This window comes from Actinomadura decatromicini, from assembly GCF_008121305.1.
GTDB classification, from domain to species: Bacteria; Actinomycetota; Actinomycetes; order Streptosporangiales; family Streptosporangiaceae; genus Spirillospora; species Spirillospora syzygii.
The window spans coordinates 1-56,324 of sequence record NZ_VSRQ01000002.1 but is presented as its reverse complement, the minus strand read 5'-3'; the positions used below and the strand labels follow the sequence as shown (position 1 = coordinate 56,324).

The following is a 56,324-nucleotide window of genomic DNA, read 5'->3' as shown; positions in this document are numbered from 1 at the left end:
CCACACCTCCCAGGTCGTCTGCCGCAGGACGGCCAGGATCGCGACGGTGATCAGCAGGCCGACGACCGGGTCCGCCCAGGGCAGGCCCAGCGCGACGCCGCCCGCCCCGATCAGGACGGCGAGCGAGGCGAACCCGTCCGTGCGGGCGTGCAGGCCGTCCGCGACGAGGGCGGCGGAGCCGATCCTGCGGCCGACGCGGATGCGGTAGCGGGCGACCAGTTCGTTCCCCGCGAACCCGACCAGCGCGGCGCCCGCGACGGCGGCGACATGGTCCACAGGCTGTGGATGGACGAGCCGCTCGACGGCCGCGAACCCGGCCGCGACCGCCGACACCGCGATGGCGAGGAGGATCACGACGCCCGCGAGGTCCTCGGCACGCCCGTACCCGTAGGTGTAGCGGCGGGTCGGCGGACGCCGTCCGAGGACGAACGCGATGCCCAGCGGGACGGCCGTCAGCGCGTCCGCCGCGTTGTGCAGCGTGTCGCCGAGCAGCGCCACCGAGCCGGTGAACGCCACGACCGCCGCCTGGAGGACGGTGGTCGCGCCCAGCCCCGCGAGCGAGATCCATAGGGCGCGCATGCCCTGCGCGCTCGCCTCCATCTCGGAGTCGACCTTGTCCCCCGCCTCATGCGAATGCGGCCGAACGGCATGAACGATCCGCCCCCGCCACGATCCCCGACCCCCATGCTCACGACCGTGCCCGTGCCCATGCCCATGGCCATGACCATGCCCATGACCACGGCCGTCCCCATGGCCACGGCCGGGATCGTGGTCGTGGTCGTGGTCGTGGCCGAGTTCGTGGTCGTGGCCGTGAGCGAGTCCGTGGTCGTGGGCGTGGGCGTCTGTGCTCATAGGTCCACGATGAACCTGAAATCGCGTTGCAGCACCTCGACACCTGCGGCGTTATCGCAGGTACGGGGGCCTTGTCAGTGCGGGTTCGTGGCCAGTAGCTCGGCGAGGACGTCGTCCAGCGTCACGATTCCGGCGAACTCGCCGTCCGCGTCGTTGACGACGGCGAGCTGGGCGCGGGCGCGGCGCATGCGGCTGACCGCGTCCAGGACGGTCGTCTCCGCCGTCAGGACGGGCGCCGGGTGGGCCAGCTCCCCGGCCCGCCGCCGTCCGTCCGGCTCGGTGATCGCGGCTCGGACGTGCACGATCCCCGCCATGGCGCCGTCCCCGTCGCGGACGAGCATGCGGTTGTGGCCGCTCGCGGTGGCGGTCCGCCGGATCTGCGCGGCGGTCGCGTCCGCGCCGATCGTGGTGACGGACGTGGCGGGCACGACGAGCCGTCCGACCGTGGCCTCCCGCGCGGAGATCGCCCGGCGCAGCAGCTCGTGGTCGTGCCGGCCGATCAGCCCGAGACGCCGGGATTCGCCGACGAGGTGGCTGAGCCGGGCAGGGTCGGTGTGGTCGTCCAGCTCGTCCTTCGGCGTGACGCGGATGAGGCGCAGCAGCGCGTTGGTGACCGCGTTCAGCGCCGCCAGGATCGGCCTGGACACCTTCGCGAACGCCCGGAACGGCAGCGCGAGGATCAGTGCCGACCGCTCCGGATGCGCGATCGCCCACGACTTCGGCGCCATCTCCCCGACGACCATGTGCAGGAAGGTGATCACGGCCAGCGCGCAGCCGAGCGCGATGGCCTTCGACCCCGCCTCCGGGACGCCGAGCGCGTGCAGCGGCGGTTCGAGGAGGTGCTCGAACGCGGGCTCGGTGACGATCGCGAGGCCGAGCGAGCACATCGTGATGCCGAACTGCGCGCCCGCGAGCATCAGCGACAGCTCCCGGACCCCGGCGAGCGCGGCGACGGCCGGACGGCTGCCCTTCGCGGCGGCACGTTCGAGTTGCGGACGTCCGGCCGCCACCAGCGCGAACTCGGCCGCGACGAAGAACCCGTTACCGGCCAGCAGAAGCACGGTGACGACGAGCGGTGTCAGGAGGTCCACGACGCCTCCTCAGACTCCCCGGATCCTCCAGGTCTCGCGGATTCTCCAGTCTGCTCGTACACGTCGACCCGCGTGATCTCCCCGGCCTGCTCGGTCGCTCTGGTCTCTTCCGCCGGCTGGGCCTTTCCGGTCTGGTCGGTCTCTTCGGCTTGTTCGGGTGCGTGGGTCTGGGAGGCGGGGACGGTTCGGATTATGCGGATCTTCTCGGCGACCCGGCGGGCCACGCTGACGACCTCCAGTTCGACCGGCGGGCCGCCGTCCGGCTCGACCGTGAGGCGGTCCCCGGCGGACGGCAGGCGGCGCAGCTCGGCCATGACGAGGCCGCCGAGCGTGTCGTAGGGGCCGTCGTCCGGGAGGTCGAGCCCGGTGAGCCGGGCGACCTCGTCGATGCGCATGCCCGCGTCGACGAGCCAGGAGCCGTCCGGGCCGGACGTCGGGGCGTCCTCGCGCTCGTCGGTCTCGTCGGAGATCTCCCCGACCAGCTCCTCGGCGACGTCCTCGAAGGTGAGGATCCCGGCGAGGCCGCCGTACTCGTCCACGACGCAGGCGAACTCCTCGCCGGAGTCGCGCATCCGCTCGATGACCCCGTACAGCGGCTGGCTGCCGGGGACGAACAGCGCGGGCCGCGCGACCGTCCGGATCGGGGTGGCCGGGTCGAGCGCGTCGTCGGCCACCTCCCGGACGCCCGCGACGCCGACGACGTCGTCGACCTCCTGCCCGTACACCGGGTAGGCGCTGTGCCCCGTCTCGCGGATCAGCGCGACGAGGTCGGCGACGGGCGCGGTGCCCGGCAGGGTCCGGACCTGGGGGCGCGGCACCATGACCTCGTCAGCGCGGAGGTCGCCGAACGACACGGCCCGCTCCAGCAGCCCGGACAGGTCGGCGGGCAGGTGCCCGGAGCCGCGCGACTTGCCGATGATGTCGCCCAGTTCCTCAAGCGTCGCGCCGCCGTGCAGCTCCTCGACGGGCTCGACGCCGACCGCGCGCAGCAGCCGCTCGGCGGAGCGGTCGAACAGCCGGATCACCGGCCCGGCGACCGTCAGGTAGAAGAGGGTGGACGCGGCCAGCGCGCGGGCCAGCGCCTCGGCCCGCGCGAGCGCGAGGTTCTTCGGGAACAGCTCGCCCAGCAGCATCTGGATGAGCGTGGCCAGCACGAACCCGGCGGCCAGCGCGATCGCCCCGGTCGCGCCCTCGGGGACGCCGAGGACGTCCAGCAGCGGGCGGATCAGCTCGGCGAGGGCGGGCTTGGCGATGAACCCGACGACCAGCGTCGTCATCGTGATGCCGAGCTGCGCGCCCGACAGCATGAACGACAGGCGTCCGATGACCTTCACGGCCCGCCGGGCGGACGTGTCGCCCCGCGCGGCGGCCTGTTCGAGCGTCGCCCGGTCGGCGGCGACGTACGCGAACTCCTGGGCGACGAAGTATCCGGTGGCGGCGGTGAGGACGATCACCGCGAGCACTCCGAGCGTCGCGCTCAGCATGGGGCACCGGGTCTATCACTGGGGTCCGACACCGCGGACTCACCACTCCTCTCGAAAGACGTGCTCGAATGTCGTAACGTCACCCCGGAAAACGAGGTTCCCGGAGCACAGGGTACGGGTCGGCATCCAGCGCGGCCCCGGGTCGGCCCCGGGCCGCCGGTCGGACGTCCGGACCGGAGCGGAGAGGAGCCGGGCTCGGCCATTCGATCGCGAGGGGATCGAGATCCGCGATCATCGGTACAGAATGGTGCTTGTCTGGTTCGGTGTCACGGATCACACTTGTATGAGAGCGTACGTCCGATAGTGGACCGGTCCGTGCTCCCAGACCGCCGTACCGGGCATGCTCAGGGGGTCCGTAGGAGAGCGAACGCGGGGCTGACGTTGGACCATAGCGGGGCCGGGCCCACCGCGCCCATGAGCCGGGAGGGCGTCGACCATGCCCTGCGGACGCTCCGCGCCGAACGCGACCGGATCTCCGCCTCCCTCCTCGACCTCGACGGCCACGAGGGCAGCCGCCTGCTGGAGGGCGCCCGGCTGACCGGCGAGACGTGGCGCCGCTGGGACGACGCGAAGACGCGGATGACGTCCCTGTGGGCGCTGTTCGACGCCTACCAGCGCGTCCTCGAGGCGGCGCAGGAGCTGCGCGACCGGAACCCGCGGCCGGACGCGGCGACGCTGGTCGAGCTGTCCGGGATGCTGTCCGGGCTGTCGGTGGAGCTGCCCGACGGCGAGATCCCCCTCCAGGACCGCACCCTCCTCGGCCCGCACGAACGCCGGGTCACGCTGGAGGAGGCCGTCGCGCTGATGTCGGAGGCGTACACCTTCGTCGCGGGCGAGATCGCCGCAGCCGACGCCGCGTGGACGGCCCTGCTGCTCCCGCTGGAGGAGGCTGAGGAGAGCTGGCGCCGCACGGCCCGCCTCGCGCACTCCCTGGACGGCACCCGCCACCCCGAGCTGGACCGGGTCGGACGCGAGCTGACCGCGCTCGGCCGCCTCATCCGCACCGACCCGCTGTCGCTCGTCCGGAACGGCGCCCCGGACACGACGCGGCTCGACCGCGTCCGCACCATCCTCACCTCCCTCGGCGACGAGCTGGCCGGGGTCGCCCGCATGCGCGACGACTACGACGAGCTCGTCGCGCGGGTCACCGCGTCCATCGAGGAGATCGAGGCGACGGAGCGGCGCGCGCACGAGGCGCACCGGACCGCGCTCAGCAAGATCGAGTCGCCGAACCTGCCCGCGCCGTCGCACGGGCTCGGCGCCGGGCTCCGCGACCGGCTGGCCGCGCTGGAGCGGCTGCGCGAGGCGGGCCGCTGGGTGGAGATGGCCGGCCGGTTCGCCGAGCTGGAGCGGGCGACCGACGAGGCGCTGGAACGGGCGCGCGGAGACCTGCGTCTCAGTGCCGGCCTGCTGGACCGGCGCGGCGAGCTGCGCGGCCGCCTGGAGGCGTACCGGGCCAAGGCCGCCCGGCTCGGCGTCGTCGAGGACGAGCGCCTCACCGAGCTGTACGGCGAGGCCCGGGACGTGCTGTGGACGGCGCCCTGCGACCTGCGGCGGGCGACGACGGTGCTCGCCGAGTTCCAGCGGGCGCTGCGGGCGTGCGAGAGCGAGACGGGGACCCGGCGATGAACCGATGCGCCCAGCCCGGCTGCACCGGCGAGGTGGAGCCGGACGGCTTCTGCGACACCTGCGGCATGGCCCCACCAGCCCCTTCCGCCTCCTCCGCCTCGTCCTCCCAGGCGGCCTCCTCCGTCCCCTTGGCCGCGTCAGCCCAGCCCGCCGCGTCCGCCGGGCCCGCCGTCCAGTCGCAGCCCTCGCAGCCTTCGCGTCCCGCGCAGGCCGTCCAGCCGGTGACGCCCGCTCCGGTCACGACGCGGACGCCGGTGGCGCCGCCGACGACCAGGCAGCCCACCCCGGACGGCTCCAGCGGCCCGAGCGGACGGAGCGGACCGAGCGCCGCCTCGGCCGCGTCGTCGGGCGGCTCGCGCGGCCTCGGCTCCGGACGGACGGCCTCGCGCGGCGGCAGCCGGAGCTCCAGCGGCTCCAGCGGGTCCGGGCGGCGCGGGATGCTCGGTGCCGGGCTGGTCGACGTCCCGCCGGTCCCGGCGCGCGACCCGGCGTCGGCGGTCATGGAGAAGCCGGAGGTGCCGGAGAACCGGCGCTTCTGCAGCAACTGCGACGAGAAGGTCGGCCGGAGCCGGGACGGGCGGCCGGGCCGCACCGAGGGGTTCTGCGCGAACTGCGGGCACCCGTTCTCCTTCACGCCGAAGCTCCACCACGGCGAGCTGATCGGCGGGCAGTACGAGGTGCTGGGCTGCCTCGCGCACGGCGGGCTCGGCTGGGTGTACCTGGCCCGCGACCACAACGTCAGCGACCGGTGGGTGGTGCTCAAGGGCCTCCTCGACCTCGGGGACGCCGACGCGATGGCTGCGTCCACCGCCGAGCGGGCGTTCCTGGCGGAGGTCGAGCACCCCAACATCGTCAAGATCTACAACTTCGTCCAGCACGGCGGCTCCGGCTACATCGTGATGGAGTACGTCGGCGGACGGTCCCTGAAGGACATCCTGCTGAGCGTCCGGCGCGACCACGGCGACACGGCGTCGCTGCCGCTCGGCCAGGTGATCGCCTACGGCCTCGAAGTGCTGAGCGCGCTCGGCTACCTGCACGGCGTCGGGCTGCTGTACTGCGACTTCAAGCCGGACAACGCGATCCAGTCGGAGGAGCAGCTCAAGCTGATCGACCTCGGCGGGGTGCGCCGCGCGTTCGACGTCGACAGCCCGATCTTCGGCACGCCCGGCTACCAGGCCCCCGAGATCAGCTCGCAGGGCCCGTCGGTCACGTCCGACCTCTACACGGTCGGCCGGACGCTGGCCGTGCTCAGCTTCCCGTTCCGCGGCTACACCGGACGCCACCTGCGCAGCCTGCCGCCCCGCGAGGAGGTGCCGCTGTTCCAGCGGCACGAGTCGTACCACCGGCTCCTGCGCCGCGCCACGCATCCCGACCCGGCCCGCCGCTTCCAGAGCGCGGCGGAGATGGCGGAGCAGCTCACGGGCGTGCTGCGCGAGGTGCTGTCCGCCGAGGACGGGCATCCGCGGCCCGCGCCGTCCCCGCTGTTCGGGCCGGAGCAGCACACGGCGGGCGCGGAGATCGTCGAGGGCCTGGGCCCGGACGGCGCTCGTCCCGGCTCCGCGGCCCCGCCGATCCTCGTGCCGCTCTCCCCGGCCGCGGCGGCGTCGGCGCTGCCCGTCCCGCTCGTCTACGGGTCCGACCCGGCCGCCGCGTTCCTCGCCGGGCTCACCGCCCGCGACCCGGGCGACCTCGCGGCGGCGCTGAGCGCGGCGCCGGTCGCGTCCCGGGAGGTGCGGGTCGCGCTGGTCCGGGTCCGGATCGAGCTGGGCGACCTGGACGGCGCGCACCGGCTGCTCGAAGAGCTCGCCGCCGAGGACCCGGACGACTGGCGCGTCGACTGGTACCGCGGCGTCCGCGCCCTCGCGGGCGGGCGCGGCCGGGAGGCGGCGGCCGTCTTCAACGACCTGTACGACCTCGCGCCCGGCGAGCAGGCCCCCAAGCTGGCGCTCGCGTTCTGCCACGAGACGCTCGGCGACCTGCCCCGCGCGGAACGCTTCTACGAGACGGTCTGGCGCACCGACCCGACCCATGTGAGCGCCGCGTTCGGGCTGGCCAGGGCCCGGCTCGCGGCCCGCGACCGGATCGCCGCCGAGCACGTGCTCGACTCCGTCCCGCGCATTTCGAGCAACTACCTGGCGGCGCAGCTCGCGTCCGTCGCCGCCGCCGTGCGCGGCCGGGGGCCGACGGAGCTGGACGCCGCGTCCCTGGTCGAGGCGGGACGGCGGCTCGCGTCCCTCCGGCTCGGCATCGAGCGGGCGGCGGCGTTCGAGGCGGAGGTTTTGGAGGCCGCGCTCGCCTTCGTCCTGACCGGACGCACCACGCCCGCCGGGTTCCGCGGCCAGATCCTCGGCACCGAGATGCGCGAGGACCCGCTCCGCGTGCGGCTGGAGGCCACCTACCGCACGCTCGCGCGGTTCGCCGACGACGCCGGGCACCGGCACGCGATGGTCAAGCGCGCCAACGCCGTCCGCCCGAGGACGCTGTTCTGACGATGGACGCGGACCAGCACACCCACGCCGGGCCCTGCCATGGCTGCGGCCAGCCCGTCCGCCGCGGAGAGCGCTTCTGCGAACAATGCGGCCGCCCGGCCCCACCGTCCCCGAACGGCCAGGCCCGGCCGGGAGCCCCCCGCACCGCCCGCCCCGCTACGACGCTCACAGACGGACCCACGCGAACCCGCGCCGAGCACCCCGCCCCGACCGCTCCCGCACCACCGTGGTCGAACGCGCCCCACCCCGCCCCGACCGCGCCCGCGACACGGCCGGGGGCGGCGGACACTCGGGCTGATCTGCCTGTCATCGCCGAGTGCGCGGACTGCGGGGGCGGGGTCATCGGGGCGGACGGGTACTGCGAGCAGTGCGGGCTCCGGCGGCCGTCGTCGGCCCGGGAGGGACGCGGGCACTTCGAGATCGACCTCGGGTTCCTCGCCGCCGCCGTCAGCGATCGCGGGTTGAGGCGGCGCCGCAACGAGGACGCGGTCGCGTTGGCGGCGCTGCCCGCCGGGGCGTGCGGCGTGGTGTGCGACGGGGTCGCGACGGCGCCCGGCTCGGACGAGGCGTCCAGGCGCGCGGCGGACGCGGCGGCGGCCGTCCTGTCGGGGCGCGTCGCGGTCGGCGTGGACGCGCGGGACGCCACCCGCGCCGCCGCCGAGCGGGCCGCCGAGGTCGTCACGGGCCTCGCCCCGTCCCAGAACCCGGACGAGGCGCCCGCCTGCACGTTCGTCTCCGCCGTCGTCGACCGGGCGGGCGTCACGGTCGGCTGGGTCGGCGACAGCCGCGCCTACTGGCTGGCCCCCGGCGGCTCGTCCCTGCTGACGCGGGACGACTCCTGGGCCGCGCGGATGGTCGACAGCGGCGAGCTCAGCGAGGCGGCGGCGTGGGCGGACCGGCGCGCGCACGTCCTGACGGCGTGGCTCGGCGCCGACGCGGGCGCGGTCGAGGCGCGGGTGGCGGCGTTCCGCCCGGCCGTCCCGGGCCTGGTCATGCTGTGCAGCGACGGCCTGTGGAACCACCTGCCGGAGCCCTCAGCCCTCGCGGCCGTCGCCTTCGCGGGGGGCGCGGACGGCCCGGCGGGAGCGGCGCGGCGGCTGCTGCGGGCGGCGCTCGACGCGGGCGGGCACGACAACGTCACGGTTGCGGTGATCCCCTATCCGACGAGCAGGGAGCCGGGCAGATGAGCGAAGTCCCCCAGTTCACGGTCCGCGTGGACCAGAACCCCTTCCTCCCGGCGGGCGGGCGGGAGATGCACGCCATCGTGACCGTGGAGGCCCGCTCGTCCGGCGGCGGCTCAGGCGGCTCCGGTGCGCGAGGACGGGGCCGCGCCCCGGCCGCGGAGATCATCATCATCGACACGTCGGGCTCGATGTCGTACCGGGGCAAGATGGCGGCGGCGAAGCGGGCGGCCCGCGCGGCCGTGAACGTGCTGCGCGACGGCGTGCGGTTCGCCGTGGTCGCGGGCGCGAACCAGCCGCGCATGGTCTACCCGCAGGCGGAGCGGCTCGTCGAGGCGAGCGAGACGTCCCGGCGCGGGGCGGTGAACGCGGTCGGACGCCTGGAGGCCGCGGGCGGCACGGCGATCGGCTCCTGGCTGCGGCTCGCCGAGCGGCTGTTCAGCGGGAACGACGACGACGCCGTCAAGCACGCCATCCTGCTGACCGACGGCAAGAACCAGCACGAGACCGCCGCCGAGCTGGACGCCGCGCTCCGCGCCTGCTCGGGCCGCTTCCTCTGCGACGCGCGCGGCGTCGGCACCGACTGGGACGTCGCCGAGCTGCGCAAGATCTCCTCGGCGCTGCTGGGCGGGTTCCTCGACGTCCCGGACCCGGCCGACCTGGAGGCCGACTTCCTCGCCATGACCAGGGCCGCGATGGGCAAGGAGGTCGCGGGCGTCGCGCTGCGCGTGTGGACGCCCCGGCAGGCGCGGCTCCGGTTCGTCAAGCAGATGGTCCCCGCCGTGGAGGACCTGACCGACCGCCGGGTCGAGTCCGGGACGCAGACCGGCGACTACCCCCTCGGCGCGTGGGGCGACGAGGCCCGCGAGTACCACCTGTGCGTCGAGGTCGAGCCGGGCGACATCGGACGGCAGATGCGCGCCGCGTGGGTGAAGCTCCTCGCGGGCGACGCGGTGCTGGCGTCCGGGAACGTCCTTGCCGAGTGGACGGACGACGAGGCCATGTCCACCCGCATCAACGGGCGGGTCGCGCACCACACCGGCCAGTCCGAGCTGGCCGACGCGATCCAGCAGGGCCTGGAGGCGCGCCGCGAGGGCGACGAGGACACCGCGACCGCCCGCCTCGGCCGCGCCGTCGTGCTCGCCCGCGAGGTCGGCAACGAGCAGATCTCCGACCTGCTCGACAAGGTCGTGGACGTGATCGACCCGGCGCGCGGCACCGTGCGGCTGAAACGCGAGGTGGCGAAGGCGGACGAGATGTCGCTCGACACCCGGTCCGTCCGCACGGTCCGGACTCGCCAGGACGACGCGGGGGGAGGAGGCTGAGGACCATGCCGGTCTGCCCGAGCGGGCACACGTCCGACGCCGACGACTACTGCGACGTGTGCGGCGACCTCATGGACGGCGCGCCACGCGCCCGTTTCGCCGACCCCGCGCCCGCGCCTGCCCCCGCGCCCGCGCCCGCCTGCCCGCACTGCGGCGCCCCGCGCTCGGGACGCTTCTGCGAGGCCGACGGCTACGACTTCGAGAAGGGCGCGCTGCACACCGTCCAGCTGGCGGCGGCGCGGGCCGTCCGGCCGCGCTCGGCCGCGGAGGCCCGCCCGCCCGGCCCGCCGTCCCCGGCGGGTCCCGGCCCGGCCGCGCTGATCGCCGCCGACCGCGCCTACTTCGACCGGGTCGTCGCGCAGATGGGCCCGGACGCGGCGGGGCTGGCGTTCCCGCCGTACTGCCCGGAGCGGCGCGTCCCGCTGATCGGCGACCAGGTCCGGATCGGGCGGCGCAGCACGTCCCGCGCGCTCCTCCCGGAGATCGACCTGAGCGCGCCCCCCGAGGACCCCGGCGTCTCGCACCTGCACGCCGTCCTGCTCGCCCAGCCGGACGGCACGTGGCGCCTGGTCGACCCCGGTTCGACGAACGGCACGACGCTCAACGACGCGGCGGACCCGATCGGCGTGAACGTGCCGGTCCCGGTGTCCGACGGCGACCGCGTCCACGTGGGGGCCTGGACGACCATCACGCTGTTCTTGCAGGAAGGCCCGCCATGACGCTGACTCCCTCCCAGGGCTCGCCGGTCAGACAGGGCCAGCCCGCGGCGCGTCCCCCGGCGCCGCCGCCCGACCCCGAGCCCCCGTCCCGGCCGCCCGCCGAGCGCGCCCCGCGCCGCGCCGGACGGCTGACGACGTTCGTCCGCGGCCGCTGGCTCCGCACGATCCCCGGCCGCATCGGCACCCACGTCGCGCTGTGCCTGATCGCGATCGTCGCGCTGCTCGCCGTGCTGACCATGGCGATCGGGAACGCCCGCGACTCCGTCCAGACGATCGGCCACGACGCGGGCCCGCAGGTCGTCGCGACCGGCACCCTGTACTTCGCGCTCAGCGACATGGACGCGCAGGTCGCCAACATCCTGCTGATCGGACGCGACCACAACCTCGGCATCGGCTACGCCGAGTCGCTGCGGGTGTACGAGCGGCGCCGCGCGGAGGCCGACGCGGCGGCGGTGCAGGCCGCGCAGCTCGCCGGACGCGACCCGGCGCTGCGCCGCACCGTCCAGGAGGTGCTGGACGGCCTCGGCCGCTACGAGCGGCTCGTCGGCGCGGCGATGAAGCTGAACGACCAGTCCGGGCACCCGCCGGGCGAGGCGCCGCCGGACGTCGTGAACGCCTACCGCGACGCGACCGACCTGATGAAGCTCCAGCTCCTGCCGAAGGCGTACAACATCACGCTGGACAGCGGCGCCCACGTCCGGCAGGCGTACGAGACGAAGCGCTCGGCGGTGCTGTCCGGGCGCACCTGGGTCGCCGTGACGGGGCTGATCGTCCTGCTGCTGCTCGTCGCGACGCAGCTCTACCTCGCGCGGACGTTCCGCCGCGTCCTCAGCCCGGCGCTGGTCCTCGCGACGCTCGGCGCGCTCGCCCTCACCGCGGTCGGCGCGGGGCTGCTGACCGCGCAGGCCGGGCACATCAGGAAGGCCAAGGAGGACGGCTTCGACTCCATCCTCCAGCTCTCCCGGGCCCGCGCGATCAGCCACAGCGCGTTCGCCGACGAGAGCCGCTACCTCCTCGACCCCGGGCGCGCCGACACCTACGAGCAGACCTACCTCGACAAGTCCCTGTCGGTGATCTACCCCGACATCGGCGACAGGCCCGTGAACCTGGAGAACTACTCCGCCGGCCTCGACCAGCGGCTCGGCTCGTACAGGGCGGGGCGGGGGAGCGTCCCGTTCCTCGGCTTCCTCGGCGACGAGGCCCGCGCGGTCGGGCACGGGCGCGAGGCCGACGCGCTGCAGAAGACGCTGGACGCCTACCGGAACGTCCAGCGCAACGACGCGCAGATGCGGAGGCTCGCCTCGGCCGGGAACCGGAGCGGGGCCGTCGACTGGCGGATGGGCCGCACGTCCGGCGCGATCCGCGACTTCGCCGCCTACGACACGGCGCTCAGCTCGCTGACCGCCGTCCACCAGGACGCCTTCGACACCGCGATCGCGGACGCGGACGGCGGGCTGCGCGGCTGGAACGCCGTCCCCGCCGCGAGCGCCGCGGCGCTGGCCCTGCTGATCTTCCTCGGCGTCCGGCGCCGGCTGGCCGAGTTCCGCTGAGGGGAGACGAGACATGCGTGCCGATCGACGAGCGTTCCGCGCGGCCGCCGCGTCGCTGGCCGTCGCCGCGGCGCTCGCCGCGCTGGCGGCCTGCGGCCTCGGCGGCTCCGAGGAGGGGAGCGTCGCCGACAAGAAGTCCCTGGTCATCGGCGTCAAGGCCGACCAGCCCGCGCTCGGCGTGAAGCGCCGGGACGGGACCTACGAGGGCTTCGACGTCGACGTCGCCACCTACATCGCGGCGCGGCTCGGCGTCCCGGCGAGCCGGATCACGTTCCGGACGACGAACTCGTCCGTCCGCGAGAAGGCCCTCACCGACGGGACCGTCGACCTGGTCGTCGCGACCTACTCGATCACCGCCAAGCGCAAGATGATGATCACCTTCGGAGGCCCGTACTACGTCGCGCACCAGGACACGTTCGTCCGCGCCGACGCCCCGTCGATCAAGAACGTCCGCGACCTGAAGGACAAGCGGATCTGCGAGGTGACCGGCTCCAACTCCTGGCGCCGCGTCATCGAGGAGCGCAAGGTCGCCGCGAAGCCCGTCACCGTGAACACCTACGGCGCCTGCATGGACGCCCTCGCCGCGGGCCGCCTGGACGCCGTCTCGACCGACGACCTGATCCTCGCCGGGTTCGCGGCGGGCCGCTCCGGACGGATGATCAACGCCCCGTTCACCGACGAGAAGTACGGCGTCGGCCTCAGGAAGGGCGACCTGAAGGGCTGCGAGGTCGTCAACCGCGCGATCACCGCCATGTACCAGGACGGCACCGCGCAGCGCCTGCTGAACAAGTGGTTCGGCGGGTCGGGCCTCAAGCTGAACACGAGCGTCCCCCAGTTCGAGGGCTGCACGTGAGCCCTACCGGGTGGTGGACGGGAGCGCGCCGAGCGCCTCGCGGAGCGTGTCGTAGATCGGGATGAACTTGTCGATCCCGGTGATGCGGAACACGCGCTGCACCCGCGGCGGCAGCGCCACCAGGTGGACGGCGGTGCCGCGCTCCCCGGCCCGCCGGTTCGCGGCGACGATCGCGTTCAGCCCGGTCGAGTCGCAGAACGTGACCTCGCGCATGTCGACGACCAGGGGCTCGCCCGACTCGACGACCTCGAACAGCGCTTCCTCGAACCGCGCCCGGGACACCACGTCGATGTCGCCCTTCACCCGGACGAGGGTGCAGCGGTCGTCGCGCATCAGGTTGACGTCGAAATCCATGGTCACCTCACGCCCCACTCCGGTGGTACCCGGCCAACTCAGGTGACTCCTCAGGATTGCGCACCGGTGCGCGCAATCCAAGCTCTTCTAGGGAAACGGGCCAGGTCGCCCCGCGGCGGCCGAGGCCGTGACACGCACCGGTAACTCCGGCCGGACACCACGTTGCCGACCCTACCCGACGGAACCGGCGGAGCGTCCGGACCCGTCCCGGGACATCCGAGAAACGGGGCAAAAACGTACTGAAGGGAAACTTACTGTTTAGTAAGGGCCGCTGGATAAGGCGCCGGGCAGCCGCGGTGACCTGCGGCGCGGCCATTTCGACCCGTCCCGCGCGGGTAAAGCGGGCGCTGCCGGGGACGCGACCGACGCAGACGTTACAGTGGCGGTGGCGAAATCGGGAGGCTGGGTGTTCTACACGTTCATGACGCGCGTGGTGCGTCCGATCCTGTGGCTGCTTTTCCGCCCGCGGGTCGTGGGCGGCGAGCACGTGCCGAACTACGGGCCGCTCATCGTGGCGAGCAACCACCTGTCGTTCATCGACAGCTTCATCATCCCGCTCGCCGTCCCGCGACCGGTCACCTACATCGCCAAGGCCGCCTACTTCGAGGGCGGCGGGCTGAAGAAGGGGTTCGTCCGCTGGTTCCTGACGAACCTCGGGCACGTCCCGGTCCGGCGCGGCGCCCGCCGCGCCGCGATGGGCGCGCTGGAGCAGGCCGCCGAGGTGCTGGAGAACGCGGGCGCGTTCGCGATCTACCCCGAGGGCACCCGCTCCCCGGACGGGCGCCTCTACCGCGGCCGCACCGGGGTGGGCTGGCTCGTCCTGGAGTCCGGCGCGCGGGTGCTGCCCGTCGCGCTGGAGGGCACCGAGAAGATCCAGCCGATCGGGGCGTCGCTGCCGCGCGTGTTCGGGCCGCGGCCGACCGTCCGGATCGGCCCGCCGATGGACTTCTCGCACTACCGCGACCTGCCGCCCGCCAAGGCCCGCCGCGCGATCACCGACGAGATCGTCGAGACGATCCAGAAGATGTCCGGCCAGGAGTACGCGGCCGAGTACAACGGCCGCGCCGAGCAGGGCTGATCACCGGCGGCCGTTTCTGGGACGATTCGGACGTCGGGTTCGTCCGGAAGGCGTGTCGTCCGCGCCCTCGCGCGCCCGCTGCGCCTAGTGTCGCGGCCATGGCGCACAGGCTCCTCCCGATCATGCTGGTGTCGACGGCCGCCGCGGTCACCGCGTGCGGCGCGGGCGCGGAACGCGCCCAGCCGGTGCGCGGCACCGCGCCCGCCGAGGTCGCGGCCGCCGGCTTCACCTCCGCGCAGCTCGGCCAGGCGCTGCTCACCGAGGTCCCCGGGCACCGCCGCGCGGGCGAGCCCGACTCCGGCGAGTACGGGACGCTCGCCGCGATCCAGAACTCGGCGCGCGTCCAGCGGGAGGCCGTGCTGGACAAGCCCCGCTGCGGGACGGGCCGGCCCGGCTCCGACGTCCCCGCCGACGCGCCCGCCGCGCTCGTCACGTTCGCGCGGCAGGGCCAGACGGTCACCGAGACGCTGATCGGCATGTCCGCGGCGGACGCCGAGAAGCAGGTCAACGCCCGCGTCCCGGCGGGCTGCCTGCGGTTCCGCACCAAGGTCGGCGCGCACTGGGCCGAGCACCGCGTCGTCGAGTCGCCGCGCGGCGACATCGGCGCGGGCTCCCGGACGGTCGGCGTCGCCACCGCCGCGGGCGCCGGCCGCGCCCGCACCTGGTACGTCGTCTTCCGCGACCGCGACTACATCGGGACGATCACCCTGTTCGGGCCGTCCGCGACCCGCGCCGACGCCGAGAACCTCGCCCGCGCGTCCCTCGCCCAGGCCCGCCGCATCCTCTCCTAGCGCGGGACGGCCCCGGGCGGGAACCGGGCGCGGGCGGGGCGCGGGCGGGGACCGGGCGCGGTGCGGGCGGCGCGCTCTTCCGGATACCGTTCGCCTTGTACGGCGCGGAGAGCGGGCTCCGCCCGGCGGCGGACCAGCGAGGAGATCCCCTTGATCGGTAAGGAGGGCCGGGTCACCGGCAGGATCGGTCCCGGTCTGGTCGGGGAGGTGATGATCCCGGTCCGCGGCGGGGTCGAGGCGTTCTACGCCCACCCCGTCGACCCGCGCGACGAGATCGGGGTCGGAGTGATCATCGTGGTGGTCGAGTACCACCCGCCGCGCACGGTCTACGTGGCACCCGCCTTCGGCCAGTAGCGCTCTCGGCCGGTAGCGCTCTCGGCCTGCGGTCGGTGGGGCTCGTTCGGCAGCACCGGCCCCACCCGTAACGCACTCCGCCGTTGGGCGCGGAATGTGCCGGTATCGGCCGCGGCAAAGGCGAACCGAACGATCGTCCAGTGCGTCTACTGGGAAACGCGGCCGTGCCTGACCTGGGGGCCCGCCGCCCACAACCGAAGAGAGGACGCCGCTATGCCCGTCGTCGTGCTGGCGATCGCCGTCGTCGCCGCGCTCATCATTTTGATCATCTTGTTCAAGATGGTCTGGCGGGTCGCCGAACCGAACGAGGCCCTGATCATCTCCGGGCTCGGCGCCAAGTCCAAGCCGATCGACGGCGTCGACAGCCTCGGGTTCAAGATCATCACGGGTAAGGGCACGTCCGTGCTGCCGGGGTTCCAGACGTCCCGGCGGCTGCGGCTCGACAGCCGGGCCGCGAACCTCGAAGTGCACTGCGTGACGCAGCAGGGCATCCCGGTGAAGGTCCGCGGCGTCGTGATCTACAAGGTGGGCGACGACTTCGTGTCGATCGCCAACGCGGCCCGCCGCTTCCTTGAGCAGCAGAAGTCCATGGACGGCGCGATCCACGAGCTGTTCACCGGCCACCTCCGCTCGATCATCGGAAACCTCACCGTCGAGGACCTGATCCTCAACCGCGAGCGCCTCACGTCCGAGACCCGCGGCTCGGCGGCCGACGAGATGAGCAAGCTCGGCCTGGTCGTCGACTCGCTGCAGATCCAGGAGATCGACGACGAGACCGGGTACATCACGAACCTCGGCCGTCCGCACGCCGCGCGCGTCGCGTCCGAGGCCCGGATCGCGGAGGCCGAGCGCGACCAGGAGGCCACCCAGCGCGAGCAGGAGGCCATGCGGGAGAACGCCGCCAACATCCGCGACACCGAGATCAAGAAGGCCGAGTACCAGGGCCAGGTGCAGCAGGCCGCGCAGCAGGCCCGCCAGGAGGTCATCCTCAAGGAGACCCGCAACGCCGAGTTGGAGGCCGAGCGGACCGAGAAGCGGCTGGAGAGCGAGGTCCGCAAGCCCGCGGACGCGCGCGCGTACGAGCAGGTCAAGCTGGCCGAGGCCGAGCGCGAGGAGCGTATCGCGCAGGCCCAGGCCGCGGCTGCCGAGATCCAGCTCCGGGCGAGCCGCGAGGCGGAGGCGACCCGGCTGCTCGGTGAGGCGCAGGCCGACGCGACCCGGCAGAAGGGCCTCGCCGAGGCGGAGGCGATCAAGGCCCGCGCGGAGGCGCTGGCGGAGAACACCGACGCCGTCATCGCGCAGCAGCTCGCCGAGCAGTGGCCGCAGATCGTCGAGGCCGGGGCCGGGGTGTTCGGCAACGTCGACAACATGGTCGTGCTCAACGGCGCGCAGGGCGTCGAGGACATGCTCGCCAAGGCGCTCACCCTCGGCGGCACCGGCCTCGGGCTGGCCCGCCAGCTCCTCGGCAACATGAACATCCAGAACGGCAACGCGAAGAACGGCGCGACCCCGGTCGTCCCCGCGCCGATCCAGGGGGAGTCGCCCAAGGACGGCGACTGACCCCGCCGAACCGCACCGACCCCGAAGACCCACACCGACCCCGACGACCCACAAGGCCCCGACGGACCGCGAGGCCCCGACGAGCCACAAGGCCCGGCCGCCCGCTCCGCGCGGCCGGGCCTTCGCGCCGCCGGGCGTCGAGTGCCCCGGAGCCCGTGCCGGTACGGGGTTCCGGAGCCCCCCTCCCCCATAGACTTCGTTCATGTCCGTCCCGCGCCTCGCCGTTTCCGTCGACCTCGTCGTGCTGACCGTGCGGGAGCAGCGCCTGTGCGCGCTGCGGTGGCGGCGCGACCGGGAGCCCTACCTCGGGGCGTGGTCGCTGCCGGGCGGGTTCATCCAGCTCGACGAGGACCTGCCCGCCGCCGCGTCCCGGCTGATGGCGGAGCGGGCCGGGCTCGCGGACGTCCGCATCCACCTGGAGCAGCTCGCCACCTACGGGTATCCCGACCGCGACCCCAGGCAGCGCGTCGTGAGCGTCGCCTACCTCGGCCTCGCCCCCGACCTGCCCGCGTCCAGCCGCGCGCAGGTGCTGTGGACGGCCGTCGACGAGCTCGTCCACCGCGACCGGGCCGCGTTCGACCACCGCCGCATCCTCTGCGACGGGATGGAGCGGGCCCGCGCGAAGCTGGAGTACACGTCGCTGGCCGCCGCGTTCTGCCCGCCCGAGTTCACCGTCGCCGAGCTGCGCCGCGTGTACGAGATCGTCTGGGGGACGAGCCTCGACCCCCGGAACTTCCACCGCAAGGTCACCGGCGCCGACCGCTTCCTCATCCCGACCGACCGGACCACGACCCGCGACGGCGGCCGCCCGGCCCGCCTCTACCGGCGCGGGGACGCCGAGCAGCTCCGCCCGCCGATGCTGCGGCCCCGCGCGTCCTGACCGCCTCCAGACGGCTTTCAGACGGCGTTCAGCCCGTTTCCAGGCCGCTTCCGTGACCTGGGGGGACGTCGCGGGCACGACGGGACGGTTGCTAGTTTCGCTGCCTATGAACGGTGACTCGCCCGAAGCGCTCAGCCTGCTCGTCCGGGACATCGGCGAGGCCGGACTCGCCGAGATGGCCGGGTCCCCGGGGCTGGCCGCGGCCGTCGACCAGCACGTGGCCGGGCTCCGCGCGGAGCTCGGCGGGCCGGGCGCGCCGCCCGGCCCGGACGAGCTGATGGGCTACCTGCGGGGCTTCGCGGAGGACGCCGTCAAGCGGGGCTGGTGGCCGGAGGACACCCACGACTGGGAGTTCGTCCGCATTGTGGCGGTTTGCTGGATGATGCGTAACGCTGCATAGGCTTGGATCATCAACCCCTGAGGCAATCTGGAGGACAACGGTGTCCGAGGCAACCACTCCGCGCTTCCGCTCCGTCCTCGACCGGTTCGTGGCTTACAAGCCCGGGAAGGTCGTGGTGTCGCCCGAGGGCCGCTCGTTCAAGCTGTCGTCCAACGAGTCGCCGCACGGCCCCCTGCCGTCGGTCGTGGACGCCATCGGCGAGGCGGCGCGGAACGTCAACCGGTACCCCGACAACAACGCGACGGCGCTGACCGAGGCCATCGCGTCGTTCTGCGGCGTGCCGGCCGACCACGTGGCGGTGGGCTGCGGCTCCGTCGGCATGACGCAGATGCTCCTGGAGGCGGTCGCCGAGCCGGGCGCGGAGGTCGTCTACGCGTGGCGGTCGTTCGAGGCGTACCCGCTGCTCGTGTCGCTGTCGGGCGCGACGGCCGTCCAGGTGCCGCTGCGGGCCGAGACGCACGACCTGTCCGCGATGGCGGGCGCGATCAGCGACCGGACCCGGCTGATCTTCATCTGCAACCCGAACAACCCGACCGGCACGGTCGTCGGGCGCGCCGAGATCGAGGCGTTCCTGAACCGCGTCCCCGAGGACTGCCTGGTCGTGCTGGACGAGGCGTACCGCGAGTACGTCCGCGACGACGACGTCCCCGACGGCCTCACCCTGTGCGCCGACCACCCGAACCTCGCGATCCTGCGCACGTTCTCCAAGGCGTACGGCCTCGCGGGCCTGCGGATCGGCTTCCTGGTCGCGCACCCCCTCGTCGCCGGGGCGATCCGCAAGACGTTCCTGCCGTTCAGCGTGAACTCGGTGGCGCAGGCGGCGGGCATCGCGTCCCTCGCCGCGACCGACGAGCTGCTGGAGCGCGTCGAGGGGACGGTCAAGGAGCGCGACCGCGTCCGCGACACCCTGATCGCCGACGGCTGGACCGTCCCGCCGACCGAGGCGAACTTCGTCTGGCTGCGCCTCGGCGTCCGGACGATGGAGTTCTCCGAGGCGTGCGACGCGCAGGGCGTGAGCGTCCGCCCGTTCCCGGGCGAGGGCGCCCGGGTCTCGATCGGCTCCCCCGAGGAGAACGACGCGTTCCTGGAAGTGGCGAAGGCGTTCCCGCACCGCAACTGAGCCGCGCCCGGCCCCCGGGCGCGGCGGCTCGGGGGCGGGGGCTCAACTGGTCTTGGCGGCGGGGCCGAGCTTCTCGACGATCAGGCGGTAGAGCTGGCGGGGACGGCCCGGCTGCGGCGTGCGGTTCGGGGGGAGCGGCCAGGCGAGACCCTCCTCGACGAGGGTGCGCAGGAGGCGGCGCGCGGTGCGCGGGGTGACGCCGAGCATCTTGCCCGCGTTCTCCGCGTCCACGATGAGGGGTTGGTCCTGGTCGCCCAGTTTGTCGGCGAGCCTGGCGAGGATCTCCAGGCCCTTGGGTTTCGCCTGCGGCTGCGCGCGCGGAGGGGTGCGCGGCGCCGGGACGAGGGCCCGGCCGTCGCGGTCGAGCGCGAAGCCCTGGGCCCGCTGGGAGCTCTGCGAGCGGGCGAGCGCGGCGCGGGCGTGGTTCTCCGCCTCGTGCGCGGTGCGCCCCATGCCGATGCCGACCTCGATGGCGAGGCCGAGCTCCTCGCGGACGCGCTCGACGAACGGCGGCGTCCGGAAGCCCTCGGTGGACGCGGTCACGGAACCGCGCGTCGCGATCACCAGGTAGCTGTGGTCGTCCAGCGGCCACACCGACGCGTTCATCCGGTGCGCCTCCTGGAGCAGGACGCGGTGCAGCGCGAGCTTCAGCTCGTCCCGCCAGTAGCGCGGGGTGACGCGGCGGGGCGTCTCGCGCAGCGTCGGGACGTCCACGAGGACGACGACGAGCTGCGACTCCTCCAGCCGGTGGTGCGCGCCGAGCAGCGCCGCCGTCTGCAGGGAGCTGCGGATGGCCGCGCCGGTCGGGCGGACCCTGATGGTCGGGACGCCCGCCATCTCCATCCGCTCGGCGGTGGCGTGCACGCAGGTCATCGCGACGGTGGTCGCCCCGCGCCGCCACAGCCGCTCGTGGAAGGCGGCGAGCGTGCCGGGGCCCGCGGCCTCCTCGCGCAGGTGGACCTGCTCGGTGCCGAGGCTGATCTCGGAGTACGCCTCCTCGACCTCGGCGCGGCCGAGCACGTCGATGCTCACCCGGGCGGGGTCGAAGCGGTCGTCGAGGGACGCGCGCAGTAATGCGCCTTGCAGCGCGGCCCCGTTCAGGGGGACGTACGTCGCGGGCATGGTGAGCACGCCCGCCTTCCGCGCGAAGTCGTAGGGGACGGGACTGGCGAAGAGGCACACGTCCACGCCGGACCCGAGCCGCACGACCTTGTCGGCGGCCTCCTGTTCGTCTCGGTATGCGGCGGCCACCAGCCGGCTAGGTACCGGCGTGGGGCCGTGGCCCATCAGCATGACCCTTTCGACCAGGTCATGGGGGCCCACGACGCCGATCGTGAGGTCGGGGGTGACCGACCCCGTTCGTGCGGCCGTCATCGATGATCGCTCGCTTCCGGTCCGTCCTCTCGGCGGGGGTCCGGCCCCGACCACGCGTTCGCGCACGCTCCGCCCATCGGTTGACTCATGGCTCGTAGCCCCTGCCTTCTGACCCAGCACCGCAGTTCCGTGCGATCCGCCCCGGCCGGGGCGGCATGGTGTGACGCCCAGACGCGAAATCGAATCAAGAGTGCGGCGAAAAAGTAACCTACGGGACCCCCTAGTCAGTAATTTGTCACCATTCGGCCAGCCTTGATCCTGCATCTTCGGACGTCCGAAGTTGAAAAACAAGACCCGAAAACACCCTGGAAGGGCTCTACCGACACTGTTGTCCACAGTGGAGACCCCTGGCATGCGGGTTCGGTTTACCGGGGGCCGAAATCATTCCGGACCGCTGCCGTTGGGTCCGGAAAGACGAGTGATCCGGTGGCCCGGCGGGGGTCGGCGCGGGAGGTGATTTCTTACCGCGTTACGGTCCGTCCGAAGCGGACCGTTCCACACGTTTCTTCCCAGCTCACCGGTTCGCGGAGGGCGTCATCCGGGGTTGGAATTCGTGCGGTGCGTAATCGCGCGGTGACACATTGCTGAACCGATTGGCGGGCGCGCGTTACTGCGCCGGTCAGAAGCTACTCGTGAGTTGGTCAGGAGGGGCCACATTCGGCCGAATCCGCCGGTCCGGGCCGTACCTGACGCGACCACCTGGTCACTTTGCCGATGCGGCGGGACACGGCGGGCCGGGTGCGGCCGGGCGGGCCGCCGTGCTACAGGACGGGGCACGGCAGGGTGCGGGACACGGGGCGCGGGCGGATCGCGGCGGGGTGCGGCGGGCCGCCGGAGGGGCGGCCCGCCCAGGGGGCTAGCCGACCTCGCGGACGATGTCCGCGCCGAGCTGCGACAGCCGCTCGGCGGTGTGCGCGTGCCCGCGGTCGAGGTAGTAGGCGGACGTGATCGTCGTCTCGCCCTCGGCGGCGAGCCCGGCCAGCACGAGCGCGCTGCCGCAGCGCAGGTCGTGCGCCTCCACCTCCGCGCCGCGCAGCCCGCGCGGGCCGTTGACCTTGGCGCGGTTGCCGTCCACCTCGATGTCGGCGCCCATCTTCGCGAGCTCGTCGGCCAGCTTGAACCGGCCGTCGAAGATCCGCTCGTAGATGTAGGACGGGCCCTCCGCGAAGCAGGACAGCGCCATGAGCGGCGACTGGAGGTCGGTGGCGAACCCCGGGTACTCGTCGGTGATCACGTTGATCGGGCGGAGCGTCCGGTCGCGGCGGACCTGGAGGACCGCGCCCTGCTGGTGGAACTCGACGCCCATCTGCTCCAGCTTGTCGGCGGCGACGCCGAGGTGCTCCAGCGAGGCGCCGACGAGGTTGAGGTCGCCGCCGGTGATCGCGGCGGCCATCACGAAGACGCCCGCGTCGATCCGGTCGGGCATCACGGTGTGCTCGACGGCGGTCAGCTCGCCCACGCCCTCGACGGTGACGAACCCGGTGCCGCCCCCGCTGATCTTGGCGCCCATCGCCTGGAGGATCGCGATGTTGTCGAGCACCTCCGGCTCCAGCGCCGCGTTCTTGATCAGCGTGGTGCCGCGGGCCAGCGCCGCCGCCATGATCAGGTTCTCGGTGCCGGTGTGCGAGGGGGTGTCGCAGTAGAGCGTCCCGCCGCGCAGGTCGCCGGCCTTGATGTGGATGATGCCGTCGCCGTTGTCGGCCACCTGCTCGGTGACCGTGGCGCCCATCCGCTTGAAGCCGTTGTAGTGGAAGTCGAGGTTGCGGCTGCCGAGGTTGCAGCCGCCGACGCCCTCGATGACCGCCTCGCCGAGGCGGTGCAGCAGGGCCGGGACGAACAGGAACGAGCCGCGGAACCGGGACGCGATGTCGGCGGGCAGCACCGGGCTGCTCAGCGACGAGGCGTCGATCACCAGGGTGCGCTCGGTCTCGTGCAGTTCGGCCTTCGCTCCCACGGCCCGGGCGAGTTCGACCGCGCGCCGGACGTCCTCGATGATCGGGACGTTGCGCAGCACGGTGCGCCCCTTGGAGGCCATCAGCGAGGCGCCGATCATCGGCAGGACGGCGTTCTTCGCCCCCTGCACGAATACGGTGCCGTGCAGCTGACTGCCGCCGCGCACGCGGTAGCGAACCTCGTGGCCCATGCTCATGCCGCTTTACTCCTTCTCGGTGGGGATAGTGCCTGCAAGTGGGAGCACGAGGGCCGAGCGCGCCGAACGGTGTCCCCCTCTGCGCCAACGCGACCCCAGTAAACCACCGGGCCGCGAGTGTCGCGTGCGGCCCGCCTACTCGGGTGTCACTCTGCCCCTTGTGATGCCCACCGGACGCGGAAAGTTCGGTGGGCCCCCCGCTCGCGAAGCTTCGCCCGAACCGCGGAGATCAAACCGAGCACCACGGGTGATCAGCCGGAACGGGCCTCCAGCACCTCGACCGGATCGCCCACGGCGAGGGGGCCGAGGGTGCGCGGGACGGCGTTCACACCGAACCTGATGCCGCGGTCGCGGGTGCGGTAGGACGCGAGCGTCCGCAGCGGCTCCCGGCCCCGCTCGCCGGTCTCCTGGTCGGTGGTGGTGATCACGCAGCGGGCGCACGCCTTGACCACCTCGATCACGGTCGCGCCGACGCGCAGGAGCCGGACGTCGTCCTCGGCGTAGGGGCCGAGGCCCTCGATCACGAGGCTCGGCCGGAAGCGGTTCATCGGCAGCGGCTCGTCGACCCGTCCGGCGAGGCGCTCGTTCAGGTCGGCGAGGGACTCGGCGGAAATGACCAGCAATGGATGGCTGTCGGCGAACTTCACCACGCCGCCGCCCCGGGACGTCGGCCGGTGGCCGGTGAACCGCACCAGTCGGCACTCCCGGTCGAGAAAGGACGAGAACCACGCCGCCGCCTCGTCGCCCTGGTCGATCCCCCGGCATTCCGTGCGGTGGACGAGGACGTCCAGCACTTCCCCGTCGTCGACGGCTTTGTGCGAGAGGGCCTTGGGCGCGAGCCTCTCGGCGTCCCGACCGTTCACGGTGAGAATCTCGCCGTCAAAGGACGGCCGCAGCAACGCCATCTCCGCCAGTTCCCGCTGCGACAGAAAGCGGCCTTCCGGAGTGACGAGCATGAACTCACGATCGAACGGCAGACCGGTCGCGGTCAGCTCGGCACTGCGCAGTGCCGTCCCATGACCGCTTTTCAGCGGATAGGCGTTCAGCTCGGTCAGTGTCGCCGTCGGTGTCGCCGTCGGTGTCGCCGTCAAGGCCCCTCCTGTCGGGTTCCGCTGGGTTACTGGAGGGAGGCGAGGCGGTCGAACATCGGGCCGAGGCGTTCGACGAAGCGCTCGGGGCGGCACACCTCGTCCAGGCGGCCCTCGTCCAGCTTCAGGCCCGCCGCGGCGGCGTGCCCGCGCAGCGTCTCCCGGAAGGGCGTGCCGGTCTCCCACGTCTCCATGGCGGCCTTCTGGACGAGCGGGTACGCCTCGTCGTCCCGCGACATCCCGGCCTCGACCAGTTCGAGCAGGACGGTGGAGGTGTAGATGAGGCCGCCGGTCGACTCCAGGTTGGCCTTCATGCGCGCCTCGTCCACGACGAGGCCGGACATCAGGCGGTTCGTCAGGTTCAGCATGTAGTCGAGCGCGATGGACGCGTCCGGCAGCGCGATCCGCTCCGTCGACGAGTGCGAGATGTCGCGCTCGTGCCAGAGCGGGATGCCCTCCAGCACCGGGACGATCTGCGCCCGCACGATCCGCGCCATCCCGGCGAGCCGCTCGGAGATGATCGGGTTCTTCTTGTGCGGCATCGCGGACGAGCCCTTCTGGCCCTTCCCGAACGGCTCCCACAGCTCGCGGACCTCGGTGCGCTGCCCGTGCCGCACCTCCAGCGCGATCGCCTCGCACACCGTCGCCATGATCGCGAGGGCGGAGACCCATTCGCTGATGCCGTCCCGCATGACGACCTGCGTCGACACGTCGGCCGCCTCCAAGCCCAGCTTGCGGGCGACGTGCAGTTCGACCGCCGGGTCGATGTTGGAGTACGTCCCGACCGCGCCGGAGATCGCCATCACGCCGACCGACGCGCGGGCGCGGCGCAGCCGGTCCCGCGACCTGGCCAGCGCGAACGCGAAGTCGGCGACGCGGTGGCCCCAGACGTCCGGCTCGCCGTGGATGCCGTGCGTCCGCCCGACCCGCAGCGTCGCCCGGTGCGCGAGCGCGTGGTCGCGGAGGGTCGCGACGAGCGCGTCGGCCTTGCCGAGCAGGATGTCGGTGGCCTCGACGAGCTGGAGCGCGAGCGCCGTGTCCAGCAGGTCGGACGACGTCATCCCGAAGTGGACGTACCGGGCCGCCTCGCGGGGCTCGGTGTTGTCCGCCCACGCCGACAGGAAGGCGATCACGTCGTGCTGCGTGACCGCCTCGATCGCGTGCACCGCCTCCGGCGTCGGCGGCGGCGCGTTCCGGACCGGCTCCACCACCTCCGGCGGGATCGTCCCGGCCTCGGCGTGGGCCTCGACCACCAGGGTCTCGACCTTGCACCAAAGCTCGTACTTGTGCGCGTCACTCCAGACGCGCCCCATCTCCGGGAGTGTGTAGCGCTCGATCACCCGGCCATTGTCCCAGGTACGGCGTCGTCCCCGGAAACCAGGTGGCCTGGGCGCGGCGCGCTCAGCCGGTGGCGGCCTGGAGGGCGATGTCGGTGCGGTGGTGGGAGGCGCGGAGGCCGATCTCGGCGACGGCGGCGTAGGCGGCGGCGCGGGCCGCCGCGAGGTCGTCGCCGGTTCCGACCACGTTCAGGACGCGGCCGCCGTTCGCGAGGAGGCGTCCGTCTGCGTCCGTCTTCGTGCCCGCGTGCAGGACGTACGCGCCCTCGACCTTGGCGGCCTCGGCCAGCCCGGTGATCTCGTCGCCCTTCACCGGCGCGTCCGGGTACCCCTCGGCTGCCACGACCACCGTCACGGCCGCGCCGGGGCGCCATTCCGGCCGGAACGCCGGGTCGAGGCCGCCGATCGCGCAGGACTGGAGGAGCGTCCCGAGCGGGGTGGCCAGCCGGTCGAGGACGACCTGCGTCTCCGGGTCGCCGAAGCGCGCGTTGAACTCCACGACGCGGATGCCCGCCGACGTCAGCGCCAGCCCCGCGTACAGGACGCCCACGTACGGCGTCTCGCGGCGGCGCAGCTCGTCCACGGCGGGCTGGACGACCGTCGCCATGATCTCGTCGACGAGCCCGTCCGGCGCCCAGGGCAGCGGCGTGTACGCGCCCATGCCGCCCGTGTTGGGGCCCTCGTCGCCGTCGTAGGCGCGCTTGAAGTCCTGCGCGGGCAGCAGCGGGACGGCGTGCTGCCCGTCGCACAGCGCGAACAGGGAGACCTCGGGGCCGTCCAGGAACTCCTCGATCACGACGCGGCCGCACGCGGCGGCGTGCGCGGCGGCGGCCTCCCGGTCGGCGGTGACGACGACGCCCTTGCCCGCGGCGAGGCCGTCGTCCTTGACGACGAAGGGCGGCCCGAACGTGTCGAGGGCCTCCTCCACCTGCGCGGACGTCTCGCAGACCCGCGCCTCGGCGGTCGGCACCCGGGCCGCCGCCATGATCTCCTTCGCGAACGCCTTGGACCCCTCGATCCGGGCGGCGGCGCGGTCCGGGCCGAAGCACGGGATGCCCGCCCGGCGGAGCGCGTCGCCCACGCCCGCCATCAGGACCACCTCCGGGCCGACGACGACGAGGTCGGCGCGGAGCCGCCCGGCCAGCTCGGTGACGGCGGTCGGATCGGTCGGGTCGAGGACGTGGTTGTCCGCGATCCCGGCCGTGCCGGGGTTGCCCGGCGCGCAGTGGACGGCGGTGACGGCAGGGTCGCGGTGCAGGGCGCGGGCGAGCGCGTGCTCGCGGCCACCCGATCCAAGGACGAGTACTCGCACGTCACGCGAGCTTAGTGCGCGCCGGGCCCGGTGCGGGGCAGGGCGGGGCAGCGTAGGGCGGTGCGGGCATACCATCGCGCGGCCGGACGATCCGCCGGATGAGGGGACGGTCACACTCGGGACAGGTGAACCTTCCCGATGCGGACGGCGTCCTAAAGGTCGGCTGGTAAGCTTCCACAGGCTTGACCGCCTGCCGTCGAGGCCGGGAAAGGAGGTGGTCGGGATGAGTCCTGGTGATCCTTGCAGTTCGCCGGAGAACCCTCACAGTCCGGGCAGGACTGTCCCTCCGTCCGCCTCCATCTGGCGTCCGGCCGTCGCCTCCGCGTGCTCCCTTCGCTGATCAGCCTGGGTTGAGCGCGCGCTACGCGCGTGTGGCCGGCGGGTTAGGAGCACCTCATGGCCATGACACGAGTCCGCCCCGGACGCGCGCTGTTCAAGACTCGCCGCCCCGCCGGCGTCCAGGCCCCGGACCGCGATACCGCCGTGATCGACTGGGCCGCCTACATCGACGGCCACCGGGCCTGCACCGGCACCGTCGCCGACGCCGTCCGCCTCATCCGCGACGGCCGCCTCACCCCCGACGGTGACAGCGCGGGCTTCGTCTGGGTCGGGCTGCACGAGCCGTCCGCGACCGAGCTGGCCGACCTCGCCGAGGTCTTCGGCCTGCACCCGCTCGCCGTCGAGGACGCGATCCACGCCCACCAGCGGCCGAAGCTCGAACGCTACGACGACGTCCACTTCGTCGTGATGAAGACGGTCGGCTACGTCTCCAGCGGGCCCGGCGGCGCCGAGGTCGTCGAGACCGGCGAGATCATGATCTTCTGCGGGCCGGACTTCGTGGTGACCGTCCGGCACGGCGCGCACGGGGAGCTCGGCTCCGTCCGGCGCGACCTGGAGAAGGACCCGGCCCGGCTCGCGCTCGGCCCGGCCGCCGTCCTGCACGCCGTCGCCGACCGCGTCGTCGACGGCTACGTCGGCGTCGCCGACGCCGTCATGGAGGACATCGACGAGGTCGAAGAGGCCGTCTTCTCCCCCGAGCGCACCGACGAGTCCCGCCGCATCTACCGCCTCAAGCGCGAGGTGATCCAGCTCAAGCGCGCCGTGGGCCCGCTCGCCGGACCCTTGCGCAACCTGTCCGGGCGCCGGTTCGTCCCCGCCGAGATCAAGGAGTACCTCCGCGACGTCGAGGACCACCTCACCCGCGTCCGCGAACAGGTCGAGTCCTACGACGAGCTCCTCAACCCCATCCTCCAGGCGCACATGACCCAGGTGACCGTCGCCGACAACCGCGACATGCGCAAGATCTCCGCCTGGGGCGCCATCTTCATGGTCCCCACCGCCATAGCGGGCATCTACGGCATGAACTTCGACTTCATGCCCGAAACGAAATGGCGCTACGGCTACCCCATGATCCTGGCCGTCATCGCGATGGCCTGCATGTCCCTCTACCGAGGCTTCCGCCGCAACGGCTGGTTGTGAAGGCGGCCTAGCCCGCCAGGACGTGGTTCAGGCGGTCGGGGTAGTCGGTGACTATTGCGTCTACGCCGTATTTGATGAAGCGGGTCATGTCTTCGGGGGTGTTGACCGTCCAGACGATGAGCTGGAGGGCGGCGGCGTGGGACTGGTCCACCAGGGCCGGGGTCGTCAGGGCGTGTTCGGGGGAGAGGGCGTGCCCGCCTATCGCCTTGGCGGCGGAGACCGGGTCGGTTGGGGAGTGGCCCGCCAGCCAGGTTGTGTCGGGCGCGAGTGTTTTGCGTTCCAGGAGGGCTACCCGGCCGAACTCGGGGTGGTTGCGGCTTGCCGTTGTCAGGACGCGCCAGTCGAAGGCCAGGAGGCGGGAGCGGGTTGCCAGGCCGTGGGAGGTCAGGACCTCGGTTACGGCGGACGTGAGGCGTTCGATCTCGGACTCGGGCCAGGTCGGGTCGGTCTTCAGTTCTATGGAGAGGCGTACTTCGGTTGGGGCTAGGAGGGTGCACGCCTCGGCCAGGGTAGGGATTCTTGTGCCTGGGACGGGGACCTGCGTGAACCGGGGGTTTGGGCGGACGCCCGCGTCCACCGTGCGGAGTTGCGCCAGGGTCAGGTCGCGGATTCGCTTGCCTACGTAGGGGAAGGCCGGGTCGTCCGGTACGGCGGGCTCTGTGTCGGTCAGGTTCACCGGGGAGAGCGCCTGGTCGTGGTTCAGGACCACTACGCCGTCTGAGGAGAGGCCGACGTCCAGTTCGATGACGTCGACGCCCAGTTCCAGTGCGTGGACGAAACCGGGGAGCGTGTTCTCCGGGCGCAGCCCGCGCGCGCCCCGGTGGCCGTGGACCTCGACCCGCCGAACCACGGCGGCTAGACGAGCGGCCGCAGCGACAGCGTCTGGTCGCGGCCCGGTCCGACGCCGATCGCCGAGATGCGGCAGCCGGACATCTCCTCCAGCGCGCGGACGTACGCCTGCGCGTTGTCGGGGAGGTCCTCGAACTTCTTGGCGCCGGTGATGTCCTCCTGCCAGCCGTCCAGGTATTCGAGGATCGGCTTGGCGTGGTGGAACTCGGTCTGCGTGGTGGGCAGTTCGTCGACGCGGACGCCGTCCACCTCGTAGGCGACGCACACCGGGACCTGCTCCAGCCCGGACAGGACGTCCAGCTTCGTCAGGAAGTAGTCGGTGATGCCGTTGACGCGGGTGGCGTAGCGGGCGATGACCGCGTCGAACCAGCCGCAGCGGCGGTCGCGGCCGGTGGTGACGCCGTACTCGCCGCCGGTCGTGCGCAGGTACTCGCCCTGCTCGTCCAGCAGCTCGGTCGGGAACGGCCCGGAACCGACACGGGTCGTGTACGCCTTGATGATGCCGATCACGCGGTTGATCTTGGTGGGGCCGATGCCGGAGCCCGCGCACGCGCCGCCGGCCGTCGGGCTGGACGACGTCACGAACGGGTAGGTGCCGTGGTCGAGGTCGAGGAGCGTGCCCTGCGCGCCCTCCAGCAGGACCACCTTGCCGTCGTCGAGCGCCTTGTTCAGGACGAGGGTCGTGTCGGCGACGAACGGCTTGAGGCGCTCGCCGTACGCCAGGTACTCCTGGACGATCGGCCCGGTGTCGATCCGGCGCCGGTTGTAGACCTTGGTGAGCACCTGGTTCTTCTCGCGCAGCGCCAGGTCGAGCTTCTGGGTGAGGATGTTCGGGTCGAACAGGTCCTGCACGCGGATGCCCATCCGGTTGATCTTGTCGGCGTAGGTCGGGCCGATGCCGCGTCCGGTGGTGCCGATCCTGGCCTTGCCGAGGTAGCGCTCGGTGACCTTGTCGAGGGCCCGGTGGTGCGGCATGATCAGATGCGCGTTCGCCGAGATCAGCAGGCGTTCGCAGGAGACGCCGCGGTCCCGCAGGCCGTCGATCTCCTGGAGCAGCACGGCCGGGTCGATCACCACCCCGTTGCCGATCACCGGGACGACCTCCGGCGACAGCACCCCGGAGGGCAGCAGGTGCAGCGCGTAGCTCTTGTCGCCGATGACCACGGTGTGGCCCGCGTTGTTGCCACCCTGGTAGCGGACGACGTAGTCGACGTCCCCGCCGAGCAGGTCTGTGGCCTTGCCCTTGCCCTCATCTCCCCATTGGGCTCCGACAAGAACGATGGCCGGCATGCCGCTTTCCTTCCCACGACGAAGGCCCCGGTCGCAGCAAGCGCGCGAAGGGGCCTCTTGCGATCAAAGCGTACCCGCACCTGAGCGGCAAGGAAACCGGAGGCCAACAGCGGTGCCGGTCAGGGGCCGTCCGCTCCGGCGGCGCGGCGGCGCGGCCAGTACTCGTCCGCGAACAGCCGGGCGACGAGTTCGCCGCGGCTGGACACGCCCGCCTTCCCGAACACGGCCTTCACATGGTCGCGGACGGTGTGCGGCGAGATGACGAGCGCGGCGGCGATCTCGCCGGTGGACAGCCCGCGCGCGATCAGCTGGGTGATCTCCAGCTCGCGGGCGGACAGCCCGTACGCCTCCGCGATCACCGGCGCCATGTCGGACCCGGCGGCGGGACGGATCACCACGGCGGTCGGTCCCGGCGCGCCGCCGGGGCCGTCCGTGCAGGACGCGTGGCACACCAGCCACTGCCCGTCGCGGGTGCGGATCCGCATCCGCGCGGCGCCCCGGTCGTGCCGGGCGGCGACGGCCCTGGCCTGGGCGGCCGTCCCGACGAGCCAGACCGGCAGGGGCGGGCCGAGCGGCGACGGCGCGGACGGGCCGTCCGGCAGCCGGTCGAGGTGGTGGCGCGCCTCGTCGTTGATCGAGATGGGCGTGCCGGACGGGTCGAACAGGATCAGCCCCGGGTTCGGCTCCGGGGCCGCGCCGGTCCGTGACACGGGCCGGGCGAGTTCGCGCAGGCGGTCGGCCAGCGGTGCGGACAGGCCCGCGACCATTGCGACGTCCGGCGGACCGAACGGCTCGCGGCCCTTGTCGCGGAACAGGCTGACGACGCCCCACGGCCGCCCGCCGATCCGCAGGACGGCCCGCAGTTCGTCGCCCACGCCCTGGCGGCCGAGCAGCTTGCGGTACTGGGCGCTGCGCGCGGGCAGCCCGCCGGTGCTCGCCGCGAGCCCGGCGGCCGGGACGGCGGCCCGCGCCAGCTCGCGGAACGGGATCACGGTCTCCTCCAGCAGCGCGCACTCCCAGTACGCGAAGCACTGCTCGCCGCCGCCGAGGTTCTCCACCCGCATCGGCGCGGTGATCAGACCGGTCTCCGGGTCGGCCGCCGACCACGCCGCCGCCTGGTGGCCGACGAGCCGGCGCAGCCGGGACGACACGCCGCCGAAGAGGTCGGACGCGTCCCGCGCCCGCGCGACCCGGTCGAGGAGCGCGTGCCGTTCCCGCTGGTCGATCATGGATTCAGTCTGCACGGCGGGTCGCGGCGTCCGAACCCCTCAGATGGGGGATTCCGGTCCGCCGAGGCCCCCGCGCCAGGGGGATGGGGCGGACGCGGCGGGACGGCGAGGCTCGGCGGCATGGATATAGCGATCGTCGGAGCGGGCGCCGCGGCCGTCGGGCTGCTCGACGCCCTCGACCCCTCCGTGGTGACGTCCGTGACCGTGTTCGAGCCCGCGTCCACGCCGTGGCGCGGCCGCGCCTACCAGCCCGACCTGGACTCCGTGCTGGTCAACGCCCCGCCCGAGATCATGTCGATCCGGTCCGGGGACCGAGGGCATTACGCGCGCTGGCTCGGCGTACGGTGCGCGGGCTTCGCCGACGAGCGGCTCGGGCGTCCGGTCCCGCCGCGCGCCGTGTACGGCCGGTACCTCGCGGACACGGCGGAGGCCGCGCTCGCCCGATTCGCGCGGACGGAACTGGTGCGGGCGGCCGTGACCGGGGTGTCGCTGGGCGAGCGCCTCTCCGTCCGAACGGAGGACGGCCGCGTCCATGGCGCTGACCAGGTCGTGTTGTGCGTGGGCGGCGGCACGCCGCTCGACCATTACGGGCTGGCGGGCGCGCCCGGGTTCGTCGCGGACCCGTACCCGCTCGAACGGACGCTCGCCGACGTCCCGCCCGGACGGGACGTCGCGGTGATCGGCGCGGGCCTGACCGCCGTCGACGTCGTGGCGTCGCTGGCCGCGCGCGGGCACACCGGGCGGATCAGCCTGGTGTCGCGCAGCGGGACGCTGCCGTTCGTGTGGCAGCGTCCGGTCGAGACGGGCATCCGGAGGCTGACGCCCGAGGGGCTGCTCGCCCTGCCTCGTCCGGTCACGTTGGAGCACGTCATCGGTCTTGTGCGCGCCGAGCTGGCCGACCACGGTGAAAGCTGGGACGACCTCGCCGCCTGGATCACCGCGCGCCGCGCCCCGGTCGAGGGCCTGCGCGAACAGCTCGCCATGGTGGACGCCCCGCTCCTCGCCCGCCGCATCGTCCAGGAGGCCGCGCACACGGCGGGACCGGTCGCGTGGCGGCTGCTGCCCGCCCGCGACCGGGAGCTGCTCCGCGCCCGCCACTTCCGGACGATCACGAGCCTCGCCTCGCCGATGGTCCCGCGCAACGCCGCCGTCCTGCTCGGCCTGCTCGACGCCGGGACGCTTGAGACGCTCGCCGGGATCGAGAGGATCGAGGCGGGGGACGGGTTCCGGATCGTCCACGCGGCGGGCGAGCGCGCGGCGGACGTGGTGGTCAACGCGGTGAACCCGCCGCCGCACGCGATCCCGCGCGCCGCGCGGCCGCTCGTGTCGTCCCTGCTCGCGCAGGGCGCGGCGCTGGACCCGGACGGCGGCCTCGCCGCCGACCCGGACACCGGACGGATCACGGTCGGCGGGCGTCCCGACCCGCGCCTGCACGTCGTCGGGGACCTCGCGGGCGGCGGGCCGTTCCTCGTGTCCGGCATTCCCGGTGTCGCCGTCCAGGCGGCGCGGGCGGCGCGGTCGCTCGGCTCCGTTGATCAGCCGGCCGATCAGCTCATGAAGTAGTGGCCCTCGTCACCCGGCTGCCGTTCCCGACGGACGGGCTGCGCGTGACCGTCCTCTACGACGAGCCGCGCGCGCTGCTGGTCCCGCTCGACCACCGGCTCGCCGGAAAGGAGTCGGTCGGCCTCGACGACATCGCGGACGAACCGCTCCCCCGGCTGCCCGCCGACGCCGCCTGGAACGCGTACTGGCGCATCGACCCGCGCCCCGACGGGCGCCCCGCCCCGGACGGTCCGGTCGTGCACGCCGTCGAGGACAAGAACGAGCTGGTCGCGTCCGGGCAGGCGGTGGCGATCGTCCCGGCGGGGATCAGGCACCGGCCGGACCTCACGACCGTCCCGTTGCACGGGGTCGAGCCGTGCCACGTCGTCCTCGCGACCCGTCCCGCAGGACGGAGCCGCCTGGTCGCAGACTTCTGCAAGTCCGCCGAAGCGAACCCGACCGGCGGTTAGCGGCTAGGACGCGTTGAGCTCGTCCGCGGCGGTCTGGCTGCTGTCGCGGAGGAACGTGCGGCAGCGCTCGGCCTCGTCGTCCTCGCCGATCGCGGCGGCGGCGCGGCCGAGGGCGTGCAGCGCGCGCAGGAACCCGCGGTTCGCCTCGTGCTCCCACGGGATCGGGCCCTGGCCCCGCCAGCCGGCCCGGCGGAGCTGGTCGAGGCCCCGGTGGTAGCCGGTGCGGGCGAACGCGTACGAGTCGATGACGCTGCCGTTCGCGAAGGCGCGGTCGGCGAGTTCGGCCCATGCGCCCGGGTGGTCGGGGTGCCGCGCGGCGACCTCGAACGGGTCGACGCCGTTCGCCAGGGCCGTGCGGGCCTCGGCGTTGTCCGGCAGTTCGGTCGGAGGCGGGCCGCCGAGCAGGTTCTGGGTCATGCGGGTCATCGTAGGTCGGTCCGGCCCGGCCGCACCAACCGGGGCGTCACCGCAGGTCGGACGCCACTCCGGCAGGTAGGGCGGCGGGCACGGCGGCTGGCATGGGAAGCGGCAGGTGGTAGCGCGCGGAGTCGCCGTCCCTGGTCGCGCGGGCCGCCGGCCAGCCGCGCCGCAGGAACAGCATCGCGCCCCGGTTCGTGAGGACGACGTCCGCGTCGAACTCGGTGACGCCGCGCCGCTCGGCGAGCTTCGACAGGAACGCCACGAGCGTGCTGCCGAGCCCGTGGCGCTGCCAGGGGTCGCAGACGAGGACGGCGACGTCCGCGCGGCAGGGCCGTTTCGCGTCGCGGACGTACTCGGCGACGCCGACGATCTCGTCCCCGTCCAGGGCGACGAGCGCGTCCCGGTCCCAGTGGTCGACGCCGTCGAGGAGCCGGAGGTAGTGGTCGGGGATGCGGGGCGTCCCGGAGAAGAAGCGCGTGTAGAGGCTGGCCGCGGACAGCCGCTCCGACATCCGGCGGACCCGCTCCCGGTCGCCGTGCCCGTACGGGCGGATCCGGACGTCGTCGGCGCGTCCCCCGCGCCCGCCGAGTTGCGTCATGAAACTCATTGGACCGCAGAAAGTAGCGTGAAGCAACCGTGAATCGCTCAGGCGGCCGGGCCGGGCTGCGGCGCCACGTCCGACGGGCCGAGCTGCGCGCCGCAGGAGTCGCAGGTGAACTGGGGCGTGAGCCGTCCGGTGCAGCCGCGGTGGCCGATGATCAGCGGCGGGCCCTCCGGCGCGTAGTGCCGGTCGCCCCACATCAGCAGCGTCATGATCACGGGCCACAGCTCGACGCCCTTGCGGGTCAGCCGGTACTCGAACCGCTCCGGCCGCTCCTGGTACGGGACGCGCCGCATGATCCCCTCGGCGCACAGCCGGTTCAGCCGGTCGGTGAGGACGTTGCGGGCCACGCCCAGCACGTCCTGGAAGTCGTCGAAACGCCGCACGCCCTGGAAGGCGGTGCGGATCAGCAGCATCGTCCAGCGGTCGCCGACGACCTCAAGGGACCGGGCGACCGAGCAGTTCTGTGACTCGTACGTGCGGGGCAGTGCCACGTTCCGGAGCCTACCCGGAGTCTCGTGAGACAACGCTCCGCCGAAACAGCGGTGTGCCCGCCCGGGGAACCATCCCCGGACGGGCATCGGACGGGCACCGGACGGCACGTCCCGTTACCACGTCAGCGGCCGGTCACCTCGGCCGCGGGTCACTTCAGGCGCTGGCCCGCGGACTGGAGGTTCTCGGCGGCCTCCACGACGCGGGCGGCCATCGCCGTCTCCGCCGCCTTGCCCCACGAGCGCGGGTCGTACTGCTTCTTGTTGCCGACCTCGCCGTCGACCTTGAGCACGCCGTCGTAGTTGCGGAGCATGTGGTCGACGACGGGGCGGGTGAACGCGTACTGCGTGTCGGTGTCGATGTTCATCTTGACGACGCCGTACGACACGGCCTCGCGGATCTCGTCCAGCGTGGAGCCGGAGCCGCCGTGGAACACCAGGTCGAACGGCTTCTCCTTGCCGTACTTCGCGGCGACCGCGTCCTGGATCTCCTTGAGGACCTCGGGACGCAGCTTCACCGAGCCCGGCTTGTACACGCCGTGCACGTTGCCGAACGTCGCCGCGAGGATGTAGCGGCCCTTCTCGCCCACGCCGACCGCCTCGGCCGTCGCGAGCGCGTCGCCGGGCGTCGTGTAGAGCTTCTCGTTGATCTCGTTGGCGACGCCGTCCTCCTCGCCGCCGACGACGCCGATCTCCATCTCCATGATGATCCGCGCCTTGGCGCACTCGTCGAGCAGCTCGGCGGCGATCTCCAGGTTCTCGTGCAGCTCCACGGCGGAGCCGTCCCACATGTGCGACTGGAACAGCGGCTCCTCGCCGCGCGCCACCCGCTCCTGCGAGATCTTGATGAGCGGGCGCATGAAGCCGTCCAGCTTGTCCTTCGGGCAGTGGTCGGTGTGCAGCGCGATGTTCACCGGGTATTTGGCCGCCACGACGCGCGCGTACTCGGCCAGCGCGCTGGCGCCGACGACCATGTCCTTGACGGTGGAGCCGGACAGGTACTCCGCCCCGCCGGTGGACACCTGCACGATCCCGTCGCTCTCGGCCTCCGCGAACCCGCGCAGCGCGGCGTTCAGCGTCTGGCTGGAGGTCACGTTGATCGCGGGGAAGGCGAAGCGGTCCCGCTTGGCGCGGTCGAGCATCTCCGCGTAGACCTCGGGCGTTGCGATGGGCATTGGTCAGCGTCCTTTCGTGTGCGCGGTGCCGCCGGGCGTCCCCGCCGGGCGGTAGGACCCTGTCGTCCGCGTACCCGGGCGCGCGCCCAGGTCACGTGAATTCGGGTCCGGCATGCCGTCCACGCTCAGTATCCCGCCTAATCGGAGGGCTGGGAAAGGTACGCTCGCGGTGTGGATCTCACGACCCTTCCTCTCGACATCACCGAGTACCTGCACCCGGAGGCGTGGCTGCAGCTGTTCGGGACGTTCGCGACGATCGGCGTCCTCGCCATCATCTTCGCGGAGACCGGACTGCTCTTCGGCTGCATCCTGCCGGGCGACTCGCTGCTGTTCACGGCGGGGATCCTCACGGCGGTCTCGACCGTCAACGGGCAGGAGTTCCAGCCGCTGTCGCTGCCCTGGCTGCTGGTCGGCGGCCCGGTCGCGGCGATCGCGGGGGCCCAGCTCGGGCACTTCCTCGGCGCCCGCTACGGGCGCAAACTCTTCGACCGTCCCGACTCGCGCATCTTCAAGCAGGAATGGGTGGAGAAGGCCGAGCACTACTTCAACCGGTTCGGCCCGGCGAAGGCCGTGGTGCTGGCCCGGTTCATCCCCATCGTGCGGACGTTCCTCAACCCGCTCGCCGGGATGCTCGGCATGCCGCCCCGCAAGTTCTTCATCTGGAACTGCGTCGGCGGCATCCTCTGGACGGACGCCCTCTTCATCCTCGGACACTTCCTCGGTTCCAAGGTCCCGGACGTCGAGCGCTACATCCTGCCGGGAGTGGCCGTCATCCTGGTCCTTTCGGTGATCCCGATCATCCGGGAGATCATGAAGGGGCGTAAAGCGGACCAGGGTCCAGATAAGAATGGCCCCGAAGAGTCACGTCCGTCGCTCAGCGGTGACAGTTATCGCTAACCTCCCCATGTGGGACGTCATCGGTCGGACCCTAGGGGTCTCGCGCGCATCCTGATCGCGGCCGTGGCCGTGATCGCGGCTTTGGCCCTTCTCGTGGTGGGCGCCGTGGCTCTCGTCAACGCGGTCACCGGCGAACCCGACCCCAAGGGGCCCTCCGCGGCGGTCTCACCGTCCGACGCGGGCGCCGGGTCGCGGTCGTCGGACGCCACCGCGTCGCCGACGGTCGTGCTGCCCCTGGTGATCCGGGTGATCGGCCCGGCGACCGCGGTCGTCGTCCGCATCGCCGACACCAGCGGCAGGGTGCTCACCAACGGCACGCTCAAGACCGGTGAGACGCTCCAGTACCGGGAGGCGCCCCTCCAGGTCGTCGCCACCAACGGCGGATCACTCCAGGTCGTCATCTACGGCAAGTTGCAGCCCCGCGAGCCCGCCGGCGAGCGCGCGGTGTGGTTCGTCAAGTCCCGCTAGCCCTGGGAAAGACCCCGCAGCTAGGGAAGACCCGCAGCTAGGAGAGACCGAGGTCGGCGACGTCGTACGGGTGCAGGTAGGGCAGCCCCTCCGCGGCGATGCGCTCGGCCGCCCCCCGCTCCAGGATCGTCGCGACTCCCACGACCTCAGCCCCCGCCTCCCGCAGCGCCTCCACGGCGGTGAGCACCGACCCGCCCGTGGTCGAGGTGTCCTCCACGGCGAGGACCCGCCGGCCCGCCACGTCCGGGCCCTCGATGCGGCGTTGCAGCCCGTGCGCCTTGCCCTCCTTGCGGACGACGAACGCGTCCAGCACACGTCCCCGCGCGGCCGCCGCGTGCAGCATCGCCGTCGCGACCGGGTCGGCGCCGAGCGTCAGGCCGCCCACCGCGTCGTAGCCGAGGTCGGCGGTGTGGTCGAGCATGACACGTCCGACCAGCGGGGCCGTCGCCCCGTCGAGGGTCACCCGGCGCAGGTCCACGTACCAGGACGCCCGCTTGCCCGAGGACAGGACGAAGTCCCCGTGCACGACGGCCTTCTCCTTGATCATTCGCAGCAGCTCATCGCGATCGCTCACGCTCAGACCCTAGCCACCCGTCCGGCGCCGCCGCGCGCCGCCCGTGTACGGTGCCCGGCATGACGCCGGGAACGCTCGTCCTGCTGAACGCCCCGAAGGAGACCTCGGCCGCCTGGGGCGGCCTGCCCGCGGCGCTCCGCTCGTCCGGGCTGGACGTCCTCGCGCCCGACGTCCCGGACGAGACCGGCCCCCGCTACATCGCCTGCGCCTCGCTGCTCGTCGGCGCGTCCGCCCCGGCGCCGCCGCTCGTCCTCGTCGCGCGCGGCGCGGCGGGCCCGCTGCTGCCCGGCGTCGCCCTCGCCCAGCGCGCCGCGCACCGCCCGATCGGCGGCTACGTCTTCGTGGACGCCGACCTCCCCCGCCCGCTCCGCCACGACCACACCGCGCCCGAGAACGACGTCCCAATGCCCCCAGATTGGCCAGAGGCGCCCTGCGGCTACCTCCGCACCCATCCGGACAGGGAAACCCACGACAAGGCCCTCAGAGAGGCCCACCTGAGAGGGTGGCCCACAACGGAACAAGAACCCACGACCACGATCGCCCAAGCCTTGCGCGAACTGATCGGCTCACTCTGACCCTGGACACCCGGGGCGGTGTGTCACGAGTTCTTTAGAAGGTCGTCCAGGAGGGCGTCGTAGTCGTCTTCGCTGCGGCCCAGGTCTATGCGGGCTCGGTAGCGGAGGCGGAGGAGGGCTTCGAGGCTGTCCTCGGCGAGGGCGACGTCGTCGGGGCCCGGGGTGAGCGTGTCGGCGCCGGGGGTGGGCGCCGGCTCGTCGGGGCCGCCGCCGATGCCGGTGCCGACGGCGCGGTCGCGGAGGGCGAGGATCACGTCGGCGCCGCTGGTGGCCCACTCGTGGGCGCCGGTCGCGTCGCCCTGCGCGTACAGCACCTCGGCGACGGCGCGGTACACCTCGGGGTCGCGCGGACGGTCGGCGCGGATCTGCTCGACCAGGGCGCGGGCCTCGTCGGCGCGGTTCAGCTCGAAGAGCGCGTCGGCGAGGTAGGCGCGCGGGTCGCCGTAGGTCTCGCCGCCGTCGTCCAGGGCCTTGCGGTACAGCTCGGCGGCCTTGCCGTGGTCGCCGGCGTGCTGCCACTGCTCGCCCGCGCGCAGCAGGACGTTGGCGCGCGACACCCCGCCCGACACCGATTCGGCCAGCTCGGACAGCCTGCGGGCCGCCGAGATGTGATCGCCGGTGCGCAGGGTGTCGAACTCCAGATCGTCGAGATCGTCTTCCGTCACATGCGTCACGCTTCAACGCTACCCGGCGCCGCGCGACCGAAGCGGGCGAATCGACGATGATCGTGGAATACCGGTGCTTACCTGTCAGCTCACCTGCGGGAACGTTCGAGCGCGTCCCAGAATCCGCGGCGCAGCGCGTGCCGCACCTCGTCGTGCAGGAGGAAGTCGATCGGCAGCGACGAACCCTGCAGAAGCCGCGCCTCAAGGTCGGACGGCATCCGCGGTTTGCGGGCGAGGACGGCCTCCAGCCACAGCGCGGGCGCGTCCCGCGCGACGGACTCGCCGAAGTCCTGGCCCTCCTGGTGGGCGGCCTTGACCGCGTCCGCCAGGGTCGGGGTGGTCTGCTGCACCGGGACGGGCGAGATCTGCTGCGGGCCGGTGTAGGGGCCGTGCCGCGCGTCCTGCTGCATGGTCTGCGGCGGCGGGGGCGGGGACGGCGCGGGGATCGGCGACGGCGTGTACTGCGGCCCGGGCGGCTGCGCGGGCGCGGCGGGCGGCGCCGGGACGGGCGACGTGGAAGACGGTCCGGGCGCGGGCTGCAACGGGAGCTGCTGCCCGCCCGTCGTGTACGACGGCGCGCCGCCGGACCTGTCGGGAAGCGGCATCGGCCCGGTGCCGACGCCGAGCCCGCCGGTGCTGTTCGGGCCGGTCAGCCCCGAGCCGCCGCCCATGGCGGGGCCGAGGTCGCGGACGGACGGCGCAGCCGCCGGCAGCGGCGGCCCGCCGATCGGCGTCGCGGGCGGCGGCCCGTTCTGCGCGGCGGGCTGGAGCGGGCCGAGCGTGCCGCCGTGCCCGTTCGAGCCGTGCCCGTTGGACAGCGGGGCCGCGCCGAGCGTCGAGCCGGAGTCGACGCCCGCGAGCAGGTTGACGTAGGGCCGCAGGTGCCCGGACCCGATCTCGATCAGGTCGTCGCACTCCTGCCGCAGGACGCGGGAGATCGTCCAGTTGCCGTCGACGGCGACGTGCACGACGGTGACGCGGATGCCGAGGTCCTGCGCGTCGGCGACGATCTGGGCGAGGTCCTCGTCGCCGCTGACGAGGACGGCGTCGGCGAGCGCGGAGTTGCGGGCGAGCGTCATCAGGTCGCGGTGGATCTCGGTGTCGACGCCCTCGCGGCGGCCGGGCCGGATGCGGCCGAGCCGGAGTTTCAGGCCGGGCAGGTCGGCGAGCGCGTCGTGCTCGGGGGAGCGGCGCCCCTCGACGGTCGCCTCGTACCAGTAGCAGCGCAGCAGCGGCATCCCGGTGCGTTCCCGGGCGAGGTTGCCGAGGAGTTGCAGGAGGCCGCCGAAGTCCCACGAGACGGTCTCGCGGTGGCGTGTGCCGTGCACCGCCATCGCGCCGTCTGCCAGCAGGTAGCCGGCGTCTACGAACAGCGCGCAGCGATCCATGCGACACCGCCCTTCCTCAACACGGGAGTTCACGGCATGCCCATCCGGCGTATGTGTCCCCGAGTCGCCTATAGCGTAGTGAAGCGCGGCAACCCGGTAGGCCAATACGGCGATTCGCCACTCTTTCACGGCAGGCCGTCGGTTGGCGACTCCCCGGTAACAACGATTCGGGAGCCGCGGCGGACGCTACCAGCCCATTCGGCCCGGCCCCGTCCTTCCCCTCCTGATCTTTACGGGAAGCAGCCGGTGCCGGGTCAGCCCCGGTGCGCCCGAGACCCTGCCTTCAACCGCCCATGGCGCCCGGAATGGAGGCTCGGGCGGCGGGCTGCGTGCGGGGGCGCGGCGTGCGCGCGCCGGTGCGGGACGGCGCGCGGAAAGGGACACGGTAGATCGGCTTTTATGCGGATGTGTATTTCGGGGCCGCCCGGGACCGTCCGAAGGTCGAGGCGGATCAGGATCGCGCCCGGATGTTCGGGCCGTTTCGGCCGGTCGGGACGTTCCGGCGGTTTCCGCACCGGAGGTTTTCGCAGTACCGGTTTCCGTACGCGGGGTTTCCGCGGCTGGACGCGTTTCGGCGCCTCGGCCATCGGACGCGCCCGCCGGGTCGCGTGCGGCGGGGACGGCGGCGCGGCGGCGGGCGGCTCGGTGGGCGGTTCGGCGGGCGGCGCGGCGGCGGGCTCGGCGGCGGCGGGCGGGGCGGGCGCGGGGCCCGTCGGCTCCTCGCCGGACACCAGCATCATCGCCATCGCGGCCGCCGCGGCCGCCGCGACCACGCCGCCGCTCATCGCCTGCCGCCGCTTCGGCAGCCGCCGGAACAACAGGAACACGCCGCCCTTGGACGCGAGGTACCCGGACGTCGCCGTCCCCAGCACGAGCGGCCCGACCACGCCCCGGAGCGCGCCGTTCACGTGCGCCAGCTCCGCGCGGACGGCCGCGCAGCGCGGACAGCCGTCCAGGTGCCGCCGCACCCTGCGGGCGTCGCGCTTGGCCAGCGCCCCGCGCACGTACGAGCCGAGCTGCTCCAGCGCCGGACGGCACGCGCCGTCGGCGGCGGCGGCGTCAACGTGCATCTGGAGGTACGCCTGGCGCAGCCCCTCCCGGGCCCGGTAGGCGAGCGCGGCGGCGGCGTTCGGGCTGAGCCCGAGCAGCGGGGCGACCGCGGCGGGCTTCGCGCGCTCGACCTCGGTGTGCCAGAGCACCGTCTGCCAGCGGGCGGGCAGCGAGCGGAACGCCGCCGCGACCATCGAGCGCTCCAGCTCGTCGACCGCCGGGTCGGCGAACGGCGCGCCGGAGTCGAAGTCCTCGATCTCGCCGGTGGACTGGACGCGCCGCTCCGCGCGGGCCCGGTCGTAGACCGCCCTGCGGACGGCGGTGAGCAGGTAGGGGCGGAAGCTCCCGGCGGGCCCGCCGCCGCGTTCGAGGGCGTCGAGCACCTTGGCGAAGGCGTCCTGGACGGCGTCCTCGGCGTCGTCCGCGCCGTCCCGTCCGGTGAGGTGGCGGGCGAGGCCGCGGGCGGCGGCCGCGTGGCGTTCGTAGAGCGTCCCGTAGGCGGCGACGTCGCCGGCGCGGACCCGCGCGATCAGCTCGTCGTCACCGGGCTCCGCCGCTGCGCGCCCGTCCCCCTGGTCTTCACGCCGAGCACGTCGTCCCATGCTTGCTCATTGTGACGGCATGACCACGATTTGTCTTCCAATTCGGCAACGGCGCAATCTTCGATCACCTGTCTTCGATCATTCGCGTCATGGTCGGCGCGGCCCGCCGTGGGAGAGGCGTGGGCGGTACCGGGGCGGGCCGCCCGGGCGGGGCGCGCTTCGTTCCGGCGAGGGGGTGGAACGGGCGCGCCCCGCCACCCCCCTCGACTGCGGGTCAGCCGGTGATCTCGGCGCGCCCCATCTCGGTGAGGCCGCCGCCGTCCCGCGGGGTGTCCCAGCGGACGTCGCACTCGCGTCCCGACAGGTGGACGGTGGCGATCGCGTTGTCGAACCAGGGGCCGTCCGTCATCCGCCACCGGATCGGCGGGGCGGGCACCTTCGACAGCTTCGCCAGCGCCCGGAACGGGCCGCCCGCCGCGCGCGAGCACGCGACGCGGTTCGCCATGCGGAACTTGCCGATCAGCGGGTTCCGCAGCGGCGAGCAGACGATCTGCGTCACCTTCGACTGGACGTCGGGCTCGACGACCCGCGCCAGGTACGAGTAGTGGATGTCGCCCGACAGGAACGAGATGCTCGCCGGGGCCGGGCCGCGCTCCCCGCGCGCCACGGAGACCACGTCGGCGGCCACGGCCCGGAACGACTTCTCGAACGCCGCCCAGTGCTCCAGGTCGGCGGCCTGCCGGATCTTCTCGCCCAGCCGTCCCGCCGCCTTGCCCCACGCGCCGCCCGCCATGGCCTCGTTCCACGACTCGGCGTGGTGGATCGCCATGGGCAGGAGGTAGGGGAGGGAACTCGCGATGAGGAGGTGGTCCATGCCGCCCTGGCACTGGTCGTCCAGCCACTGGAACTCCTCGTCGTCGAGCATTCCGCGGCGGTCGGCGGTGAGGAGGCGGGAGCAGCGGCTGTCCACGACGATGAGGCGGGTGCCGCCCCAGTCGTGCGCGTAGCTCCAGCGGGTGCTGGCCGGTTCCTTGTCGGCCTTCTCGGCGAACTCGTCCAGGACGGCGCCCGCGTCGCCGCTCTCGTCGGACGCGGTCCGCAGCGCCTTGAAGAGGGGGTCGGACGCGCGGTCCCCCGGCGACATGTTCCCGAGGTGCTGGTAGATCCAGTACGAGCCGATGCCGCCGGTGATGCGGGCCTTCCACCACGGCTGCGACCACATCTCCTCGCGCCACGCGAAGGAGGTGTTCCAGTCGTCCCGGATGTCGTGGTCGTCGAAGATCGTGAACGTCGGGACGGTCGACAGCAGCCACCGCACCGCCGGGTCGTCGTGCCAGGCCAGCTTGTAGAGGTGGGTGTAGTCCTCGAAGTCGGCGGCCTCGTCGTCGGGCGGGTCGCCGGGGGCGCGGCGGCCGCGGATGAACGCGCGCATCTCGTCGCTCAGCTCGTCCGCGTACACCTGGTCGCCGACCATCAGCAGGAGGTCGGGCCAGGCGTCGTCGTCGGCGCCCCGGAGCCGCTGCGCGAGCGCGGTCAGCGCGTCGTGGCCGAACTCCTCGACGGTGCCGGGCGAGCGGCGGCAGGAGCCGAACGAGATCCGCAGGCCGCCGTCCGGGTCGAGCGTCCTGAGCTGGGACGGCGGGTACCCGTCGCCCTCCTCCGGCCAGACGGTCTCGCCGTCCGCCAGCACCTCGTACGGGACGCGCGCGCCCGGTTCGAGCCCGTCGATCTCGACGAGCGCGTAGTGGTGGCCGTGCGCGGTGAACGTGCGGGCGCCCGCGTCCACGCCGTGCTCCCGGTTGACGACCCGGACCTCGCACGGACGTTCGGTCTCCACCCAGATCGTCGCGGTGCGTTCGCTCACGTGCCGGAGGTGGGGGCCGAGTAGCAAAGCGGTCATAACACGTCTCTCTAGCGGACCGGACCCCGTCGCGTCCACCGAAGCGGGGTCATGGCCGGCGTCATGGATGGAGGGCCTTCGCTTCCGCCTCGGGGCTCAGCCCGAGGACGGGGCGGTCAGGACGCTGCGGTGCCTGTCCCCCAATGGACTGGAGCCATTCCCACGTATCGGCCACCGTTTCCTGGACGGGCCGACACCGCAGCCCGGCCGACAGGGCCTTGGACACGTTCACCCCATGGATCGTGTCGTACGCCTCCCCCGGCGGGATCCAGACCGGGAGGTCCATCCAGGGTTCGATGCCCGCGTCGAGGATGGTCTCTGGGGGCGTCCAGACGAGGTCTGCGTCGGAACCCGTCGTCTGGACGCACGCTTCGAGCAACTCGTCCATCGTCGTGTGGGTGGACGGGCAGACCAGGTCGAACGGTCCGCCCAGGTTGTTCTCGACGGCGTCCAGGGTCCAGGCGGCGAGGTCCCTGACGTCGATGTACTGGATGCCCGCGTCCCGTGGGCCGGGGGCGAGGACCTCGCCGCCTCGGGCGATCCGCGTCAGCCACCAGGGGAGGCGTCCGATGTTCTCGTAGGGGCCGAGGATGAGGCCCGCGCGCACCAGTAGCGCCCGGTCGCCGAACGCGCCGAGCGCGGCGAGTTCGCCGCCGCGCTTGGCCGCCGCGTAGTCGTCGTGGCCGTCGTCGTCGGGCGAGCCGTCCACGAGGGGCGCGCCTTCGCCGAGGCCCAGCGGCTCGGGGAACCGGTAGACGGAGCGGCTGGAGATGTAGGCGTAGGAGCCCGCCCGTCCGCGCAGGAGGCTCGCCGCGTCGCGGACGGCGGACGGCGCGCGCGACCAGGTGTCGACGACCGCGTCCCACGTCCCGTCTTCGAGGGCCGCGAGACCGCCGTCGGCGGTGCGGTCGCCGTGCAGGGACGCGACGCCCGCGGGCGGGTCGTGGCGGCCGCGGTGGAAGACCGTCACGTCCCAGCCGCGGGCGAGGGCGTCGTCGGTGACGGCGCGTCCGACGAACTCGGTTCCGCCCAGCATCAGAATCCTCATGAGGAGACTGTGCCTTCCGTACGTTCTGTACGGAACGGCTGCACGCTGAGAGCGGAACCGCGCTCCCGCGAATTTCTTCCCGGACGGATGTCGAAATCGGGCGGTCCCGATTGTCGACAGGGGGAGAGACGGTTCGTGGGAGGAGCGAGAGATGGATGTGGGAGGCCACCGCCGCGCGGCGCCGGGGCCCGAGCCGGAGCCGCGCCGCCGGGCGGCGCTGGGGCTGCTGTGCGCGGCGAACTTCATGGTGATCCTGGATTCGCAGATCATCCTGCTGGCGCTGCCGTCGATCGACCGGGACCTCGGGTTCGCGGGCGGCGGCGCGCAGTGGGTGCTGAGCGCCTACCTGCTCGGCTTCGGCGGCCTGCTGCTGCTCGGCGGCCGGATCGCCGACCTCGCCGGGCGGCGCCGCGCGTTCCTCGGCGGGACCGTCCTGTTCCTCGCGTCGTCGCTGCTCTGCGGCCTCGCCTGGACGGGCGGCGCGCTCGTCGCCGCCCGGGTCGCGCAGGGCGTGTCGGCCGCGCTGATGGCGCCGAGCGCGCTCGCGATCGTCACCGCGACGTTCCCGGAGGGGCCCGCGCGGAACCGGGCGATCGCGGTGTGGGGCAGCGTCGGCGGGTTCGGCGCGACGGCGGCGCTGCTGGTCGGCGGGCCGCTGACGGACGTCCTCGGCTGGCGGTCGATCTTCTTCCTGAACATCCCCGTGGCGCTCGCGCTCCTCGCCCTCGGGCCGGTGGCGCTGCGGGAGAGCCGGGGCGTCGCGCGGGCCTACGACCCGGTCGGCGCGCTGACCGTCACGCTCGCGGTGTCGGCGGCGGTGTACGGGGTCGTCCGCGCGCCCGAGGAGGGGTGGACGAGCGTCCGGACCGCCGCCGCGTTCGCGGTCGCGTCCGTCGCGGGCGCTCTGTTCGTGTGGACGGAGTCGCGGTCGGCGGAGCCGCTCGTCCCGCTCCGGACGTTCCGGTCCCGCGGCCTGACCGGCGGGAACCTCGTGACGGCCACGGCGGCGGCGACCGTGTTCGGCACCTCGCTCGGCGTCTCGCAGTACGCGCAGGGCGTCCTCGGATACTCGCCGCTGGCGTTCGGGTTCGCGTCGGCGGTGCTGCCGGTGATGGCGGTCGCCGGGTCGTTCGCGGCGCAGGCGGCGCTGCGGCCGGTGTCCGTCCGGCCGGTGGCGGTCGCCGGGCTCGCGGTGATGGCGGCGGGCTGCCTGCTGCTCGGCCGCGTCACGGCGGACGGCGGCTACGCGACCGGCCTGCTGCCCGGTCTCGCCCTGCTCGGGTTCGGGCTCGGCGCGAGCGCGGTCGCGGGGTCGGTGGCGGCGCTGTCCGGCGCGACGGACGGCGACGCGGGCCTCGCGTCCGGGATCAACACGGCGGCGTTCCAGCTCGGCGGGGCGCTCGGGGTGGCGGTCGCGTCGACCGTGGTCCTGTCCAGGACGCACGGGACGACTCCCGCCGCCCTTACCGCGGGATTCCGCGCGTCCTTCCACACGACGGCCGGGATCGCCCTGACAGGCGCGATCGTCGTGGCCGTCCTGCTGATCGCACCGTCCAGGCGACAAGTTCCGGAGCCTGGGAAAGTCAAAGTCCACTAGGAGGAAACGATGCAGTACATGATGCTGATCTGCGGCAAGGAGACGGACGTTCTCCCGCCCGACGAGCAGGCGGCCCTCATCGCCGACACCGAGGAATGGGTCAAGGAGATGGACGGGCGCGGCGTCCGCCGGATCGGGAACCGGCTGCGCCTCACCGAGGCGGCCACCACGGTCCGCGTCCGCGACGGCGAGACGCTCCTCTCGGACGGCCCGTTCGCCGAGACCAAGGAGCAGATCCTCGGCTTCGACCTGATCGAGTGCGCGGACCTGGAGGAGGCGCTCGAGGTCGCGTCCCGGCACCCGTCCGCGCGGCACGGCTCGATCGAGGTGCGCCCGCTCTGGCCGTTCGACGAGGAGGACTGACGGACGAGAGTGAACTGACGGACGAGGTGGCGGCGGCCTTCCGCGCCGAATGGGGCCGGGTCGTCGCGACCCTCATCCGCGTGACCGGCGACTGGGACCTCGCCGAGGAGTGCGCCCAGGAGGCGTTCGCGCGCGCCCTGGAAACCTGGCCGGTCGACGGCGTCCCGCGCAACCCGGGCGCCTGGCTGACCACGACGGCCCGCAACCACGCGCTGAACCGGCTCCGGCGCGGCGCCACCGAGACCGCCAAGCTGAGGGAGCTGACCGCCATGTCCGGCCCGCCGGAGACGCCGGATCCGCCGGACGTGAGCGGCGTCTCCGACGACCGGCTCCGGCTGATCTTCACCTGCTGCCATCCGGCGCTGCCGCTGGACGCCCGCGTCGCGCTGACCCTGCGCACGCTCCTCGGCCTGTCCACAGCCGAGATCGCGCGGGCGTTCCTGGTCTCGGAGACCGCGATGGGGCAGCGGATCGTCCGGGCGAAGCGGAAGATCCGGCAGGCGGGCATCCCGTACCGGGTGCCGCCCGCGCACCTGCTGCCGGAGCGGACCGCGTCCGTCCTCGGCGTCGTCTACCTGCTGTTCAACGAGGGCTACGCGGCGTCCGGCGGCGCGGATCCGATCAGGGGCGGGCTGTGCGCGGAGGCGATCCGGCTCGCCCGGGTCCTGCGCGACCTGATGCCGGACGAGCCGGAGGCCGCCGGCCTGCTCGCCCTCCTCCTGCTCCAGGACTCGCGCCGCGACGCCCGGCAGGACGCGGCGGGCGACCTCGTCCCGCTCGAAGAGCAGGACCGCGACCGCTGGGACCGCGCCGCGATCGCCGAGGGCACCGCCCTCCTGGACGCCGCCCTCCGCCGCGCCGCGCCCGGCCCGTACCAGGTCCAGGCGGCGATCGCCGCCTGCCACGCCACCGCCCGCCGCGCGGAGGACACCGACTGGCCGCAGATCGCCGCCCTCTACGACCGCCTGCTCGCCCTGACCCCGAGCCCGGTCGTCCGCCTCAACCGCGCCGTCGCGATAGCCATGGCCGACGGCCCCGAAGCGGCCCTCCCCCTCCTGGACGACCTGGAAGCGGACCTCCCCGGCTACCACCTGCTCCCGGCGACCCGAGCCGACCTCCTCCGCCGCCTGGACCGCCCCGAAGAGGCCGCCGCCTTCTACCGCGAGGCCCTGTCCCTCGCCCGCGCCGAACCGGACCGCCGCTTCCTCGCCCGCCGCCTCGCCGACCTCGGCCTCGCGGATTGACGTTTCTTGATATGGCCGAATCCGGACCGGCCCCGGCACGACCAGCCTGACCGGTCGCCATACCAAGAAGTATTCATCTCCCACGCGGGAAATGTTCCGGGATGTTTACATCGGGTGACGCGGGCGGCAAAGTTCTGGCTATCGTCTAGTTTCTGCAACTCTCATTCGGTGGGGGAATGGGCTTGCGCATTGACGACTGCCTCGCGTCCATGATGGCCATTCCGGGAGCGCGGCGGGTGACGCTGGTCGACTGCGCCAGCGGGCTCGCCGTCGCCGCGGCGGGCCGGGAGGACCTCGTCGACCAGCACGAGGACGCCGCCGGAGCGACCGACGTGGTGCGCGCGGTGCTGGCCTCGCCCGCGCTCAGCGCCACCGCGGCGGGCGACGACGTGGAGGAGATCATCGTTTGCGGCACCGACGGATATCACCTCCTGGTCCTCACGGGAGCGAATATCGACGGGCATCTGTTCGTCCATTTGCTGCTGGGCCGGGAAAGGGGGAACCTCGCGCTCGCGCGGCTCCGCATGCGCGACATCGTCGCCGAAATGGCGGGCGGCCGAGATGGCGGCTGAGATCGCGGACGAGAGGGTCGCCCATGCCCTCGGCGCGCTGGAGCGGGAAAGGAGCACCGGCCTGCTGCGGATCGGGGACGACGGCGCTTTCCAGATCGTCCGCGGGGCCGTCGCGCACGCCGAGAGCCGGCACGCGCCGGGCCCCGGCGAACCGCCGGACGGGTCCGGCCGGGAACTGCCGGAGCTGCTCGCCGTGTTCGACGCCGCCTACTTCCTCCTCGGCTCCGCCGCCGAGCCCGACTTCACCGAGGGGCCGCCGAGCGCCCGCCCGCGCCGGATCACCGCGGCGACGCTCGTGCACGAGCGGCGGCGGCGCCGCGGCCTGCTCGACGCCGCCTGGCCGGACGCGGGCGTGGACGTCGCGCCCGTCGTCCCGGTCCGGCGCGTCCGGCGGCAGCGCGTCATCCTGACCGGCGTCCAGGCGGAGATCCTGCTCAACGCCGACGGCCGCCGGACCCCGGCGGACCTCGCCGCGCACCTCGGCCGGACGGCGTTCGGCTGCCTGCTCGCCGTCCGCGGCCTGGCCGCCGCGTCCCTCCTGCGAACAGAACACCAGTCCACAAGGCGGCGCCCGCCCGCCCCATCCGGAATCCCGGCCGGTTGGGCGCCCGCCGACAGGGACCTGCTCGTCCGGCTCCACACCGCGCTGACGGAGCTCGGCTGACCGTGCTGAACCGGGCCCGCTTGATCGAAAGGCTGACGAAGGTGGCGAAACGGACCGGGACGGCGGCGCCGCGACCGGGGGCGGGACAGCCCGGACCCGAGGCCGCGCTCGCGGCCGAGCTGAAGGAGCTGCGGGCCCGCGTCCCGCTGCTCACCGGCAGCCTCGTCGCGTCGGCGGACGGGCTGCTCATCGCGCACGACCTGCCCGGCTCCGTCGAGCCGACCGGCATGGCGGCCGTGACGGCGACCGGGCTGTCGCTCGCGCACCGCATCGCGCGCACCGCGCACGGCGGCGCCTTCCACGAGGTCGTGATCCGCGGCGTGGACGGCTACGTGGTCATCTACGCCGCCGGCCCGCACGCGTCCCTCACCGTCCTCGCGGGACCGGACGTCAACGTCGGACGGCTCCACCTGGAGTCGCGCCCCGCCGCCCGCGCCATCGCCGCGCACCTCACAGGCGCACGTTCATGACAACGATCGGAAGGGAGCACGCATGTCCAGCCTCGACCTCGCTCTGAAGGACATGATGTCGATCGACGGGGCCATCGGCGTCGCCGTCGTCGACTACGACAGCGGGATGGCCTTAGGCCAGCTCGGCAGTTCCAAGACCCTCGACCTCCAGGTCGCCGCCGCCGGGAACACCGAGGTGGTGCGCGCCAAGCTCCGCACCATGGAGCAGCTCGGGCTCAAGGAGGACATCGAGGACATCCTCATCAGCCTCTCCGCCCAGTACCACGTGATCCGCCCGGTGACGGGCCGCAAGGGCAAGGGCCTGTTCCTCTACATGGCCCTCGACCGCACCCGCGGCAACCTGGCCCTGACCCGCCACCGCCTCCGCGAAATCGAAGAAAACCTCGAAATCTGAGCCCGCGGCCCCGCCGCCCGCCCAACGGGCGGCGGGGGCACGGTTTTACTTGGTGAGGGTTAGGCCGCGGGTTGGGTGGACGGTCAGTTTGTCGGCCTGTTCGTCCAGGTCGACGGTTACCTCGTCGCCGTCGCGGACTTCTCCGGAGAGGAGTTCGCGGGCCAGTTGGTCGCCGATCGCGGTCTGGACCAGGCGGCGCAGCGGGCGGGCCCCGTAGAGCGGGTCGTAGCCGGTGAGGGCCAGCCATTCGCGGGCCGCGGGGGTGACGTTCAGGGTGAGCTGGCGGTCGGCGAGGCGTTCGGCGAGCTTGTCGACCTGGAGGTCGACGATGCGGGTCAGCTCGTCGGTGGACAGGGCGTCGAAGAGGATGACGTCGTCCAGGCGGTTCAGGAACTCCGGCTTGAAGGAGTTGCGGACGGCGTTCCAGACCGCCTCGCGCTTCGCGCCGTTCTCCAGCGTTGGGTCGACCAGGAACTGCGACCCGATGTTGGACGTGAGGATCAGGATCGCGTTGCGGAAGTCGACCGTGCGGCCCTGCCCGTCGGTGAGGCGTCCGTCGTCCAGGACCTGGAGGAGGATGTCGAAGACCTCCGGGTGCGCCTTCTCGACCTCGTCCAGCAGGACGACCGAGTACGGGCGGCGGCGGACGGCCTCCGTGAGCTGCCCGCCCTCCTCGTAGCCGACGTATCCGGGCGGCGCGCCGACGAGCCGGGCGACGCTGTGCTTCTCGGAGTACTCGCTCATGTCGATGCGGGTCATCGCCCGCTCGTCGTCGAACAGGAACTCCGCGAGGGCCTTCGCCAGCTCGGTCTTGCCGACGCCGGTCGGGCCGAGGAACAGGAACGAGCCGGTCGGACGGTCCGGGTCGGAGATGCCCGCGCGGGCGCGGCGGACCGCGTCCGACACCGTGCGGACGGCGGTCTCCTGGCCGATCAGGCGCTTGCCCAGCTCGTCCTCCATGCGGAGGAGCTTCGCGGTCTCGCCTTCGAGGAGGCGTCCGGCGGGGATGCCCGTCCAGGACGCGACCACGTCGGCGACGTCGTCCGGGCCGACCTCCTCCTTGACCATCGGGGTCGTGTTCTCGGCGGCCTCGGAGGCTTCTTCGAGCTGCTTCTCCAGCGCCGGGATCTCGCCGTAGGTGAGGCGGGCCGACGTCTCCAGGTCGCCGTCGCGCTGGGCGCGCTCGGCCTCGCCGTGGAGCTGGTCGATGCGCTCCTTGATCGCGCCGACGCGGTTCAGCCCGGCCTTCTCCTTGTCCCAGCGGGCGACGAGGGCGGTCAGGTGCTCCTGCTTGTCGGCCAGGTCGGCGCGGAGCCTTTCGAGCCGCTGACGAGAGGCTTCGTCCGTCTCCTTGGAGAGGTTCATCTCCTCCATCTTGAGACGGTCGACCGTGCGTTGCAGCTCGTCGATCTCCACGGGACGGGAGTCGATCTCCATGCGGAGGCGGGACGCGGCCTCGTCCACCAGGTCGATCGCCTTGTCAGGCAGGTAGCGCGAGGTGATGTAGCGGTCGGAGAGCGTCGCCGCCGCGACCAGCGACGAGTCGTTGATCTGCACCTTGTGGTGCGCCTCGTAGCGGCCCTTGAGCCCGCGCAGGATGGCGATCGTGTCCTCGACGGACGGCTCGCCCACGAACACCTGCTGGAACCGGCGCTCAAGCGCGGCGTCCTTCTCGATGCGCTCGCGGTACTCGTCCAGGGTCGTCGCGCCGATCATGCGCAGCTCGCCGCGCGCCAGCATCGGCTTGAGCATGTTGCCCGCGTCCATCGCGCCCTCGGCCGCGCCCGCCCCGACGACGGTGTGCAGCTCGTCGATGAACGTGACGACCTGCCCCTCGCTCTCCTTGATCTCGTTCAGGACGGCCTTCAACCGCTCCTCGAACTCGCCCCGGTACTTCGCGCCCGCGACCATCGCGCCGAGGTCGAGCGAGACGAGCCGCTTGCCGCGCAGCGACTCCGGGACGTCGCCCGCGACGATCCGCTGCGCCAGCCCCTCGACGACGGCCGTCTTGCCGACGCCGGGCTCGCCGATCAGCACCGGGTTGTTCTTCGTCCGGCGCGACAGCACCTGGACGACGCGGCGGATCTCCGAGTCGCGTCCGATCACCGGGTCGAGCCGCCCGTCGCGGGCCGCCGCCGTCAGGTCGACGCCGTAGCGCTCCAGCGACTGGTACGTGCCCTCCGGGTTCTCGCTGGTCACGCGGGCGTGCCCACGCACCTTCGCGAACGCGTCCAGGAGTGCCTGCGGCGTCGCGCCGAACTCCTTGAGCAGGCCCGCCGCCGGACCGCCGTCGGCGGCGAGGCCGACGAGCAGGTGCTCGGTCGAGACGTAGTCGTCCTCCAACTGCTGCGCGCGGTTCGCCGCCGTGTTGACCGACCGCTGGAGCTGCCCGGACAGCCGCGGCGTCGCGACCGTCGAGCCCTGCGCCTTCGGCTTCGCGGCGAGCTGCTCCTCGGCGCGCCGCCGGATCGCCTGCCAGTCGGCGCCGACCGCCTCCAGCAGCGGGACGGCCGTGCCGTCCGCCAGCCCGATCAGCGACACCAGCAGGTGCTCGGGCTCCACCTCGGGGTGCCCCTCGGCCGCCGCCCGGCGGACCGCGACCGACACCGCCTCCTGACTCTTCTGCGTCAGCTTGTAGTCCATCGCCCCACCCTGTTGTTTCTGGGGGGACGTCCCCCCAGGCCCCCCGACAACTGCTTTCAGTCTCTGCCGCGCTCGTGCCAGACGACGACGCTGGTGTGCCTGATCGGCACCAGGTCGGCGCCCGGCGTGGCGGGCGGCTCCCCGCGCCGCCGCTGCTGCGCCAGCCGCGCCGCGACCGCGCGGGTCGATTCGAGTTCGTTGGCGAGCTCGTCCAGCGCGGCGTGCGCCTTCGCGAGCTCCTCGTGGAGCCGCGCGTTGTCGCGCTGCAGCTCCAAAATGTGCTTGATGCCGGACAGGTTGATGCCCTCCTCCTGCGAGAGCCGCTGGATCTCGCGGAGCATCACGATGTCGCGCATCGAGTAGCGGCGGCCGCGGCCCGCCGTCCGGCCGGGGGACACGAGGCCCATCCGGTCGTAGGTCCGCAGCGTCTGCGGGTGCAGCCCGGACAGCTGCGCCGCCACCGAGATCACGTAGACGGGCGTGTCGTCGCCGAAGGGATTCATGACGGGGTCACTCCTGCCGTGCCTGCTGGACGAGGTCGGCGCGCAGGTCGTCCCCCGAACCGGACTCGCGCAGCTTGACCAGGGCCTCCCGGGCCTGGTCGTCGAGCTTCTGCGGGACCTGCACGTCCACGGTGACGAGCAGGTCGCCCTTCGTGCCGTCCCGCCGGGTCGCGCCGCGGCCCTTCACCCGGAACTTGCGGCCGTTCGGCGTCCCCTCCGGCAGCTTCAGCGTGACCGGCTGCCCCTGGAACGTCGGCACCCGGATCTCCGCGCCGAGCGCCGCCTCCGGGAACGTCACCGGGACGGTCAGCGTCAGGTTGTCGCCGGTCCGGCCGAACACCGGGTGCGGACGGACCTTGATGTTCACGTACAGGTCGCCGTGCGGGCCGCCGTTCTCGCCGGGCGCGCCCTTGCCCTTCAACCGGATCTTCTGCCCGTCCGCGACGCCCGCCGGGATGCGGGCCTGGATCGTCCGGGTGCCGGTCGCGCGGCCGCTGCCGTTGCAGACGGGGCACGGGTCGTCGACGACGAGGCCCCGGCCGTGGCACTCCTTGCACGGCTCCTGGAACCCGAAGTTGCCGAGGTTGCGCGTCTCGTGCCCGGTGCCCTCGCAGTTCGGGCACACGCGCGGGACGGTCCCCGCCTTCGCGCCCGTCCCCCGGCACGAGTTGCACGCCGCCTCGCTGGTCAGCTTGATCGGGACGGTCACGCCGTTCATCGCGCGGCCGAACGGCAGCGTCACGTCGGTCTCGACGTCCGCGCCGCGCCGCGCCCGGCGCGCGCCCGTCGTGGTGGTGCGGGTGCCGCCGCCCCGGCCGAACAGGCCGCCGAACAGGTCGCCGATCCGCTCGCCCGCGCCGCCGGTCTGCGTCCCGCCGCCGGGACCGCCCTGCCCGAACAGGTCGCCGAGGTCGAACGGGAACCCGCCGCCCTGCTGGCCGCGGAAGCCGCCCGGCATCGACCGGACCGCGTCGTACTCCTTGCGGCGCTTCTCGTCGGACAGGACGTCGTACGCCTCGGAGACCTCCTTGAAGCGGTCCTCCGCGTCGGTGTCGCCCTTGTTGGCGTCCGGGTGGTACTTGCGGGCCAGCTTCCGGTAGGACTTCTTGATCTCTTCCTGCGAGGCGGTCTTCGCGACACCGAGGACCTTGTAGTAGTCCTTCTCCAGGTAGTCCTTGGTGCTCACGGCGCCCCGCTCTCTGCTCTCGCCACTTGCCTCATGTCGTCACGCGCTCCCCGCCGGGCCCGCCCCGGCCGGGGCGGGCCCGCGAGGGTCCTTCATAGGGGTCGGTGCCCCCTGGTCCCCCGGCGTGCGCCGGAGGGTCATTCGCCTTCGTCGCCCTGCGCGTCGTCCGGCGCGCCGCCGGACTCCGCCGCGTCGGCGTCCGGGCCCGGCTCGGCCACCGCGACGCGCGCGGGCCGCAGGACCCGCTCGCCGATCCGGTAGCCGGGCTGCAGGACGTCCATCACGCTCGTCTCCGTCACGTCGGACGAATAGGCGTGCATGAGCGCCTCGTGCACGGTCGGGTCGAAGGGCTCGCCCTTCTCGCCGTACCGCTCCAGGCCGAGCTTGCCGGTGACCGCCTCCAGGCTCTCCGCGACGGACTTGAACCCGCCGTTGAGCTCGTCGTGGTCACGGGCGCGGCCGATGTCGTCCAGCACCGGGAGCAGCTCGGTCAGCACCTGGCCGAGCGCCTGCTCGCGGACCGCGACCCGGTCTCGCTCGACGCGCTTTCGGTAGTTGTCGTACTCCGCCTTCAGCCGCTGGAGGTCGGCGAGACGCTCGGCGAGCTGGGTCCTGAGCGAGGCGACCTCCTCGTCCGCGGCGGTGGCGCCCCCGTTCGCCGGGGCCTCCGGGGCGGACGACGCGGACGCCGCCTGCTCCCGGACCTTCCCCGTCTCGGGATCGATGCGCCGCTTGTCGCGGATCACCGGACCCTCCTTGCTCTCCTCGCCCTCGTTGGGAGAGGACGTCACGATGCATCACCCTTCGGCTTGTCCTCGTCCACGATCTCGGCGTCGACGACCTCGTCGTCCTGCGGCTCGCCGCCCTGGGCGTCGGCCGTGGGCCCGTGGTCCTCGGCGCCCGGCTGCGCGCCCTCGGGGTTCTGCGCGTACATGGCCGCGCCCATCTTCTGGCTGATCTGCGCGAGCTTCTCGGCGCTGCCCTTGATGGCGTCGACGTCGGTGCCCTCCAGGGCCTTCTTGACCTCGGCGACGGCGTCGCCGACCTCGGTCTTGAGCTCCTCGG

The 56,324-nt window shown here is 73.1% G+C and carries 53 protein-coding genes and 1 pseudogene (1 of these 54 running past the window's edge); 27 read left to right on the top strand and 27 right to left on the bottom strand.

Annotated features, from left to right (window positions below):
* The 3 genes from FXF68_RS07820 to FXF68_RS07810 form a co-directional block, all read right to left on the bottom strand.
* Positions 1-600 carry the 5' portion of a cation diffusion facilitator family transporter gene (locus tag FXF68_RS07820; RefSeq protein WP_246178483.1) on the bottom strand. It extends 318 nt beyond the left edge of the window, so the window shows 600 of its 918 coding nt (coding positions 1-600); its start codon is at positions 598-600; its stop codon lies off the left edge, out of view.
* A gap of 326 nt (positions 601-926) precedes the next feature.
* The gene (locus FXF68_RS07815; protein WP_148758296.1) at positions 927-1,943 is read right to left on the bottom strand and encodes a hemolysin family protein; all 1,017 of its coding nucleotides are present in this window, start codon (positions 1,941-1,943) and stop codon (positions 927-929) included.
* A complete protein-coding gene (locus FXF68_RS07810) occupies positions 1,931-3,427 on the bottom strand; it encodes a hemolysin family protein (protein WP_148758295.1) in 1,497 nt (498 codons plus the stop codon). Before FXF68_RS07810 ends, FXF68_RS07815 begins: the two co-directional genes overlap by 13 nt.
* A 414-nt stretch (positions 3,428-3,841) precedes the next feature.
* Between FXF68_RS07810 and FXF68_RS07805 the strand changes: the two genes are divergently transcribed.
* The 7 genes from FXF68_RS07805 to FXF68_RS07775 are packed head-to-tail and all read left to right on the top strand — an operon-like array spanning position 3,842 to position 13,173.
* Positions 3,842-5,056 carry a hypothetical protein gene (locus tag FXF68_RS07805; protein WP_187437800.1) on the top strand — a complete coding sequence of 405 codons (1,215 nt, stop codon included), beginning with the start codon at positions 3,842-3,844 and terminating at the stop codon, positions 5,054-5,056.
* Entirely contained in the window at positions 5,053-7,545 is a 2,493-nt protein-coding gene (locus tag FXF68_RS07800; RefSeq protein ID WP_222869864.1) for a serine/threonine-protein kinase, read from the top strand. The genes FXF68_RS07805 and FXF68_RS07800 overlap by 4 nt, the downstream gene beginning before the upstream one ends.
* A 2-nt stretch (positions 7,546-7,547) precedes the next feature.
* Positions 7,548-8,732, top strand: a complete 1,185-nt coding sequence (locus FXF68_RS07795) for a PP2C family protein-serine/threonine phosphatase (protein WP_148758293.1) — start codon at positions 7,548-7,550, stop codon at positions 8,730-8,732.
* Positions 8,729-10,051: a vWA domain-containing protein gene (locus FXF68_RS07790; protein WP_148758292.1), complete on the top strand. Its 1,323-nt coding sequence runs from the start codon at positions 8,729-8,731 to the stop codon at positions 10,049-10,051. Before FXF68_RS07795 ends, FXF68_RS07790 begins: the two co-directional genes overlap by 4 nt.
* Before the next feature lie 5 nt (positions 10,052-10,056).
* The gene (locus FXF68_RS07785; RefSeq protein ID WP_148758291.1) at positions 10,057-10,770 is read left to right on the top strand and encodes an FHA domain-containing protein; all 714 of its coding nucleotides are present in this window, start codon (positions 10,057-10,059) and stop codon (positions 10,768-10,770) included.
* Positions 10,767-12,320 (top strand): hypothetical protein, encoded by a 1,554-nt coding sequence (locus FXF68_RS07780; protein ID WP_246178481.1) that lies wholly within the window; start codon positions 10,767-10,769, stop codon positions 12,318-12,320. The genes FXF68_RS07785 and FXF68_RS07780 overlap by 4 nt, the downstream gene beginning before the upstream one ends.
* 13 nt (positions 12,321-12,333) lie before the next feature.
* Positions 12,334-13,173: a glutamate ABC transporter substrate-binding protein gene (locus FXF68_RS07775; protein WP_148758290.1), complete on the top strand. Its 840-nt coding sequence runs from the start codon at positions 12,334-12,336 to the stop codon at positions 13,171-13,173.
* Between the two features lie 3 nt (positions 13,174-13,176).
* Here the strand turns inward: FXF68_RS07775 and FXF68_RS07770 are convergent, their stop codons facing one another.
* A complete protein-coding gene (locus FXF68_RS07770; RefSeq protein WP_067902215.1) occupies positions 13,177-13,527 on the bottom strand; it encodes an STAS domain-containing protein in 351 nt (116 codons plus the stop codon).
* A 406-nt stretch (positions 13,528-13,933) separates the two neighbouring features.
* Between FXF68_RS07770 and FXF68_RS07765 the strand changes: the two genes are divergently transcribed.
* The 7 genes from FXF68_RS07765 (at position 13,934) to hisC (ending at position 19,710) form a co-directional block, all read left to right on the top strand.
* Complete coding sequence (locus tag FXF68_RS07765; RefSeq protein WP_148759301.1) at positions 13,934-14,605, top strand: lysophospholipid acyltransferase family protein; 672 nt, start codon at positions 13,934-13,936, stop codon at positions 14,603-14,605.
* Between the two features lie 98 nt (positions 14,606-14,703).
* Positions 14,704-15,396: a hypothetical protein gene (locus FXF68_RS07760; protein WP_148758289.1), complete on the top strand. Its 693-nt coding sequence runs from the start codon at positions 14,704-14,706 to the stop codon at positions 15,394-15,396.
* A 150-nt stretch (positions 15,397-15,546) separates the two neighbouring features.
* Positions 15,547-15,750 (top strand): hypothetical protein, encoded by a 204-nt coding sequence (locus FXF68_RS07755; RefSeq protein ID WP_148758288.1) that lies wholly within the window; start codon positions 15,547-15,549, stop codon positions 15,748-15,750.
* Positions 15,751-15,963: 213 nt separating this feature from the next.
* Positions 15,964-17,310: a flotillin family protein gene (locus tag FXF68_RS07750; protein WP_148758287.1), complete on the top strand. Its 1,347-nt coding sequence runs from the start codon at positions 15,964-15,966 to the stop codon at positions 17,308-17,310.
* Positions 17,311-17,512: 202 nt separating this feature from the next.
* Positions 17,513-18,190 (top strand): NUDIX hydrolase, encoded by a 678-nt coding sequence (locus FXF68_RS07745; RefSeq protein ID WP_148758286.1) that lies wholly within the window; start codon positions 17,513-17,515, stop codon positions 18,188-18,190.
* 106 nt (positions 18,191-18,296) lie between these two features.
* Positions 18,297-18,590 (top strand): DUF6401 family natural product biosynthesis protein, encoded by a 294-nt coding sequence (locus FXF68_RS07740; protein ID WP_148758285.1) that lies wholly within the window; start codon positions 18,297-18,299, stop codon positions 18,588-18,590.
* A 40-nt stretch (positions 18,591-18,630) separates the two neighbouring features.
* Complete coding sequence (hisC, locus tag FXF68_RS07735) at positions 18,631-19,710, top strand: histidinol-phosphate transaminase (protein WP_148758284.1); 1,080 nt, start codon at positions 18,631-18,633, stop codon at positions 19,708-19,710.
* Between the two features lie 42 nt (positions 19,711-19,752).
* On the opposite strand, the gene FXF68_RS07730 is transcribed toward hisC, so the two are convergent.
* The 5 genes from FXF68_RS07730 to purD all read right to left on the bottom strand — a co-directional run bounded on the left by FXF68_RS07730 (position 19,753) and on the right by purD (position 26,970).
* Positions 19,753-21,084: a transcriptional regulator gene (locus FXF68_RS07730; protein ID WP_083981496.1), complete on the bottom strand. Its 1,332-nt coding sequence runs from the start codon at positions 21,082-21,084 to the stop codon at positions 19,753-19,755.
* A gap of 856 nt (positions 21,085-21,940) precedes the next feature.
* Positions 21,941-23,227, bottom strand: a complete 1,287-nt coding sequence (gene murA / locus FXF68_RS07725) for a UDP-N-acetylglucosamine 1-carboxyvinyltransferase (RefSeq protein ID WP_148759300.1) — start codon at positions 23,225-23,227, stop codon at positions 21,941-21,943.
* 257 nt (positions 23,228-23,484) lie between these two features.
* On the bottom strand, positions 23,485-24,324 hold the full coding sequence (locus FXF68_RS07720) for an MOSC domain-containing protein (protein WP_148758283.1): 840 nt from the start codon (positions 24,322-24,324) through the stop codon (positions 23,485-23,487).
* Between the two features lie 26 nt (positions 24,325-24,350).
* The gene (gene purB, locus FXF68_RS07715; protein ID WP_148758282.1) at positions 24,351-25,661 is read right to left on the bottom strand and encodes an adenylosuccinate lyase; all 1,311 of its coding nucleotides are present in this window, start codon (positions 25,659-25,661) and stop codon (positions 24,351-24,353) included.
* 61 nt (positions 25,662-25,722) lie between these two features.
* Positions 25,723-26,970: a phosphoribosylamine--glycine ligase gene (purD, locus tag FXF68_RS07710; RefSeq protein WP_148758281.1), complete on the bottom strand. Its 1,248-nt coding sequence runs from the start codon at positions 26,968-26,970 to the stop codon at positions 25,723-25,725.
* Between the two features lie 396 nt (positions 26,971-27,366).
* Here purD and FXF68_RS07705 point away from each other — a divergent pair, with 396 nt between their 5' ends.
* Positions 27,367-28,449 (top strand): magnesium and cobalt transport protein CorA, encoded by a 1,083-nt coding sequence (locus tag FXF68_RS07705; RefSeq protein ID WP_148758280.1) that lies wholly within the window; start codon positions 27,367-27,369, stop codon positions 28,447-28,449.
* A 7-nt stretch (positions 28,450-28,456) separates the two neighbouring features.
* On the opposite strand, the gene FXF68_RS07700 is transcribed toward FXF68_RS07705, so the two are convergent.
* The 3 genes from FXF68_RS07700 to FXF68_RS07690 all read right to left on the bottom strand — a co-directional run bounded on the left by FXF68_RS07700 (position 28,457) and on the right by FXF68_RS07690 (position 31,817).
* Positions 28,457-29,299: a glycerophosphodiester phosphodiesterase family protein gene (locus FXF68_RS07700; RefSeq protein WP_148758279.1), complete on the bottom strand. Its 843-nt coding sequence runs from the start codon at positions 29,297-29,299 to the stop codon at positions 28,457-28,459.
* Between the two features lie 5 nt (positions 29,300-29,304).
* On the bottom strand, positions 29,305-30,588 hold the full coding sequence (locus tag FXF68_RS07695) for an adenylosuccinate synthase (protein WP_148758278.1): 1,284 nt from the start codon (positions 30,586-30,588) through the stop codon (positions 29,305-29,307).
* A gap of 119 nt (positions 30,589-30,707) precedes the next feature.
* Positions 30,708-31,817, bottom strand: a complete 1,110-nt coding sequence (locus tag FXF68_RS07690) for a response regulator transcription factor (protein WP_148758277.1) — start codon at positions 31,815-31,817, stop codon at positions 30,708-30,710.
* A 120-nt stretch (positions 31,818-31,937) separates the two neighbouring features.
* Here FXF68_RS07690 and FXF68_RS07685 point away from each other — a divergent pair, with 120 nt between their 5' ends.
* Both FXF68_RS07685 and FXF68_RS07680 read left to right on the top strand, forming a co-directional pair.
* Positions 31,938-33,380 (top strand): FAD/NAD(P)-binding protein, encoded by a 1,443-nt coding sequence (locus FXF68_RS07685; protein ID WP_148758276.1) that lies wholly within the window; start codon positions 31,938-31,940, stop codon positions 33,378-33,380.
* Positions 33,380-33,829, top strand: a complete 450-nt coding sequence (locus tag FXF68_RS07680) for a LysR substrate-binding domain-containing protein (RefSeq protein WP_148758275.1) — start codon at positions 33,380-33,382, stop codon at positions 33,827-33,829. The genes FXF68_RS07685 and FXF68_RS07680 overlap by 1 nt, the downstream gene beginning before the upstream one ends.
* A gap of 3 nt (positions 33,830-33,832) precedes the next feature.
* Here the strand turns inward: FXF68_RS07680 and FXF68_RS07675 are convergent, their stop codons facing one another.
* From FXF68_RS07675 to fbaA, 4 genes are all read right to left on the bottom strand, one after another.
* A complete protein-coding gene (locus FXF68_RS07675) occupies positions 33,833-34,255 on the bottom strand; it encodes a DUF3151 domain-containing protein (protein ID WP_148758274.1) in 423 nt (140 codons plus the stop codon).
* Between the two features lie 37 nt (positions 34,256-34,292).
* Positions 34,293-34,847 (bottom strand): GNAT family N-acetyltransferase, encoded by a 555-nt coding sequence (locus FXF68_RS07670; RefSeq protein WP_246178479.1) that lies wholly within the window; start codon positions 34,845-34,847, stop codon positions 34,293-34,295.
* A gap of 47 nt (positions 34,848-34,894) precedes the next feature.
* Entirely contained in the window at positions 34,895-35,344 is a 450-nt protein-coding gene (locus tag FXF68_RS07665; RefSeq protein ID WP_222869863.1) for a winged helix-turn-helix transcriptional regulator, read from the bottom strand.
* Between the two features lie 149 nt (positions 35,345-35,493).
* Complete coding sequence (gene fbaA, locus FXF68_RS07660) at positions 35,494-36,516, bottom strand: class II fructose-bisphosphate aldolase (RefSeq protein WP_148758271.1); 1,023 nt, start codon at positions 36,514-36,516, stop codon at positions 35,494-35,496.
* A gap of 171 nt (positions 36,517-36,687) precedes the next feature.
* Between fbaA and FXF68_RS07655 the strand changes: the two genes are divergently transcribed.
* Both FXF68_RS07655 and FXF68_RS07650 read left to right on the top strand, forming a co-directional pair.
* Positions 36,688-37,413 (top strand): DedA family protein, encoded by a 726-nt coding sequence (locus tag FXF68_RS07655; RefSeq protein WP_148758270.1) that lies wholly within the window; start codon positions 36,688-36,690, stop codon positions 37,411-37,413.
* A 105-nt stretch (positions 37,414-37,518) separates the two neighbouring features.
* Entirely contained in the window at positions 37,519-37,881 is a 363-nt protein-coding gene (locus tag FXF68_RS07650) for a RodZ domain-containing protein (protein ID WP_246178472.1), read from the top strand.
* A gap of 37 nt (positions 37,882-37,918) precedes the next feature.
* Here FXF68_RS07650 and pyrE read toward each other — a convergent pair whose 3' ends face one another.
* The gene (gene pyrE, locus FXF68_RS07645; protein WP_148758268.1) at positions 37,919-38,455 is read right to left on the bottom strand and encodes an orotate phosphoribosyltransferase; all 537 of its coding nucleotides are present in this window, start codon (positions 38,453-38,455) and stop codon (positions 37,919-37,921) included.
* A gap of 59 nt (positions 38,456-38,514) precedes the next feature.
* On the opposite strand from pyrE, the gene FXF68_RS07640 reads away from it, so the two are divergent.
* A complete protein-coding gene (locus tag FXF68_RS07640) occupies positions 38,515-39,030 on the top strand; it encodes a hypothetical protein (RefSeq protein ID WP_148758267.1) in 516 nt (171 codons plus the stop codon).
* Between the two features lie 23 nt (positions 39,031-39,053).
* Here FXF68_RS07640 and FXF68_RS07635 read toward each other — a convergent pair whose 3' ends face one another.
* The 5 genes from FXF68_RS07635 to FXF68_RS07615 form a co-directional block, all read right to left on the bottom strand.
* Entirely contained in the window at positions 39,054-39,704 is a 651-nt protein-coding gene (locus FXF68_RS07635) for a tetratricopeptide repeat protein (RefSeq protein WP_246178470.1), read from the bottom strand.
* An 80-nt stretch (positions 39,705-39,784) separates the two neighbouring features.
* Entirely contained in the window at positions 39,785-41,083 is a 1,299-nt protein-coding gene (locus tag FXF68_RS07630; RefSeq protein WP_148758266.1) for an NYN domain-containing protein, read from the bottom strand.
* Positions 41,084-41,337: 254 nt separating this feature from the next.
* A complete protein-coding gene (locus tag FXF68_RS07625) occupies positions 41,338-42,735 on the bottom strand; it encodes a sigma-70 family RNA polymerase sigma factor (protein WP_148758265.1) in 1,398 nt (465 codons plus the stop codon).
* Between the two features lie 214 nt (positions 42,736-42,949).
* A complete protein-coding gene (locus FXF68_RS07620) occupies positions 42,950-44,575 on the bottom strand; it encodes an alkaline phosphatase D family protein (protein WP_148758264.1) in 1,626 nt (541 codons plus the stop codon).
* Positions 44,576-44,636: 61 nt separating this feature from the next.
* A complete protein-coding gene (locus tag FXF68_RS07615; protein WP_148758263.1) occupies positions 44,637-45,623 on the bottom strand; it encodes an NAD-dependent epimerase/dehydratase family protein in 987 nt (328 codons plus the stop codon).
* Between the two features lie 151 nt (positions 45,624-45,774).
* On the opposite strand from FXF68_RS07615, the gene FXF68_RS07610 reads away from it, so the two are divergent.
* From FXF68_RS07610 to FXF68_RS07585, 7 genes are all read left to right on the top strand, one after another.
* Positions 45,775-47,220, top strand: coding sequence for an MFS transporter (locus FXF68_RS07610; RefSeq protein WP_148758262.1), 1,446 nt, complete (start codon positions 45,775-45,777; stop codon positions 47,218-47,220).
* Between the two features lie 9 nt (positions 47,221-47,229).
* Entirely contained in the window at positions 47,230-47,583 is a 354-nt protein-coding gene (locus FXF68_RS42995) for a YciI family protein (RefSeq protein WP_222869862.1), read from the top strand.
* Positions 47,584-47,609: 26 nt separating this feature from the next.
* Complete coding sequence (locus FXF68_RS07605; protein WP_246178467.1) at positions 47,610-48,827, top strand: RNA polymerase sigma factor; 1,218 nt, start codon at positions 47,610-47,612, stop codon at positions 48,825-48,827.
* 176 nt (positions 48,828-49,003) lie between these two features.
* Complete coding sequence (locus FXF68_RS07600) at positions 49,004-49,399, top strand: roadblock/LC7 domain-containing protein (protein WP_222869861.1); 396 nt, start codon at positions 49,004-49,006, stop codon at positions 49,397-49,399.
* Entirely contained in the window at positions 49,389-50,063 is a 675-nt protein-coding gene (locus FXF68_RS07595) for a transcriptional regulator (RefSeq protein ID WP_148758260.1), read from the top strand. The genes FXF68_RS07600 and FXF68_RS07595 overlap by 11 nt, the downstream gene beginning before the upstream one ends.
* A 41-nt stretch (positions 50,064-50,104) precedes the next feature.
* Positions 50,105-50,533, top strand: coding sequence for a roadblock/LC7 domain-containing protein (locus tag FXF68_RS07590; protein ID WP_148758259.1), 429 nt, complete (start codon positions 50,105-50,107; stop codon positions 50,531-50,533).
* Between the two features lie 22 nt (positions 50,534-50,555).
* Positions 50,556-50,927, top strand: coding sequence for a hypothetical protein (locus tag FXF68_RS07585; RefSeq protein ID WP_148758258.1), 372 nt, complete (start codon positions 50,556-50,558; stop codon positions 50,925-50,927).
* A 45-nt stretch (positions 50,928-50,972) separates the two neighbouring features.
* Here the strand turns inward: FXF68_RS07585 and clpB are convergent, their stop codons facing one another.
* The 5 genes and pseudogenes from clpB to dnaK all read right to left on the bottom strand — a co-directional run.
* Entirely contained in the window at positions 50,973-53,570 is a 2,598-nt protein-coding gene (gene clpB, locus FXF68_RS07580; protein WP_148758257.1) for an ATP-dependent chaperone ClpB, read from the bottom strand.
* 56 nt (positions 53,571-53,626) lie between these two features.
* Entirely contained in the window at positions 53,627-54,073 is a 447-nt protein-coding gene (locus tag FXF68_RS07575) for a heat shock protein transcriptional repressor HspR (protein ID WP_148348154.1), read from the bottom strand.
* A 7-nt stretch (positions 54,074-54,080) separates the two neighbouring features.
* Positions 54,081-55,259 (bottom strand): molecular chaperone DnaJ, encoded by a 1,179-nt coding sequence (gene dnaJ / locus FXF68_RS07570; RefSeq protein ID WP_148758256.1) that lies wholly within the window; start codon positions 55,257-55,259, stop codon positions 54,081-54,083.
* Positions 55,260-55,396: 137 nt separating this feature from the next.
* A complete protein-coding gene (gene grpE / locus FXF68_RS07565; RefSeq protein WP_148758255.1) occupies positions 55,397-56,050 on the bottom strand; it encodes a nucleotide exchange factor GrpE in 654 nt (217 codons plus the stop codon).
* Positions 56,047-56,324, bottom strand: a pseudogene (gene dnaK, locus FXF68_RS07560) (molecular chaperone DnaK); the annotation flags it as partial. The pseudogene dnaK and the gene grpE, both read right to left, overlap by 4 nt.

What these genes read in the sequence shown, in the direction of transcription:
- FXF68_RS07810 (WP_148758295.1), bottom strand. Translation starts at nt 3,427, where the DNA reads ATGCTGAGCGCGACGCTCGGAGTGCTCGCGGTGATCGTCCTCACCGCC.
- FXF68_RS07805 (WP_187437800.1), top strand. Translation starts at nt 3,842, where the DNA reads ATGAGCCGGGAGGGCGTCGACCATGCCCTGCGGACGCTCCGCGCCGAA.
- FXF68_RS07800 (WP_222869864.1), top strand. Translation starts at nt 5,053, where the DNA reads ATGAACCGATGCGCCCAGCCCGGCTGCACCGGCGAGGTGGAGCCGGAC.
- FXF68_RS07795 (WP_148758293.1), top strand. Translation starts at nt 7,548, where the DNA reads ATGGACGCGGACCAGCACACCCACGCCGGGCCCTGCCATGGCTGCGGC.
- FXF68_RS07790 (WP_148758292.1), top strand. Translation starts at nt 8,729, where the DNA reads ATGAGCGAAGTCCCCCAGTTCACGGTCCGCGTGGACCAGAACCCCTTC.
- FXF68_RS07785 (WP_148758291.1), top strand. Translation starts at nt 10,057, where the DNA reads ATGCCGGTCTGCCCGAGCGGGCACACGTCCGACGCCGACGACTACTGC.
- FXF68_RS07780 (WP_246178481.1), top strand. Translation starts at nt 10,767, where the DNA reads ATGACGCTGACTCCCTCCCAGGGCTCGCCGGTCAGACAGGGCCAGCCC.
- FXF68_RS07775 (WP_148758290.1), top strand. Translation starts at nt 12,334, where the DNA reads ATGCGTGCCGATCGACGAGCGTTCCGCGCGGCCGCCGCGTCGCTGGCC.
- FXF68_RS07770 (WP_067902215.1), bottom strand. Translation starts at nt 13,527, where the DNA reads ATGGATTTCGACGTCAACCTGATGCGCGACGACCGCTGCACCCTCGTC.
- FXF68_RS07760 (WP_148758289.1), top strand. Translation starts at nt 14,704, where the DNA reads ATGGCGCACAGGCTCCTCCCGATCATGCTGGTGTCGACGGCCGCCGCG.
- FXF68_RS07750 (WP_148758287.1), top strand. Translation starts at nt 15,964, where the DNA reads ATGCCCGTCGTCGTGCTGGCGATCGCCGTCGTCGCCGCGCTCATCATT.
- FXF68_RS07745 (WP_148758286.1), top strand. Translation starts at nt 17,513, where the DNA reads ATGTCCGTCCCGCGCCTCGCCGTTTCCGTCGACCTCGTCGTGCTGACC.
- FXF68_RS07740 (WP_148758285.1), top strand. Translation starts at nt 18,297, where the DNA reads ATGAACGGTGACTCGCCCGAAGCGCTCAGCCTGCTCGTCCGGGACATC.
- FXF68_RS07730 (WP_083981496.1), bottom strand. Translation starts at nt 21,084, where the DNA reads ATGACGGCCGCACGAACGGGGTCGGTCACCCCCGACCTCACGATCGGC.
- murA (WP_148759300.1), bottom strand. Translation starts at nt 23,227, where the DNA reads ATGGGCCACGAGGTTCGCTACCGCGTGCGCGGCGGCAGTCAGCTGCAC.
- FXF68_RS07705 (WP_148758280.1), top strand. Translation starts at nt 27,367, where the DNA reads ATGGCCATGACACGAGTCCGCCCCGGACGCGCGCTGTTCAAGACTCGC.
- FXF68_RS07695 (WP_148758278.1), bottom strand. Translation starts at nt 30,588, where the DNA reads ATGCCGGCCATCGTTCTTGTCGGAGCCCAATGGGGAGATGAGGGCAAG.
- FXF68_RS07690 (WP_148758277.1), bottom strand. Translation starts at nt 31,817, where the DNA reads ATGATCGACCAGCGGGAACGGCACGCGCTCCTCGACCGGGTCGCGCGG.
- FXF68_RS07685 (WP_148758276.1), top strand. Translation starts at nt 31,938, where the DNA reads ATGGATATAGCGATCGTCGGAGCGGGCGCCGCGGCCGTCGGGCTGCTC.
- FXF68_RS07675 (WP_148758274.1), bottom strand. Translation starts at nt 34,255, where the DNA reads ATGACCCGCATGACCCAGAACCTGCTCGGCGGCCCGCCTCCGACCGAA.
- FXF68_RS07670 (WP_246178479.1), bottom strand. Translation starts at nt 34,847, where the DNA reads ATGACGCAACTCGGCGGGCGCGGGGGACGCGCCGACGACGTCCGGATC.
- fbaA (WP_148758271.1), bottom strand. Translation starts at nt 36,516, where the DNA reads ATGCCCATCGCAACGCCCGAGGTCTACGCGGAGATGCTCGACCGCGCC.
- FXF68_RS07640 (WP_148758267.1), top strand. Translation starts at nt 38,515, where the DNA reads ATGACGCCGGGAACGCTCGTCCTGCTGAACGCCCCGAAGGAGACCTCG.
- FXF68_RS07630 (WP_148758266.1), bottom strand. Translation starts at nt 41,083, where the DNA reads ATGGATCGCTGCGCGCTGTTCGTAGACGCCGGCTACCTGCTGGCAGAC.
- FXF68_RS07625 (WP_148758265.1), bottom strand. Translation starts at nt 42,735, where the DNA reads ATGGGACGACGTGCTCGGCGTGAAGACCAGGGGGACGGGCGCGCAGCG.
- FXF68_RS07620 (WP_148758264.1), bottom strand. Translation starts at nt 44,575, where the DNA reads ATGACCGCTTTGCTACTCGGCCCCCACCTCCGGCACGTGAGCGAACGC.
- FXF68_RS07615 (WP_148758263.1), bottom strand. Translation starts at nt 45,623, where the DNA reads ATGAGGATTCTGATGCTGGGCGGAACCGAGTTCGTCGGACGCGCCGTC.
- FXF68_RS07610 (WP_148758262.1), top strand. Translation starts at nt 45,775, where the DNA reads ATGGATGTGGGAGGCCACCGCCGCGCGGCGCCGGGGCCCGAGCCGGAG.
- FXF68_RS42995 (WP_222869862.1), top strand. Translation starts at nt 47,230, where the DNA reads ATGCAGTACATGATGCTGATCTGCGGCAAGGAGACGGACGTTCTCCCG.
- FXF68_RS07600 (WP_222869861.1), top strand. Translation starts at nt 49,004, where the DNA reads ATGGGCTTGCGCATTGACGACTGCCTCGCGTCCATGATGGCCATTCCG.
- FXF68_RS07595 (WP_148758260.1), top strand. Translation starts at nt 49,389, where the DNA reads ATGGCGGCTGAGATCGCGGACGAGAGGGTCGCCCATGCCCTCGGCGCG.
- FXF68_RS07585 (WP_148758258.1), top strand. Translation starts at nt 50,556, where the DNA reads ATGTCCAGCCTCGACCTCGCTCTGAAGGACATGATGTCGATCGACGGG.
- clpB (WP_148758257.1), bottom strand. Translation starts at nt 53,570, where the DNA reads ATGGACTACAAGCTGACGCAGAAGAGTCAGGAGGCGGTGTCGGTCGCG.
- FXF68_RS07575 (WP_148348154.1), bottom strand. Translation starts at nt 54,073, where the DNA reads ATGAATCCCTTCGGCGACGACACGCCCGTCTACGTGATCTCGGTGGCG.